This window comes from Dyadobacter psychrotolerans (assembly GCF_004349265.1).
In the GTDB taxonomy this organism is placed as follows: Bacteria; Bacteroidota; Bacteroidia; order Cytophagales; family Spirosomataceae; genus Dyadobacter; species Dyadobacter psychrotolerans.
The window spans coordinates 461,373-519,043 of sequence record NZ_SMFL01000002.1 but is presented as its reverse complement, the minus strand read 5'-3'; the positions used below and the strand labels follow the sequence as shown (position 1 = coordinate 519,043).

Genomic DNA, 57,671 nt, shown 5'->3' with positions numbered 1-57,671 from the left:
AAAATTTTGCATCAGGAAGGCGTTACGGTTTTTTTCCGGCAGTGTCAGCGGGATGGACAATCAGCAATGAAGATTTTTTGAAAGGCGCTTCATTTGTTAGCTTTCTTAAAATACGCGGATCTTATGGCAAGATTGGTTTTGATAAAATCGGAGGTAACCGTTTTTTATATCTGGACGAATACGCAAGAACTTCCACTGTTTACGGCGGCGGATCTAACCTCGGTTTAACTGCAAAACCAAATACTGCTGTTCAGTTTGGTTTGCCGACGTCAATGAGTACCTACCCTGCTTTAATACATTCCCGGATCGGAAACCCGCTGATTACCTGGGAAACATCCACCAAAAGAAACATCGGATTTGAAAGTAGTTTTTTCAACGATATGTTCTCTGTAAACTTCGATTTGTTTGACGAAAAGCGGACGGACATCCTGCTTAATCGCCAGTCCGGACTAACCACGTATGGCGAAGCTTATCCAAGTGTGAATTTTGGTGAAGTATACAATCATGGCTTTGAAATAGAACTGAAGCATCAGCGCAGGATTGGAAATCTGGGTTATGGTTTTAATGCACAGCTAAGTTTTGCAAGAAACGAAATAAAAAATCTGGATGAACCGATAGGCCGTCCTGATTATCAGAAATCTGCCGGCTATCCTATCGGACAGACAAGAGGTTACAAAACAGATGGGTTTTATCAGTCTCAGGCTGATATCAATTCATATATCCCAAACCTGTTGGGGAAACCAATTCCAGGCGATTTAAAATTTAAGGATATCAACAATGACGGCGTGATTTCAACGGACGATATCACACCGATCGGTTACTCGAACGTGCCGGAATATTCTTACAGCATTGAGCCTAATATCAGTTTTAAGGGATTGTCGTTATCGGTAATGCTTCAGGGTGTGACGCATGTGAGCTCCACGATTCAGTTTGACCAGCGTAACCTGAGCAGCAACCAAATGTATGAAAACATGCTTGGCAGGTGGACCCCGGAGAATGCGGCAAACGCAACCTGGCCATCGCTTCAGCCAGCTGTGGGCGGAAATTTTATGAGTTATTCTACCAACGATTTTCTGCTAACAGATGGAACTTACCTCAAAATCAGAAATGCGCAGCTCGCCTATCAGATTCCCTCACCGATCGTCAAAAAAATCGGCGTAAAAGGCTTGCGCGTTTTCGTTTCGGGACAAAATCTGTACACCTGGACGAAAGTATTGTACGTAGATCCCGAGAACTTTCAACGCCGTGCACCGCAGGGAGCTTACAACGTCTACCCAACCTCGCGTATCTACAACCTAGGTGTAAACATTGATTTCTAATAATTAAATGGAAACAATTATGAAAAAATATAAAAGGATCATGCTTGCCGGCCTGCTGCTGTTTCTCGCCGGCTGCGATGACAAATTTTTAAATGTAGCGCCCGATGTTGCATTGGATGAAGCAAAAGTTTTTGCAGATCCGGTGATGGCAGCCCAGTTTGCAGATAATGCATATAGCTTTATCACAGATGACTATCTACGTTTTAACGATTCATTCGGAACAGCGCAGGCCTCAGATGAAGCCGTCGGAATAGATGTTACAAACAATATGATCTACACGCTGAGCAAAGGCTTATATCATGATCATTCGGCTATTATTAACATTGCGGCTAACGACATCTCGGTGATCTACGACCGGAATTACTCCGGGATTCGTGTGGTAAATAAAATGCTTTCAAAAATCGATGAGGTAAAATGGAAAGCTGACCAAAACCCACAGCGTATCAAAGGAGAAATGTATTATCTGCGGGCATTTATGTATTTCGATTTGATAAAAAGATTCGGAAGTGTAGTACTTATCGACCGGGCATATTCTCCGGAAGAGGATATCGACAAGCCCCGAAACAGCTATGAAGAATGTGTTAGCTTTATATTGAAGGATATTGATCAGGCAGTTGCGTTGCTCCCGGAAGAGCACGACGTAGCGAATTATGGCAGACCGACAATCGGGGCAGCCAGGGCGCTGAAAAGCAGAACTTTACTTTATGCTGCCAGTCCGCTTCATAATCCAACTTCTGATTTAGCTAAATGGAAAGCCGCAGCCGATGCGGCAAAAGCTGTGATGGACATGAACAAATATGTTCTTCATCCAAAGTATGAAGAAATCATTACGCCAACCGGCAACGGTACCATCGAAGAATACATTCTTATCAAAATCAAGGGTCCGAGAAGTTTTAACTGGGCAATTCAATCTGTAATGTCACCCGGATCGGGAGGGCGGATCGGGACCTTCAATCCTACGCAGAATCATGTCGATCTGTATGAAATGAAAAACGGATTTCCTATCACTGATTCTAAGTCAGGCTATGATCCGGCGAATCCATACCAAAACCGCGACCCGAGATTTTACGCAAACATTCTTTACAATGACGCGCCATGGCAGGACCGCAAATTACAGATGTGGGACGGAGGCGCCGATTATAGTTCGACAAGTTCTGCTTACACGGCGACGCGCTATTATGCAAGAAAACTCTGGCCTGAGGTATACAAAACACCCGGTACGCAAACAGCCCTGGTTAATTTCATCTTTTACCGTTACGGAGAAATTTTACTCAACTACGCCGAGGCACAGAATGAATCAGCAGGCCCGGACGCAACGGTTTACAGCGCGATCAATCAGTTAAGAAAAAGAGCCGGAATGCCCGACCTGCCCACAGGACTGACAAAAGAGCAGATGCGTGCAAGAATATGGAATGAGCGTGCCGTAGAGCTGGCTTTTGAGGACCACCGGTGGTATGACATCATGCGGTGGAAACGAGGAAAAGAGTTGGTGGCGTCCACCATGTATGGAATGAATGTCGTACGCAATGCAAACGGCACTTTTACCTATTCCAAAGTAGCGCTTGCCGGGTCTTTCCAGAGAGTTTATGAGGACCACATGCATTTGTACCCGATTCCACGCAATGAGGTTCAGAAAAGTAAGTTTATCGAGCAGAATCCTGGCTGGTAATTCCAAAATTAAACCCTAAGAATGATGAAATTTCACCATATATTTTCCAGGCTTTTAGTGCTGATTCCCATGCTTTTCGTAGAGGCAATGGCTCAGGACCCGGCTCCGGTCAGCTTTACAGGCACCGTCACCGGTATAGACAATATTCCCGTAGCGGGAATGAACGTAACAGTTCAGGAACGCAGTAAGGAAACGGTTACAGACAGTGAAGGCAAATTTTCAATTACGGCTGTAAAAGGAGATGTGCTGATTTTCAGCAAAGATGACTACCTGACTTATTATCATACCATTGTAAACGAAAAAGGTGCGTTAAAAATCCTGGTTTCCAAAACGCTGCCTTATGCAGGAATGGACGATGACGTTTACATCCCTTTTGATATTCGTAAAAAACGCGAAATAAACGGAGCAGTTTCTTCGCTTAAATCATCTGTACTTCCTCAGATACCTTCGAGCTCGCTGACTAATTTATTTGCAGGCCAGCTTCCTGGTCTTAACGTTTGGCAAACCGGTACACTTCCTGGAAGAGATGAAACTACTATTGTGATCCGGAACCGTGCATCCTTCGCTGGTGCAAATGTTCCACTTGTTTTGGTGGATGGTGTAGTTCGCGACTTTTCCGATATGGATCTTAGTGAAATAGAAGGAATAAGTGTGCTGAAAGATGCGGCCTCACTCGCCTGGTACGGAAACCGCGCAGCAAACGGAGTGCTTTTGATTACCACCAAACGTGGCAGCGCGGACAAAACATTGTTTACCTACGATACGCAGATGGGAACGCAGCAGCCCACTGTTCTGGCTAAACCTTTGGATTCCTTTACCTTCGGTTCTTTATATAACCGCGCCTTACAGACAGACGGCTTTGCTCCTCTTTACTCCCAGGAAACGCTTGACGGTTATAAAAGTCGAACTGACCCATACAAGTATCCCAATAATAACTTCGTTGAGGAGTTTTTCAAAAACAATGCGCTCGTTCAGCGCCATGTGCTGACAGCGTCCGGTGGTTCAAAAGCGGTACGTTACTTTACAAATTTGAGCTATTTTAATCAGGGAGGCCTTTATAATCATACCGATCATCCACTGTTTAATACCAATGCAGGCTACCGCCGCTACAACCTTCGGACCAATCTGGATATACAGGTTACTCCGCTGCTGACCGTGCAGCTGGATATGGGCGGAAGAATTGAAGACCGCCGCGAACCGGGCAGTACAAGCGCTACTTTTTTAAGCACTGTTTTTGATACACCTCCCAATGCCTTTCCTTTACTAAATGAAGATGGTTCTTACGGAGGTAGCAACCTCTACCGAAGCAATCCGCTGGCGCAGCTTCAGGGGCAAGGCAATCGAAGCGAAGTAACAAGGGTATTGCAGGGAACGATCAATGCCAATCACAAGCTAGATTTCTGGCTTAACGGTTTAACGGCCAATCTGTTTTATACCTTTGATATTCAAGGCCGTTACCTTAGCGGTCGTAGTCAGGAATATGAGGTATATGAGCGGGGAACAACCGGGGCTTTAACCAGGTTTGGGACGCAAACTCCGCTTGGTTATCTGGCATCCACTTTTGCTGATAACGTTCGTACAAATGAGCTTTGGACCGGGCTTGATTATGATCAAAACTTTGGCAAACATCATTTTCGGATAACCGCGCGATATCAGCAGGCCGTCACATTCAATCCAACCAGACTTGAAGACAAGAGACAGGGTTTTTCAGGAAGAGTTTCGTATAGTTTCAATAACAGGTACTATGCCGATCTTGTTGCCAGTTATACAGGTGCAGACAATTATATGCCAGGAAAACAATTTGGCTTTTTCCCGGCGATTGCTGCCGGCTGGGTGATTTCGGAAGAGCTTTTTCTTAAAAATACTTCCTTTCTTGATTATCTGAAGATACGGGCTTCTTACGGCAAAGCAGGAAATAACTCAACCGGTGAGACTAATAAATTTCCATACGCTTACCTTTTTAACCCTGCCAACGGAAGTTATGCTTTCGGAACAAGTTATTCGGCACAGGCTGGTGCGTCGGAAAACACACTGCCCAATCCCGATATGACCTGGGAAACGGCGGTTAAAACAGATGTGGGATTTGACGCTCAGCTGGTGAAAAACCGACTTTCCATTTCTGCCAATTATTTTAATGAGTATCGGAAGGACATTCTGACCAATCCCATCTACCCATCGATTATCGGCCTGGCCACTTACCGGATCAACGATGGCGAGACCCGGCTGAACGGGTTTGAAGGAGCAATTGATTTTACCCAAAAGTTTGGTGCTTTTACAATAATGCTCGGCGGTAATTTCACTTATGCCAAAAATAAAATTCTGCGTATCAATGAATCAGCAGGACTGGCTGATTATCAGCAGCAGGCAGGATATAATATCGGCAGCGTAACAGGTTTTGGTAAACTGATGCTGATCTCAGAAGGTATTTTTCAATCGCAGGAGGAAATAAATAACAGTCCCGTTCAGCGCTTTGCAGGAAAATTACAGCCGGGTGATATCAAGTACAAAGATGTCAACTCAGACGGTGTTGTTGACAATTACGACCGCGTGATGACCGAATACAACGATACGCCAGACACTTTTTATGGCTTCAAAATTGGTGCAAGCTACAAGTCAGTCGACTTCTCGCTGCTTGCACAGGGAGTTGCAGGGCGTACTGTACAGTTAAGAACACTTGTGATGGCGGGTTCTAATAACAATGGCTATATCAATCAGTTTAGTCCGGAGGCCTGGACGGCATCAAACCCTTCAGCGCCCTATCCGCGGCTTGGCATCTCAGACCGCGGTAATAATACAGCTGATTCAGATTTCTGGCTTCGTTCAGGTAATTATCTGAGATTAAAATCTGTGGAATTGGGCTACACATTACCTTCTTCTTTACTAGAAAAAATCAGAATCAGAAGATTGCGTGTGTATGTAAACGGCTTTAACCTGCTGAATTTCAATAAAACCGGAATTAATATGGATCCGGAGATGCCTTTTGCCGGCTACAACTCCTACCCTTATGTGCGCACACTGACGGCAGGCCTCAATTTAAAATTCTGAACAGGACATTTAATTTTCAGGAACATGAAAACTTTAACTAAAATATTTCTTTCGGTTTTGCTGATCACAGCTGTATCGTGTCAGGAATCTAAATTTCTTGAATTCGATTACTACGACGGCCCGGTAACCGAAGATCAGTACTGGAACCTGAATAGTGCAGCAAGAGGACAGCTAAACCGTGGCTATACATTTTTGCAGGAAGGCTATAACCGTTACGGAGGTGCAATGCTTGCAGCCGGCTCGGACGAAGCAGTAAATTCGAATTTGAACTCAGCCGTAAACATTTTTAACAACGGCACCTGGAGTTCACTCAGGACGATCGATGACAACTATGCGATCAATTACAATGGCATCCGGCAGGTAAACGTTTTTCTTGAAAACAGCCACAGAGCCAATATTACGCCGCTGAATGAAGTGCCAAGACTTCGTGGCGAAGCTTTTTTCCTGAGAGCATTTTTTCATTTTGAACTTTTGAAAAGATACGGCGGAGTCATTATCGCCGACCGAGTTTTCATGACGGATCAGGACCTGGATCTTCCTAGAAACAGCTTTCAGGAAACCTTAAATCAAATCATAAAAGACTGTGATTCAGCAGCAGTAAAATTGCCATTATCACCTGCACAATATGGTACAGGAGACCGTGGAAGGGCTACCAAAGCCGCCGCGCTTGCATTAAAATCACGTGCGTTGCTTTACGCAGCGAGTCCGTTGAATAACACTGCAAATGATGCAACACTCTGGCAAAAGGCAGCTGCGGCATCAAAAGAGTTGATTGACACCAAAGCGCACAGTCTTCTGGCAAGTTTTGCCAATGTATTCAATTTCAGCAATGCTGCCTATAACAGCGAGGTGATCTTTGCAACGGTAGCTAATGCCAGAAATGACATTGAAATCAACAATGCACCCATCAGCTACAACGGAGCATCCGGTCTCACCAACCCAACGCAGGAACTGGTAGATGCTTTTGAGATGAAAAACGGTCTTCCGATCAGTGATCCGGCGTCCGGTTATTCAGCCAGTGCTCCCTACAAAGACCGCGATCCAAGGTTTGCATTGTCGGTGATTTATGACGGTTCTGTTTTTAAAAGTGTTGCCGTAAACACAGGAGTTGGTGGAAAGGACGGTATTGGACAAAGTGTGAATGCGACTAAAACAGGTTATTACATGCGAAAATTTTTAAGTGATGCTGCAAGCTGGAACCAAACCACCAACGCCACAGTACGCCGGCCCTGGGTTTTGTTCCGCTATGCAGAAACACTTTTGAACTACGCCGAGGCACAAAACGAAGCTGTCGGGCCGGATGCAAGTGTTCATGATGCGATTAACCAAATTCGAAAAAGAGCTGGTATGCCAAATCTTCCGGCAGGATTGACCAAAGATCAGATGCGTCTTCGAATCAGAAATGAAAGGCGTGTAGAGCTTGCTTTTGAGGAACACCGGTTTTTTGATATCAGAAGATGGAAAACTGGTGAAGCGGATTTGGGCAAAGCCGTAACGGGAATGCGAATTACCAATACCACCGGCACACCGGTGTATGAGCGGTTTACTGTCGAAACACGCATTTTCAACGAAAGGGTGTACCGATACCCTATTCCGCAGTCGGAGATTAACAATACGACCAAACTACAGCAAAATCCGGGGTATTGAGAAACATGTTTTTTATGAAAGTCAGAATCTTTGTTTTGCTTACAATGGTTACCTCGTTTGTCGTTGCCACCTCTTTCCGCAGCAGCCATCTGACCGTTGCGGAAAGAGTACCGTACACGGAGCTTTTGGTAAAAAATGATTCGGTTTTAATCGAAGATTTTCTTGGTGTGAATGGCGTTTACCACGGGTTTGCTTTTATGGATGATCCAAATGTAAAAGTCATGAGCGATCAGGACCGGAAAACAGAATTTGAAAGAGTAAAAAACATGGAGCTGAAAATCGCCAGAACCTGGTACAGGCCGGACTGGGCTTGCGGAACTAACCTCTACAATGACTTTAACTGGGAATCGAAAAGAATGAAAGCATTTTATCTCTGGCTGGATAAAATGAAAGAATTGAAAGTCGATGTGGCTTTGCAGGCTGGCTGGTGGTTTACCAAAGATACCTACCACAATACTGATGGCAAACAGGAAGCCGCTCCGGATACAGTTAAAGATCCTTTGAGATATGCCCGATGGGTTCGCGAATCACTGCACGAGCTGATTAAAGTCCGGGGTTACGACAATATTAAATATCTGGTACTTTTTACCGAACCGCTAAATTACCGTTCCGGCATAATTCCAAAAGGTTTTACCGAACCGGATTATTACGATAAGGTTTGCACTGAAATTCACAATGAATTGAAAAGGACTGGTCTACGCTCAAATGTAAAACTGGTCGGCCCCAACAGTGGCAGTACCGACACAGCGGCCTACGTGGGATGGAGTGTAAATAAAATGAATGATGTGATAGACATTTACAGCTGGCACAGCTACAACGGAAAACAGTTTAATACCAATCCTCCCCTGGAATACGACGGTTGGAAACAGATTGCACTGGCAGGCAGGGAGAAAATCAGAAAAACGGGTAAACCTTACTGGATCGACGAATACGGTGCCAACAAACCGGATGAAACAATTCGCTTCAAAGCGGATTACGGAAACTACCTGGCACAATGCGTCGCTGCATTTATCAACAGCGGGGCTCAGTCGTCGCTTTTATGGATACTTTTTGATCAAAAATATGCTGCCTCCAGAACCACAAATAAGGATAGTTTTTACAACGGTGTGCACCGCTGGGGACTTACCCGATCTCCACAGGACAGTATAGACAATCCCGGAGCGCCTTATCCTTCCTGGTATGCATTCAGTTTAATGAGTAAATACCTGGGTGGAAGGACAGACAGCAAGGCTTTTAAAACTTCTCAGGCAGACAGTCTTTATGTGGTGGCGACGCAGCCGTCGGAAAATAACATTTCGGTGATGGTTGTGAATGCCGCCCATACGGCAAAAAAATTCAGAGTGAAATTTGCACGCCAACCATCCGGTGGATTAGACAGATATCTCTATAATCCTGCCAAGATCAGTAAACCGGGGAAAAACGAAATGCTGGTTTCTGACAAACAAATAAAAAAAAGTGATACAGGTTTTTTCGATGATATCCCACCAAGGGGAGTCGCAATTTACACAACACTGAAATAGCAGTTAAGCCGCATCAAGACAACTTATATTATGACTATTCCTAAATCCATGATCATCAGACTTCTTCTTTTATTCGTTTTTTTACAAATTCTTTCGTTGCCGGATTTATCTGCCCAAAATACACTTGGAACACTCCGGGGCAAGAATTTTAATAATGTGACTCTTGAAGCGTCGTTAAAACCATTCAAAAAAAATGACAAGGCATACATTCGTGAAGTTGCCAAAGAGATGTTTTTGCAGTGGCATGCGCTGCTGCGTCACGCCGATACGGTTTCAGTGATGCTGTGGACCAGCGATGGTTCGGAGATTCTTGATTATAAAGGTGTTCCTTCCCAGCCAATGGAATGGGCGCGCTACATGGGAAACCCCAATACGGAGCACGAGGTTAATTCCGGACCAAAAGAGCTTTCAATCCACGAGCGGGCTTATCTGTATCTTGAAAACCCGCCGAAATTCACTTACGGAGATCTGAAATTTATCGTTCAGGCTTTAAAAGAAGAAGGACTGAAAGTGACTGGCAAACCCATACGTGTAGGAGAAACCTTTGATCCGGGTCCTGAATTTGCCAAATCAGATTTTAAATATAAAAAACACCGGGAAATCCTGGGAGGAAGCGCCATGGGACATAACACCATGGTGAGCTGCTATTCCGTTTTGAATGCCGACAGCGAATCCTATGCCGGATTTCCAAAAGGTATCCCTGCCAACACACCTTTCGGGACTTTCCTGGGACGACAAAGCAAACACTTTTTAAAAGACATGGGTTTTGATTTTTTGTGGCTCAGCAATGGCTTTGGATATGGTGTGGAAGGCTGGTCCTCAACAGGTGCAATTTTCAATGGTAAAGGTTTTGATCAGGCCAAACTGGCTGCAACGAAAGACAAAATTGCTGGCTTCTGGAGATACTTCCGTGCAGAATGTCCTGATATTCAAATCCAGACCAGAGGTACAAATCTCTCGGCAGGAGCTGATTTGGCCAGGGACGGCGTAGATTTAAGATCGATTTATAAAGACAAAAACATGCTGCCGCCGCCCAACTCTCCCTGGGCCGCTTTGGACGGAGATTTCGGATTGGAAATGGTTGGTTACATGTCCAGAATGGCTGAATTACCCGACGAGCGCTACCTGTTTCGATACTATACTCACGATCCCTGGTGGTTGAATAGTCCCTGGCTGGACCGTTACGGTCGTGAGCCGCATGATATTTATCTGCCCATGTCCGTGGCAAGAATTAATAAAAAAGGCGAAGTTAAAATTCCGTCTCATCTGAGCTTTCTGAGCATCGACGACTCTTACGGTAACATGCCCACTCAGGTTCCGGATGAAGTAACTCCGCACATTCTCAAAGCCCGATACGATGCACCAACTGCTCCGGGGCCATTGGTTTGGGTTTATCCATTTGACGAATATCACGACTGGGCCTACCGCTACAAGGACCGGCTTCCCGAAATTTATTACGGCGACTGGCTGATCCGCCAGGCAATCAACAATGGCTTTCCGCTGAATACGGTTATTTCAACAGGTTCATTTCAAAATGTAGTAAAAGATAAACCCGGCTTTTTTAAGGAATCCGTTTTGGTCAGTATTGTTCCTGATGCAGGATCCACACTTGAAAAAGAGCTGATCAGTTTTGTAAAAGGCGGCGGTAAAATGATCGTTTACGGTCCTGCGGGCCATGCCGGACCAGCGTTTTTAGAATTGCTGAATTTAAAAAACACCAGCGCACTGGAGGGAGATTTTAGTATAACCTCCTCCTATCCCGGTGATAAAATGGCAACGAAATATCCGGACATAATTCATCACAGCGCGCTTTTTTCAGGTGGCGGAATTGCAACCCAGGTGGCAAAAACAGATGATAAGGGAACAAAAATACTTGCTCAAATGACACAGTCAGGCAATTCCCGGGATGCAGTATGGTCGCGTGCTTTACCGGAATGGCAGGGCGGAAAAGTCGTTTATTTGCGCGGGACAAATTCAAGTAAGTTCAACGGAGGAAAATTACTAAATCCCGATGATCCGTCGAAACTGTTTACCGGTCCGCTTTTGATGCGTTACGTATTAAGCGAATTTGGCATAAACTGTTTGATAGAAAAAGAGAATCCGGCGGTTAAAAATCCGGTGCTTACTGTTTCAAGAAGCAATAATGCTTTCTTTTTCTCAGGTTATAATCCGAATAGTACCATCACCAATCATTTCAAGCTTCCGCAGGGCGCTCCCCTGCTTTTGGGACTTGAAACAAAACTGGATAAGGGAAATTCGGTTTATACGTTACCTACATCCTGGAACCGTGAGTGCCGGATGTTTGTCGAACAGGCGGACGGTATCGTTTCTTACAAAGAGCTGCATTCAGGTGAAAAAGGCATCGACAAACGCTGTCAGGTGACCGGTCTGAACAACGCTACTGTCCGGATTTATCCCCCCGATCATATTACTGAACAAACACTGAATGCTTATGTCAACGCAGGTTACCCCTGGAAAAAAGGACGCATATCAGTCAAAAAGGGCGATGAAAAGCTGGGTAAACATTTCGTGGTTGAAAATGTCACCGGAAGTTTAACGGTTTCCTGGTAGCTTCTAAATTAAAGGTTAATACTATTCCTAAATCCTTAATTATAAAAACAATGAAGTGCCTTTCCATTATTTCCTCTTTACTATTTATTCTAATCCTGTCAAATTACTCCGCGGCTCAAATCGCTAAAACGGATGTTTATCTTGAAAATATAAAAAACGAATTAAATGCGGTCTGGCCAAAAAGCAGAACCATTAACCTGGTTTTCCATGGACATTCCGTTCCGGCAGGGTTTTGGGAAAATCACGAAGTACATACGCTCGAATCGTATCCGAATCTTGTTCTTAAAACATTAAAGGAAAAATACCCATATGCGGTAATCAACGTGATTGTCACCGCTATTGGCGGAGAAGGTTCGGTTTCCGGCGAAAAGCGGTTTGAGAGAGATGTGCTGGTTCACAAACCCGATGTACTCTTTATCGATTATGCGCTTAATGACCGTTTTGCACCGCTGGAAAAAACCGGAGAAGCATTAGAGAAAATGATAAAATCTGCCCAGGCTCAAAACATTAAAGTCATTATGCTTACACCCTCACCAGATCAGCGTATTGATATTTCTGACCCGGCTAATCCGCTTGACCCCTACGTGGTGCAGATCAGATCACTGGCTGACAAATACAAAACCGGGCTTGCTGATCCTTATATCATATTCCAGAAGATAATAAAACAAGGCAGGCTAAAAGAAAATATGGCCTCAGTCAATCATCCCAATAAAACTGGTCACACGGTTATCGTAGATGCAATTAAGCCCTATTTTTAATGCACATCATTGTAATCCGGATTGGCGATAATGGCAAACTTGTATTTGTCACCCCGATAGTACGAGCGTTCAATTTCAACAATCTGATCGTCCTTACAAATTACTGAACTATCAAGAATAAACATGGGTGTAGGTTTTGTGAGCTCGAAGTTGTTGATTTCCGAGTCTGGCTGGATAATTTCTACACTCAGCGTTTGTTTTACCTCTTCGATCCGGAGGTGGTAGGTGCTTTCATAAACCTTGAAATACGAAATTTCCGTAGGCATTCGGTTTATTTTTGGGCACATTTTCAGCGAAATGTATTTGGTCTCGTCTTTGATAATCTCGTCATCCGCGTAACGCAGCTGGTGTATTTTAAGTACCGGTCCGTCTATAATAAAGTGCTTCCCCCCTATTTCTGATGAAATGCCATCATCAAGAATCGTTTTTTCCAGAACAAGGTTATGCGGTTTAAAACCCTCGGCAAGCAAACTTTCATGAAAACCACGGCGTGTTGCGTAAATCGAACCCAGGGTACGGATCAGGTGATGGTCAACAGTCCTGTTTAATACAAATGTTCCTTTTCCTTTTATACGCTTGGCCCAGCCTCTGCTTTCTATTTCCAACAAACTTTTTCTGGCCGTTGTATTACTTACATTATAAAACTTAATAAGCTCGTTTTCGGAAGGTATTTTATCGCCTGGCTGTAATTCACCAGATTTAATTTTTTCTATTACGATATCGCTAATATTTTGAAATTTTGGTCTCATTGCGGGGTTGGACACTCAGATAATCTTGAAAAGAAAAGTCTAAAATAAATAATATTTGTTAGAATGAATACTACCTGTCAGATCAGCGTATTTATTATCGCGGATAAGACTATATAAGTGCGTACTTCTTGCCTGGAAGCGACCGTACCATTCCCTGAAATTCAAGGTTCAACAGTAGCGTGGCCAGCTTGTTCAGATGCAGTCCGCTTTGCCATGACAAATCATCAATCTGCATGGTTCCTTTTTGCTTAAGCATAGACAGCACCTGTCCTTCATCCTGGCTGAATCCTTCAAAAGACATATTTTCCAAAGATAGCTCCGGCTGACTATTTACTTTTTGCGGTTTTTGGTTCAGGCTCCAGCCAATCGCGTTGGCCATATCTTCCACCGAAGTAAAAATGGCTGCTTTATTATCCCTGATGAGTTGATTACATCCTTCCGACTGCGGACTATTTAAACCTCCGGGCACGGCAAAAACCTCCCGATGATAATTCTGAGCAAATTCAACCGTGATTAAACTTCCACCTTTTTTCGCCGATTCTACAACAATGGTTACGTCGCTAAGCCCGGCGATGATACGGTTTCTTGCCGGAAACCGCATAAAATCCGGCTTGGTCGCCAGTGCATTTTCTGTGACAATTCCTCCGTGAAGCTGCATCTCTTTCGAAGTCCGTAAATGTGCAGCAGGATAAATCACATTTAACCCACTGGCCATCACGCCAATGGTAGGGAGTTCATATTTTAATGATGCCCGGTGCGCAACAATGTCAACACCGTAAGCAAGACCGCTGACAATCAGTGATTTGTAAGCAGCAAGTTCTTTAATGATGGTTTCAGTTACGTTTTTGCCGTAATCAGTTACCTGCCTGGTGCCTACAATGCCAATGGATCTTTGCAGATTAAAATCAAAATTTCCTCTTGAATAGAGAACAACCGGTGCGTCGTAGAGTGGTTTCAGTCTGGCCGGGTAGGAATCGTCCGTAAAGAAATGCAGCTGTGTATCCGTTTTTGCACATTCCTCATATTCTTTTTCTGCAAAAGCTTTTGCCTCACCTTTTAGAATAACACGCGCTACCTTTTCACCAATCCCGGGGATTTTAATAAGCTTTTTAAAATCTGATGTAAAAACAGCGGATGCACCTCCGCAATAACTGATTAGCTGCCTGACCGTAACGGAACCAATTCCGGGCGTGTGTATAAGTGCGAGCGTACTGATCCTTTCATTTTCTGATAATGGCAACATAATTATAGTGTGATTGAATTTTCAATTTGCTGATGAATGTATTTTTTAAAATTCGAAAAGCTAAAACCTATATACGTACTGGCACAGGATTTGTCATCTCGATTGTAAAATATCACCTTCAAAAATAATTATTTTTTAAGCATATATGGAAAATACAGATACCGAAGAAGCGCAAACCATTCAGCATTTTGATGGAATGGGTGCTACTTGTTACCCCGAAGGTGTTCACTACCGCGTATGGGCTCCCCACGCTGAAAGTGTTTCAGTGGTTGGAAACTTCAATGACTGGAAAGCCGACAAAAACCCACTTCAATCAGAAGAAAACGGCTTTTGGAGCGCATTGGTTGAGAATGCAAAAGAAGGAGATGAGTACAAGTTTTCTTTAAAAACACCTTCGGGCAATTTAATGAGAAATGATCCTTATGCATTGAAAATGACCAACTCAGCCGGAAATGGCATTGTTTATAACCAGGCCTCCTTCGACTGGCAGGGTGATGAGTTTTATATACCCGCCTGGAACGAACTGGTAATTTACGAGCTCCATGTAGGCACGTTTAATGTGAAAGAAAAGGACGGAGTCGGAACTCTGTATACAGCCATTGAAAAACTGGATTACCTGAAAGGCATGGGCTTCAATGCTGTTGAATTAATGCCCTGTTCTGAGTTCCCCGGATCGCGCTCATGGGGCTATAATCCCGCAAGTCCATTTGCCATAGAAGCCGACTACGGCGGACCGGATGGATTAAAAGCATTTGTAAAAGCTGCCCATCAGGCAGGGATAGCCGTCATACTTGATGTTGTCTATAATCATTTTGGCCCTTCTGATATGGATTTGTGGCAATTTGATGGCTGGTGTGAAAACGATGGCGGCGGAATTTACTTCTACAACGACTGGCGTGCAGAAACACCATGGGGGAAAACACGACCTGATTATGGGCGTAATGAAGTGAGACAGTATATTCATGATAATGCAATTATGTGGCTTCGTGACTATCACGTTGACGGACTTCGTATGGACATGGTGCCCTACATCAGGAACGTAAAGGCGGATGGAAATCCGGGAAATGATATAGCCGAAGGAATGAGCCTGGTACAGTGGATCAATAAAGATGTTCGTGAGCAGTTTCCCAATCATATCCTGATAGCAGAAGATATGCACTCGCTTGACTTCATAACCAATTCTGTTGAAAACGGAGGTTTAGGATACGGCTCACAATGGGATGCAAAATTCGTTCACTCGGTTCGTGAGGCAATCATCACTGCCAACGATCAGGACAGAGACATGGAAAGTATTGTTCAGGCCGTTACAGACAGCTATAATTCGGATTCTTTTCAAAGGATCATTTATACCGAATCACATGATGAAGTTGCCAACGGACAGGCTCGCGTAGCCGAAGAGATCGCAGACGGGGACGTCAATAACTGGTATTCCAAAAAAAGAGCGGCTCTGGGCGTGTCTCTTGTTTTGACTTCACCGGGAATCCCCATGATCTTTCAGGGACAACCACTTTTAGAAGATAAATGGTTTTCCGATAGTGATCCGATAGACTGGTCGAGACTTGAAAAGTTTTCAGGTTTTGCAGAACTTCACCGTGACATTATTCATCAGAGAAGAAACTGGTTTGGTGTCACCGCAGGTCTCCAGGGACAAAATGTTGCCATCATCCGGGCTGACGATGACAAAAAAGTTTTGGTCATGCACCGCTGGAAGGATGGAGGGCCAAAAGACAGTGTTGTTGTCGTGTTGAACTTCTCAACAGAGACATTCACAGATTATAAGGTTGGATTTCCAAGAGGCGGAAAATGGCATCTGCGTTTCAATAGCGATAAAGCCGAATATGATCCAGAATTCTCGAATTTATCGGTTCATGATACGGATACAATGGACGGAGAATTCGATGACTGCAAAGTTTATGCATCTCTGCATATTCCGCCTTATACAGCGCTGATTTATTCTCAGGAGGATTAAACTTTTTTACCGGTCAGATGGCGAAAGCCATCCGACCGGTTTTTGCTGCGTCGTACGGCGAGGAAACCGTAGGACGCAGCAAAAAACTTAATAGCTAATAACGATCAATTAATTACACTAAATAACCGGTCCCATCTGATTTTATTGATAAAACCGATAGGATCCGGATCAATTGACATCCAAACAAATATTGCCTTTCCAACAATGTGATCCTTGGGCACAAATCCCCAATACCGCGAGTCAGCTGAATTGTGCCGGTTATCACCCATCATAAAATAATAGTCCTGCTTAAAAGTGTAACCACCGATCACTTCACCATTTTGCAAAATCCGGTTTCCAATTACCTGGACGTTTTCATTTCCTTCGTAGCTTTTTATAATTTCAGAATATAAGGCAACATTTTGTGGTGTCAGATTGATCTTCATTCCTTTGGCAGGAACCACAAAAGGTCCGTACTGATCTTTGTTCCATGAAAACAAATTTGTCTGAGGAAAAAGATAAGGTTCTTTATATTGCACCGGCATAAAAACAGGTTCAATTCTTTTGACAAAATCAAACTCTTTAAGTTTTTCTGCCAGCTCCGCGGTTGTCTTGACGATGTAGCCAAACTCATCATTTGTCGTAACACCGTCTCCGAAGTTCTCGGTAAACTGGTTGTAATCGATAATGCCGTTCTTTTTAAAAACATTCACCTCATTGATTGCACCGCTTGTTGAAACAAAATATTCTCCCTGCATACGTGCCGGATTAGCTTCTTTTTTCCCATTGTAATAAACCTGTCCATTGCTAATCGTCATCCGGTCTCCCGGCTGTCCAACACAGCGTTTGATATAATTAGTTCTCAAATCGACCGGATGGGGTTTCAGGTCAGGAAGTACGGTGCTGTATTTTTCAAACAAATCAGGATGTTCAACCGGAAGGTTAAAAACAACTACATCTCCCCGTTTCACTTCTGAAAAACCAGGCAAACGAAATTGAGGTAAGCTGATCCAGTCAAGGTAAGAAGGTATGCTTGTTCCCCAGATAGTCTGATGCGTCAGCGGAATTTGCAACGGAGTAACAGGCGTGGCCGTACCATAGTGAAGCCTGCTAACAAAAAGGTAGTCGCCCACCAGCAGGCTGTTTTCCATTGAGGAACTCGGAATAACAAAGGCGCTGAAAAAAATCCAGCGTATTAACACTGCAGCAGTCACAGCAAAAACAACCGAGTCGATCCACTCTCTGAATCCAGACTTTTTACGTTTTTTAACTGCATTTCCCGTTTTAGGCAATTCTTTAATTTCCATGGCTAATAAATTTTCTGCAAGGTAATCTTAATGATATAAAAAGTAAACATGCATATAAAATTTTATTTAATATATAGTTTTTTTAAAAAAAAGAGCTGTCTTTCGACAGCTCCGGCATTTCAATACTTTCAAACGTTACATTAATTAATAACTCTGAATAATCGATTCCAGCGAATTTTGTTCAAGAAACCGCTTGGGTTCGGATCAATGGACATCCATACAAATACCGCCTTACCGACAATGTGATCCATCGGAACAAAACCCCAGTAGCGCGAATCCGCCGAATTGTGGCGGTTGTCACCCATCATAAAATAGTAATCCTGCTTAAAGGTGTAGCTTGTAATTGCTTTGCCTGCAACTTTTACCGATTTCTCATCCATGGCAACATCGTCAATTCCTTCGTAATTTTTAATTACAGGGCCATATAAAGCAATGTTCTCAGGTGTCAAACTTACTGTCATTCCTTCTTTTGGAACAGTCACAGGGCCGTAGTTATCGCGGTTCCATTTGAACAGAGAGGAGTTGGGATATAACATCGGTTCGCTTATATCTTTCGATGCTTTCACCAGCGTTATGTTTTTTACAAAATCATAAGTTTTAAGCTTTGCAGCAATTTCAACCGTGGTGAAAACCAGGTAACCAGGCTGATCGTTAGCAGGTATGGTATCGTTGAAACTTTCTGTGTAAGAATTGTATTCTGAAATTCCGTTTTCCTTGAACACTTTTTCTTCGTTAACGGCCGTCGTAGTCGCTACAAAGTACTCGTTTTCCATACGTGGCGGATTTTCCATGGCTACGCCGTTGGCAAATACCTGCAAATCCCGCACTTCAAGTTTATCTCCCGGAAGACCGACACATCTTTTGATATAATTCGTTTTCAAATCGACCGGATGCTGCAGTTCAGGAGGATAGTTAAATACAACCACATCTCCCCGTTTCACATCGCTGAAACCCGGCAGACGATATTGCGGCAACTGTACTGCATCGGTGTACGATGGAATATTCGTCCCCCAAATAGTCTGATGGGTTAGAGGCACCTGCAAAGGTGTTTTTGGCGTACGTGTACCGTAGTGCAACTTACTTACAAAAAGAAAATCTCCAACCAGAAGACTGTTCTCCATCGAAGGCGTAGGAATTGTAAAAGCTTCAAAAAACAGCCAGCGGATTAAAGTCGCTGCTACAACGGCAAAAAGTATGGAGTCAAACCATTCCCGGATTGCACCTTTTTTCTTGTGTGTAACGGGTTTGGCAGTGTATTCTTTATTGATAGCCATGCTAGATAGATAATTGAGAGTTAAAAGTAAAGGTTAATCCAGGTTTTTCAAAAGGTCGTCCATCCCAAAAACGCCTTGTTTTCCGACAAGCCATTCAGCAGAGACCACCGCTCCGTTTGCAAATCCGGCCCGGCTATGAGCTGTATGGGAAATTTTTATCTGGTCTACATCAGAATCGTAACGGACGATGTGCGTTCCCGGCACCTCTCCTTCCCTTTTTGAAGTAATTTGCAAATTTCCGTTATCATCTTCAGGCGCAAGCTTCCATCCGGAAATATTGTTCAGTTCTTCAATCACCCCTTCTGCTAATGTGATGGCAGTGCCGCTGGGTGCATCCAGCTTATGGATGTGGTGAATTTCAGTCATTGAAACTTTGTAATCCTGACCTTCCATCAACCGTGCCAGTTGCCGGTTAAGCCGGAAAAACAAGTTTACACCAATGCTGTAATTGGAAGCATAGAAAAATGCTCCTCCCTTTTCTTTGCACAACGACTCGATCTCAGAACGGTGTTCGAGCCAGCCTGTTGTACCGCTGACGACCGGCCAGCCTTTTTCAAGACAGTACTTTATATTTTCAAAAGCCGATTCCGGAGAGCTGAACTCAATTGCAACATCTACGTCTGTTGCTGAGAGCTGATCCATATCGCTGCGGTTTGAAATGTCAATTTTACCTGCGATAACATGGCCTTTGTCTACGGCGATTTTTTCGATCGTTTTACCCATTTTGCCGTAGCCTAGCAATAATATTTTCATTGATTCACATTTGGACCGGAACAAAACAAATTCCGGTGCGATTATTTATTTAAATTTTGTCAGCTTTTAAGCTGTATTCTGGTTAGTTACTTAATATTGAAAACAAGCCTAAGACCCGGAGCAGGCTGTCTGAGCATCGGCTGACTTAATTTCGGCTCGATTCTCATTGACAAATCATCTGTCAGATCGAAGGTTTTCAAATGTGCCGCTACGTTAGCCTCTACGATTGTCAAAGAGTAAATCAAACCTGCGACAATAATGGAAAGATTTTTATTTCTTCGCCAGTAGTTCTTTTGTCTTTCAATAGCATCACGCGTTGCTTCCACATATTCACTTTCAGTAGCAAAAAGGTTTCGGACACGCACCTGAACACGGGTATCCTGAGTTACAGTCGGTTTTAACTGTCCATAAGTTGAACTGTTTTTATCCAGATCGTAAAATTGTTCGTAGGCGATCAAGAAGTCCTTGTATTTGATTCGATTAAGATGAAAAGCATAAATACCGCCCCCCATTGACAAATAAATGATTGGCAGCTTCCAGTAATCCCGATTGTATAACTGACCAAAACCGGGGATCAGCGCCAGCCTGGTTGCTCTTTTGGGATCAGGCATAAACTTTTTCTTCCCGTTTTTACCTAATGTATCCGTTACCGATTTTACCAGACTGTCAGTGAGGAGAACCGGCCTTGTCACACTTCTCACACTATCGGCTGTGTTTCTTTGGCTCATAGCCAGGTTAGGCAAAAGCAATACAATCCCTATCCAAAAACAGTTTTTCAAGCCTTTTTATCAAATTTCAATGTTTCCAAAATCTTCTTCAATTCGTCCTGCGATGTGAAAGGGATTTTTATTTCTCCCTTATGCTCATTGTCGCTTTTCACTGATACCTTCGCTCCGAAAAAAGAAGATAATTGAAACTGTAACGACTTTATTTCCTGGTTAATTGTAACCGGTTTTTTAGGTTCAAAAGAAATGCTGCTCATCATGCCGAGCTTGCGTACCTCTTCCTCTACCTTGCGCACGGACCATCCTTCCTCAATAATTTTATTAAATATTTTGAGCTGGCTCATATCACTGTTAATGGTGATAATGGCCCTGGCATGGCCCATGCTGATTTTATTGTCACGTAACGCAGCCTGGATAACGGGCGGCAATTTCAAAAGACGAATGTAATTATTAACTGTTGTACGGTTTTTTCCAACACGTACTCCCAGCTCATCCTGCTTTAAATTACATTCAAGTATAAGACGCTGATAACTAAGGGCTATCTCTATCGAATTCAGATTTTCACGCTGAATGTTCTCAATCAATGCCATTTCCAGCATTTGCTGGTCATTGGCTGTTCTGACATAAGCCGGAATGCTGGTCATGCCCAAAGAACGTGAAGCCTGTAAACGCCTTTCTCCGGAAATAAGCTGGTAAGAATCCTCCCCTGTCTGTCTTACAGTGATGGGTTGAATAATTCCCTGAACGCGGATAGAATCAGCAAGTTCCTGCAAAGCTTCCTGATCAAAGCTTGTCCGGGGCTGGTAAGGATTTGCTTCTATCAGACTGATATCAAGCTGGTTCATCGAACCCACAACTTCCGCTGCTGCGGCGGCAATCCTGGCATTTGACCGGGTCGTGTTTACTTTTTCAGAATCCTGAAGCAAAGCACCCAAACCTCTGCCAAGGCCTGTCATTCTATTTTTTTTACTGTTTGTTTCCATGTGTGCTGCCAGCTAGAATCGTGATTAATTTACGCCCATATGCTTGTCCGAAGAAAGCAATCCGTTTTTGGTCAAAATCTCACGAGCCAGATTTAAATAGCTGATAGCACCTTTGCTGTCTGCATCCTGGGCCATAACCGGAATACCAAAACTAGGCGCTTCACTGATTCTAACGTTGCGGGGAATGATGGTGTTAAAAACCAGTGATTCAAAATGACTGGTTACTTCATTGACAACCTGATTGGATAAACGAAGGCGAAGATCATACATGGTCAGCAAAATCCCTTCTATAACCAGATTAGTATTAAGTCTGGATTGAATAATGGTAATTGTGTTTAGCAGTTTCCCAAGACCTTCCAGGGCAAAATACTCACATTGAACAGGGATAATTACCGAATCGGCGGCAGTTAAACTATTAATGGTTATCAAACCTAGTGACGGAGAACAATCGATAATAATAAAGTCGTAGTTATCTCTAACCTCGGCAATCGCATCTTTCATGCGCTGCTCCCGATTCTTTAAATTGATCATCTCGATTTCCGCTCCAACTAGGTCGATGTGTGAAGGTAGCAAATGCAGGTAAGGGAAATCTGTATCCAGGATTATATCCGCTGTCCGCGCCTGTTCTACCATGCATTCATAAATGCTGTTTTCCATTTCCTGGGGATTAAATCCAAGTCCAGAAGTAGAGTTAGCCTGCGGGTCTGCATCAATAAGGAGCGTTCGAAATTCGAGTGCTGCCAAACTTGCGGCCAGGTTTATGGCCGTGGTGGTTTTGCCTACACCACCCTTTTGATTTGCAATTGCAATTACTTTGCCCATGTATTCATGTGAGTTACCAGATTCAAATTTCCATTATTCAGGGCAAACCACCAAAAAATGTTCCACGGACTTTTATAAAAAGACTACAAAACACTGAAAATCAATACATTATTCAGTATTATTATTTAGTTAAAAAATATTAATTGATCAAAAATACAAATGTTTCACGCCCAGACCTGTGTTCCTTCAGTGCAATTCTTGCACATTTCTATCTCAGAGCGGGAGCGGATGAGTGAAGCACGGAAGTCGTTATATTTTTTACCTCTCCAGAGCTGGCGGAACGTTTGTCTCTTCATATCACCCAGCTGGTACTCCGCATCCTTATCAAAACAGCAGGGAACCACTCCACCATCCCAGGTGATCACACAGGAATGCCACATTTTCCAGCAATGGTCGACAAACTTGTTTTTAATCGAAAACTTACCATCCTGTTTTTTCTCGTAACGGGAATATTTGTCAATTGTTGGAATCAGCTCATTACCTTCTTCATAATCATAGATCTGGGCTGTTTTCAAACCCACTTCATCCACACCCATTTCCAAAGCCAGTTTTTTAACATCTTCGATCTGATGTTCATTGGGTTTTACCACCAAAAACTGAAAAATAACATGCGGCGTACTGGATTTTAACTCCTTCTTCCACCTGATGATGTTACGCGTTCCTTCCAGAACTTTTTCAAGGTTTCCGCCGATACGGTATTGCTGATAAACATCCTGCGTTGTTCCGTCAATAGAAATAATCAGTCGGTCCAGACCCGATTCCACTGTTTTCCTGGCCTTTTCATCAGTCAGATAATGGGCGTTGGTTGAGGTTGCAGTGTAAATTCCTTTGTCATGGGCATACTGGACCAGTTCAAAAAACTTAGGATGAAGATAAGGTTCTCCCTGAAAATAGAAGATCAGATACAGCAGGGTATCGGCAAGCTCATCGATGGTTTTTTTATAGAGCTTTTCTTCCATCATACCCGTCGGGCGGGTAAATGAACGTAGTCCGCTGGGGCATTCCGGACAGCGTAAATTACAGCTTGTAGTTGGCTCAAACGAGATCGCGATCGGCATTCCCCAGTGAACAGGATTACCGGTTGTTTTGGAATAAAAATAACTTCCCAAGATCTGTATTGCATTCCAGGCCCTTTTCGGCGTCACTTTCGACATCAGATTGAGCCCGTCCCTGAAATTTTTATTCATAATTGATGACAATTCGCTTCCCGCCGATAGCTTTTAGCTTTGTTGATATATTTACTTCAACGCACAGGAATACCCGTGGTATACTTTATTTCTGAAATTACGAAATAGCTGCTGATATGTAACACGCTTTTAAGTGCAGAAAGTTTTAACTGGTAAAACTGATTATAGGCTTCGGCATCTTCCACCACAACTTTTAACATATAGTCAAAGTTACCCGATACAACCGAACATTCAAGCACTTCCTGCATACCCGTTACAGCCTGATTAAAATCCTCAAAGCTTTCCTTACGCTGTTTATCAAGGGTAACATGACAATAAACCAGCAGAGATTTACCTAATTTTCTGCGGTTTAACAAACATACATATCTGTCAATAAACCCTTCACGCTCCATTTTCCGGATACGCTCATGCACAGGCGTTACAGAAAGATTGATCCTGCTGGCGATCTCTTTGATCGTCAGCTGCGCGTTTTGCTGTAAGAGTTCAAGAATTTTTTTATCTGTGGCGTCGGGCTGCATATAGTTTTTTTTATTGTCAAAAACCTGCGGTAACATAAACGGAAGTTTTTTTTCTTACAAAAGAGGCTAAAAATAGTTTTGTTTTCTATTCAGAATACAAATTAAAGTATCATTTTCCTTTAAAAGCTAATTTTGTAGTGAAAACAAATCCAGCTTTCACGCTTTAAACTTCCAACCAATGATTATTGGCGTTCCCAAAGAAATTAAGAATAACGAAAACCGGGTGGCCGTCACTCCGGCAGGTGTAACCGAATTCCGTAAATACGGACATACTGTTTATGTACAGACCGAGGCGGGAAAAGGAAGTGGTTTTTCAGACGAACAGTATAGTGAAGCGGGTGCAGTAATTCTGCCTACCATAGAAGAGGTTTACGGTATTGCTGAGATGATCGTAAAGGTAAAAGAGCCAATCGAAAGCGAATATGCTCTGATTAAAGAAGATCAGCTTCTTTTTACCTATTTTCACTTTGCATCGTCAGAGCCTTTGACAAATGCCATGATCGGGCGTAAAGCGGTCTGTCTGGCTTATGAAACAGTTGAAAAGGCCGACAGAAGTTTGCCGCTGCTGGTTCCAATGAGTGAAGTTGCAGGCCGTATGGCAGTTCAGGAAGGTGCAAAGTACCTGGAAAAACCAATGGGCGGATTTGGAATCCTGCTTGGCGGTGTTGCCGGTGTTAAACCTGCGAATGTACTTGTATTAGGTGGTGGAATTGTAGGAACTCAGGCCGCTAAGATGGCCGCAGGTCTTGGTGCAAACGTAACGATTGTTGATATCAGCCTGCCTCGTTTACGTTATCTGGAAGATATTATGCCTGCTAACGTGGATACAGTAATGTCTAATGAATACAATATCCGTGAATTGGTTCAAAGCTCGATTTTGATTATCGGCGGCGTGTTGATTCCGGGAGCAAAAGCCCCTTCGCTGATTACAAAAGATATGCTTAAACTGATGAAGCCGGGAACTGTAATGGTTGACGTGGCGATCGATCAGGGCGGATGTTTTGAAACTTCTCACGCAACAACACACGAAGATCCGATTTACGAAGTCGATGGTGTGGTTCATTACTGTGTAGCGAACATGCCTGGTGCTGTTCCTTATACTTCAACGTTGGCCCTAACCAATGCAACATTGCCCTACGCTTTGCAGCTGGCAAATAAAGGCTGGAAAAGCGCCTGTGCGGATAATGAAGAATTGCGTAAAGGACTGAATGTTGTAAATGGCAAAATCGTTTTCAAAGGAGTTTCCGATGCATGGAACATGCCTTACTCAGATGTAAGCGAGGTTCTTTAATAAGTTTTTTTTGAAGAAAAGGCTGTACCGGAATAACATCCGGCACAGCCTTTTTTCTTATAACCCGAAATTTTTAGAAATTCCAAAACCTGCACCGCTGCCAAAGTTTAAGCCGAATTGTGAGCTGCTACCCGACTGACCTTTAACTTTTCCGGTTGTTATTGCCAGACTTCCAAAATTAAAATTAAGGGCAAAACCGTTTTTAAGGTTTACCCCTATTGCCGGAAACAGCATTCCTTCAAATCCATTGCTTTTCAAATCTGCGATTTTGGATGAAGCCCAGTTTGTATTAAGCTGTCCGTAAACCGCAAAAATGTCAGAAAGCGGATAAGCGTAACGAATAAAAGGACCGGCAGAAAAAGCACTGGTTTTTATTTGAGGTGCACCCGACTTGCCACTTTCTGTTTTCATGTTGGCTCCGGCCGTCCAGTGATCGTTGAATTGATAACCAACTCCCGGAGAGAATAAAAAACTGTTTGTTTTGACATCTGCTGCTGATTCACCGGAATTGATCCCCAGATTTCCGTAAACCAAAAGAGAATTACTTTGAGCGTGTGCCGCGAGACCTGCGAAAGCAAGCATTGCTAAAAAAAAGAACTTTTTCATTGATATAGTTGTGAATGTATCGCTTTTCACCAAAATCGGTGATTTGCTTTTTAAGACAGCGAGGCAGAAAAAAAGTAACTTTTAAGGCTAAATAAATTAGAAATGGAGTCAATTATTTTCAAATTGGCCAGCAAGCAGAGAAATAATGGCTGATTTCTAAAAATATTACAATTAATATATCCACTACATTGTTTATTCGAATATTATTCTTACTTTTGCATAAAATAAGAACGAACATCCGTTCGCTTCTCTGCTTCATTTCCGGTTTTAGCGGTCAGTCCGCTCCCAGCCTTTAAAATATGCCCGGTTGGTTATTACCGTTTCGTCATGCAGAGCCCCACGGATGGTTTGTGGTTGGTGGGCTTTTTGCGCAATCCCCCTTTATAAAATAAATTTTACTGGCTGTCTTTTTGTTTGTCAGTCCAACGGATTCAAATCATTTTTTTTGAACCGTGCGAACATATAGATTTTTCCAGTTGTGCAATTTTCTTCCGGTTGCTGTTTTCACAATTTTTTGTGAGATCCGGCTGTGGAATATATATTCAAATCATAACTGTATTTAACACAAGAATTTTTAATAACAATAAGATAAATGACTGAAATAACTGAAGTAATTGATGCTGTTGAAACTTTTGAGACCTTTGAAGATCTGGGAATCTCAGAAACTATCCTTAAAGCCTTAACTGAAATGGGTTTCACAAAACCCTCTCCTATCCAGGCGCAAGGCATACCTGCTGTAATGAAAGGGGCTGATGTAATTGGCCAGGCTCAGACAGGAACTGGTAAAACTGCCGCGTTTGGTATCCCCGTACTTGAAAGAATTGACGTAACGAATAACGCTGTACAAGCACTTGTACTTTGCCCTACCCGCGAATTGGCGGTGCAGGTTTCCGAAGAAATAGGCAGACTTGCCAAATACCAAAAAGGTTTAAGAATTGAAGCAATTTATGGTGGAGATTCAATTGACCGCCAGATTCGCTCTCTGAAAAGAGGTGTACACATCGTTGTAGGAACACCAGGCCGTGTGATGGACCACATGGAACGCCGTACTTTGAAATTTGATCAGGTGCGTATGATGGTGTTGGATGAAGCGGATGAAATGCTTGACATGGGATTTCGTGAAGACATCGAAAGCATTTTGGCTGACATGCCGGAAGATCGCCAGACGATTCTTTTCTCGGCTACAATGTCTAAACCAATTATGTCGATTACAAAACGCTTTTTGAATGATCCTATTCTGATTAAAGTGGTTCGTAACGAACTTACAAACGTGAACATCGAACAGGTGTGTTTTGAGGTTAAACCTCAGGCAAAAGTTGAGGTAATGACACGTCTGATTGACATGTATCACCTGAAATCTTTGCTTGTATTCTGTAACACAAAACGTAAAGTTGATGAGATCGTTGAAGATCTTCAGCTTCGTGGTTATGCATCAGAAGGTATTCATGGTGATTTGCGTCAGCAGCAGCGTAGCAACGTGATGAGCAAGTTCAAGGCGGGTGTAACAACCATTCTTGTTGCAACAGACGTAGCGGCACGTGGTATCGACGTAAGCGGACTGGATGGTGTAATTAACTACGACATTCCTTTGGACGAAGAATATTACGTACACCGTATCGGCCGTACAGGTCGTGCAGGGATGTCAGGTAAAGCATTTTCTCTGGTAGCACGTGACGAAAAGTTCCGTCTTAAAACCATTGAAAACTATACAAAAGTAAAAATCGAAAAAGGCGTTATACCTTCTTTTGAAGATATCGTTGGTGTTCGTAAAGCGCGTTTTGTGGAAAGTATTGCAGCATCGGTTAAGGAAAGCAGTGATGCAGATCTTTACCTGGACGTACTGGAAATGCTTCACCACAGCGGTTTCTCTACCGAGCAAATCGTAGGTGCTATGGCTAAGCAGATCATGGGTGTTCAGAAAAACGAATACTCGGACAGCAACCTGGCATGGGAAGAAAGACGTGGCGGAGAACGTCCCGAACGTGGTGGTGATCGTCGCGGAGGCGAACGCGAAAGCCGCGGAGGAAGCCGTTTCGAGAGAGGCAGCCGTTTTGAAAGAGGTGGGAGCGACGACCGCCGCGGAGCAAGTTCTGATCGTTTTGCACCCCGCGCTGATTCAAGAAGAAGCGAAGGCGGCGGAAGAGATGAATCGAAACGTTCGGCGACACCGGAAGCAGGCATGACCCGTTTGTTCTTAAGTCTTGGACGTAAGGATCATATCCTTCCAAAAGATATCGTTGGAGCAATTGCCGGAGAAGCTAACATTCCCGGAAAAACCATCGGAGCAATTGACATTTATGACAAATTCACATTTGTTGACGTACCGGAACGTGATGCACGTGCAGTACTTCGCGCTATGGATGGAAATACAATCAAAGGGAAACCTGTTCAGATTGACATTGCGAAGTAAGTAAGTCAACCCGATTCTATATTTAAAAGGAACTTGTAAAAGAGTTCCTTTTTTTTGTTACTTGCCGCATGCAAAAACAAGAAGTTTGGCTCAGAGGTCCCTTGCCCGGTGTTCCGCCTTTGCTGCAACCCGCTGCGCATGCGCTTTATCAGGCTCTGGAAGAAATAAGTGAGCTCGAAAACGACTATCCGGATCAATTGCTGTGGCAGCGCCCCGCCGGGGTGGCGTCTGTTGGTTTTCACCTTCAGCATCTGACTGGTGTGCTCGACAGATTGCTGACCTATGCCCGGGAGGAATCTCTTGACGAAAATCAGCTGCAATATCTCAAAAGTGAAGGAACGGAGCCGTTCACCGGTTGCCGTTTTTCAGATCTTCTCAGGGCATTTCAATTGCAGGTAGATAAGGCAATTAATCAGTTTAAAGAAACGGATGAAACAACACTCTCGCATGTTCGTTATGTAGGAAGGGCCAGGATTGCCTCAACACATCTTGGGCTGCTCTTTCATGCAGCAGAGCATACACAAAGACATAGTGGTCAGCTGCTCGTCACTTCCTGGATATTAAAAGCCTCTGTAGAGTAGAATAACAAAGGATTATTACTTTTGAAATAACTTATCAAATTCATTCATTAAACATTATGCAACTAAGAAAATTGATGCTTTGGTGCTTTTTTATGGCCACTTATGGCTTTTCTGCACTGGCGCAAAACAACCCTGAAAATAAGGCCGGATGGAAATTAGGTGCCCAGTCATACACTTTCAGGCTATTTACTTTCGCCGAAGCACTTAAAAAGATTGACAGCTGCGGTTTGAAATATGTTGAGGCTTTCCCGGGTCAGACCATCGGGGGCGGTATTGAGGGGAAAATGGATTTTAAAATGGATGCTGCCAAACGTGCGGAAGTGAAAGCACTCTTAAAAAAATACGGTATTACAATCACTGCTTTCGGTGTTGTTAAAGGTAAAGATAAAGCAGAGTGGGAACAGCTTTTTGCATTTGCAAAAGACATGGGTGTTCTCAATATCGATACCGAGCCGGATCCTGATCAGTTCGAATACATTATTCCAATGGCAGAAAAATATAAGATTAACCTGGCGCTGCACAACCACCCAAAGCCATCACGATACTGGAGCCCGGATTCCGTTTTGAAATATGCTGCTAAAAGTAAATTCGTTGGCTCGTGTTCGGACATCGGTCACTGGGTACGCTCGGGTCTGGATCCGGTTGCCTGCCTGAAACAACTTGAAGGTCATGTAATGGGTATGCACTTTAAAGATGTAGTTAAGGATACACCTGATGGAAAATACCACGACGTGATCTGGGGAAAGGGAGACAGCAAAGTTGACGGCGTAATCGCTGAAATGAAACGTCAGAAATTTAAAGGGCCTATCTCGGTTGAATACGAGTATCATTGGGAAAACAACGGCCCTGAGGTGGCTGAAAGTGTTAAATATTTCCGCAGTACATATCTTAAACAGAAGTAAGAAGTCAATTTTCTCCTTCCGTTCTTACATGAAAAAGCCGCCGGATCCAGCTTTGCTGTTCGGCGGCTTGCTGTTTTTTATCCTCAAGACTTAAACTAAAATCTTCGATTTGATCCAGATTGGGCTGACCGGCATTTACCCAGCAGGTATACCACATATCCCCCACCATTTTCACGGCATCTTTCATTCTGCGCTGCACTTGCCCTGCCAGCATCTGATGATAGCGGGAAGAAAATTCCTTTGAATAGGTTCTGGTCAGGATATTGTTTCGCAGTTCGTAGCTGTATTTTTTATCCGGGTCAAATTCTTCCGTTAACTGCTTTTCAAAAATAAAAACCGAATCAGTCGCAGCATGAGAAGCAGCAACGGTTTCCCAGATTTGTGTGGGTACATGTGCAATGTAAGCTGCCTCTCCAATCCATAAGTCATAACCCTGCGCAAATAATTCCGGCAGCCGTGACTCCCAAAAACCATGTATACCCTCCTGTCCGGTAAGCTGTCCGTTGTAGTTACGCGTGGTGTGAAGCGGAACATGCGCATCCGCTATGTAATGACCAATATCGGCGCTGATCCTGAGAATTTTTTTGGGATCCTTTTCCTTAAATGCCTCGGTAAGCTGAAAGGCCGCCGTCTGCACGTACCAGGGAACAATACCATGTTTCCTCAGGCTATCTTCTCCGATTTTTTCAACCGCATTTTTCCAATACCGCGGTAAAATATTCAATGCGCTGTCACCATATACATCCAGATCTATAAAATGTCTTTCTGCCTCGCCCATAACTGCGTACCTCCTGCGGTCCGGGTTCACGGCATTTTCAGTAAGAAATTCAATATGTTTTTTGTAGAAAACCTGAATGGATTCCGGCAGGCGAAAAACCGCCAGACGGTTAATTCGCCGATGCGCCCAAAATCCCCAGTTAGGCGAAATGCCTGTTGATGCGCCCGAAAAATGCATGATCAGTGCCAGCAAGACTATTTTTTTCAAAATATTTCTGATTTTTTTTGAAATACAAATCGTATTATCCGCCTGTGCATCAGTAGATTATTTCGATGCGTATTTCACAGGCCTGTACACCCGTTTATACCGAATTTTCAGAAAAAGTAACAGAAAGGTGCTGATCTGAATCCTGAAAACGACATTTATACAATTTGAAAACTAAAATCTGCTCCAAAACAAGAACTAACAAATCTACCGCGAATTTTAGCGGCAGAAAATGGCACAAAATAATATTTCGATAAACAACAAGTGTATTACAACAAATTTTGAATTTTATCAAAAAGACAGAATTTATTATATTTTTTATATAAATAATACAATTAAATTTTTATTGATTACTTTTGTGTAGTTAAAAATTATTGACTGTTCAAATAGTAACTGATAATGAAACCAAAAAATAAAACCATAGGATATCTGGTGCCTGTATTCGCATTATGCGTTTTCATGCTTGTAATTTACGGAGCGTATGTACCTCACAAAGCGGCTGAAACACAGCGTGTAGTTTGTATCAAGTTTAAGGCAGGTACTACCCCTGAGGATATTGAAAAACACATGCGCGATTTCGCATCTCTGAAAAACAACGTAAAGGATGTTGTAGCCTATTCAGCGGGTCGTGTTGAAAAAAATAATGAAGCAGACGGTCAGTTTGACGTAATTCATTATTTGACTTTCCGTACGAAAGAAGGAGCTCAGCAATACGTAGCCAATGCGGATCGCAAGGCTTTCATTAAAGGAAATGAAGCGAACTGGGATAAAGTTCTTGAACTGAATTCAAGTATCGAGAAATAAAAAATAATAGTAATAGGAGTGAAAATTTTTAAAAAGAGCCGGGCTTCCCGACTCTTTTTTTCTTTTACCAGTTAACCGGTTCCAAGTGATGCTCCTGCAAATAGGCATTTGCCTTACTAAAATGATGGTTTCCAAACCAGCCGCCGGAGTTGGCGGACATCGGCGACGGATGTTTGGATTTAAGAACGAAATGTTTTGATGCGTCGATTACAGCTCCTTTATCCTGCGCATATTTCCCCCAAAGCAGAAAGACAACGTTTTCTTTTTCATCCGATACACACTTGATTACCGCATCCGTAAACCTTTCCCAGCCTCTGTTTTGATGAGAACCGGCGGCTCCAGCCTGAACGGTTAAAGTAGCGTTTAAAAGCAGTACGCCCTGAGATGCCCACCTTTCCAGATTGCCTGTTTTAGGAAATGTTTTATCCAGATCATTTTCCACTTCCTTGAAAATATTGATCAGCGAAGGTGGCATGCGGATACCGTCATTGACAGAAAAACATAGTCCGTTGGCCTGCCCTGCGCCATGATAGGGGTCCTGCCCCAAAATGACAACCCTGCAATTATCAAAACTGCAATGGTTAAAAGCGTTAAATATTTGTTTTGCAGACGGATAGATTGTTCTGCTTTTGTATTCTTCTTTGACAAAATCAGTCAGAGAAACGAAATACGGTTTTTCGAATTCTTCTGAAAGTCTTGTCTTCCATGACTCCTCTATTTTAACATCCATAACGCATGTGTTTAATTTAAAACCAAATTAAAATGATTTTTCATTTGGTTTTATCAGCAAATGATGACTATTTTCGTTTATGTAGAAGTATTACAAACTATTAATGATACTTTAACTTCTCAATACTTACAAACACCCTCGATCTTATATGGTTTCGAAAGTAACAGATGGTGTGAAGATCACCGTATTGACAGAATACCAGCCCGATTATTCCAATCCCGGACAGGATCATTATGTATTTACTTACAAAATACTGATTGAAAATCACAGTGAGTATACTGTGAAGCTTCTTCGCCGGCACTGGCTGATTTACGATGCCAATGGTGCTGTTCGTGAGGTGGAGGGAGAAGGCGTTGTGGGTTTACAGCCTGTGCTGGAACCCGGTGAAATTCATGATTACGTTTCGGGCTGTAACCTGCGCACGGATATGGGAAAGATGTCTGGAACTTATCTGATGGAACGCGTCGTGGACGGCAAACAATTCCGGGTAATCATTCCCGCTTTTTCTCTGCTTGTTCCTTACAGGATGAACTAGTCCGCTCATCTTTATTTTTAGCCTAAAGAAATTTCAATTGATTGCTGCTTATTTTAAATACTTAATCCGTTCAGGTAACGAACACGCCATTCATTCTCCATTTTTATTCGACCTGTATACCAAGGTCATTTCGGTCAGGAAAGATGAAAATCCGGATTACATTGATCTGAAAGCACTGAGAAAAGTTTTGCTTAAATCAAACGAACCGATTGAAATTCTGGATTTGGGTGCAGGGTCCCGTGTTAACAAATCCAATCTGCGTAAGATAAAAACGATTGCAAAAAACGCTGAGAAGCCCGAAAAATTTGCGAAACTTTTTAACAGACTTATACAGCGCTTTCAACCTAAAACAATCGTTGAACTTGGTACGTCGCTTGGACTTACAACGCTATATATGGCCCGCGCAAAAGCGGATGCCCGCATTATTTCTTTTGAAGGCTGTCCGCAAACTGCTGGTGTAGCACGTAAAAATTTCAATCTGTCAGCTGCTGAAAATATTGAAGTGGTAGTGGGCAATATTGACCAGACGCTTCCTGAGCAGCTCAAAAAACTTTCTACGACTATCGATTTTGCATATTTTGATGCAAACCACCGTTACGAGCCAACAGTCAGGTACTTTGAAGACTGTCTGCCATATGCGTCAAACGATTCTGTTTTTATATTTGATGATATTTACTGGTCGGATGAGATGACAAAAGCCTGGGAGCAGATCAAGTTACATCCGCAGGTAACACTTACTGTAGACCTTTTCTGGATCGGACTGGTTTTTTTCCGAAATGAACAACCCAAAGAACACTTTACACTTAGGTTTTGATGCCCGACCGGTTCGGATTAATATTTGAAATGATATTGCTAACTTTATCGGCCGGAACCGCTTCTCTATGAACTATTCAAAAGTACTGGAAAGACTACTGAGTAAAAATATTATTTCGTCCAGTCATGCAGAGCTTATCAACCATGAGCTGACCAGCCGGCCATTTTCTGTTCATCACGAGCTCCGGTTTATTCTATACACCGGCATTTTACTGTTGTCGTCGGGAACGGGAATAATCATTTATGAAAATATAGATACCATCGGACATCAGATCATCATTGGAATAATTGCCCTTTTAACTGCCAGCTGCTTTTATTATTCCTTTAAAAACTGTCTGCCTTTTAGCTGGAACCAGACTTTAAATACCAATAAATTATCCGGGTATCTATTGCTGCTTGGATGCAGTTTATTCCTGATTTTGGAAGGATACATTCAATATCAATACAATGTCTTTGGCTCAAAATATGGACTTGCGGTTCTTATTCCAACCGTCATTTTCTTCTACTGCGCTTACAGACTTGATCATGCAGGCGTTTTGTCAATGGCCATAACCGGACTTGCCAGCTGGCTTGGATTAACAATTGCCCCGTTTTCCATTATTTCGCAAAACGATTTTACTGACTTAAGCCTGATACACTCCGCCATTGTATTAGGATTTTCACTGGTCATTTTCGGACAAGTATCAATAAGTCACAACCTCAAAAAGCATTTTTCCTTTACCTATCAATTTCTCGGAGGAAATCTGGCTGCCATCGCTTCGATAACAGGGATCTTCAATCACGATTACAAATTCGTTTATTTTCTCACAGGTGGTTTGCTAAGTGCCTATTTTATTTTAAGCGCCCGTAAGAATCAGTCGGCAATTTTCCTTTTGATGGGCGTTATCTACGGATATATTATTCTAACGTATTCATTTTTTAATTTTCTGGACAATTCGGTGGCAGGTTTTATTGCCATGTATTACTTTTTGTTTTCCAGTATCGGAGTGATATTTTTTCTGTTGAATTTCAAGAAAATCTTAGGAATCAAAAAATGAAAAAGGGATATAACGAGACCTGGGTAGATAACCTCGCGATTGAGCGGATTGCAAAAAGCTGGCTATCAGACGGCCTAATCAGTGCTGAACAATTCTCTTCTGTTGAAGAAAACTTTCCGCATAATTTCTATCGCCCCGGTTTGTTTGTCAGAATAGGACTTTTTCTTTTTGCCTGTATCGCCTGCTCTTTTTTCTCCGGCTTCTTGTCTTTAATGCTATACGAAACCGGTAAGTATTCTTACGTTCCGATTACGTTGCTAAGCTTTTCAGGCTTCGTTTTCATGCTTAACTACCTCATAAAAGATCGGCGTCTTTTTCATAGCGGTGTAGATAACGCGCTTTTATATTCGGCTGTTTTTTCCCTGCTTGCCTGCATGTTTTTGTATTTTGAAGACAGACTGGAAATCCCGCAATATTGCATGATTATTCTTGTTATACTTTCCGTTGCAATTTACATCTACGCAGACATATTCTGCTCTGCTGCATTTTTTGCCACTTTTTTAACACTGTTAGCTAATTTAATGTTACGATACGAACTGGGGAAGGCACTGTTGCCATTTGCAGTGCTGATTGTTTCAGGAACCAGTTTTGCTTTGCTTAAAACGATAAGGAGCAGCTACTATGAAGATTGTATTGTATTTGTAAAAGTGCTTTCTCTGATCTGTTCCTATCTCGGTGGCAACTATCTGGTCGTACGTGAAGCAAACGCAATGCTAAATAATTTTTCGGGAGCCGTTTCTCCTCAAATCTCTTTTGCACCCTTATTCTGGTTTTGTACAATAGCAATTCCTGTTGGTTACATCTTCTTTGGCCTTAAAGGTAAAAATAGAATGTTGTTGGTGACGGGATTGATTTGTCTCGCTTTCTCTGTTTTTACTTATCGATTTTATTATGACTTTTTAACCGTCGCGCAAGTCCTGGTCGTAGCTGGCATTTTTATGCTTTTATTTGCAGTGTGGGCGATAAAGTACCTGAAAGAAGTGCGTCTTGGAATATCTGATTTGACACTTAAAGAGCGGGCAAATTACCCTTTGGAAGCACTTTTGGCAGCACAGTTTGCAAACCATCACCCTGCCGCAAACGTTGAACCCGGCGCCGGAAGTTTCTCAGGTGCAGGAGCCGGCGGAGATTTTTAACTTTAAATTTTAAGATCAAATAAACATGAGTAAGTTTCTTTCTGTTATACTTCTTTTCGTTGGTACACACTTAGCGATTGCGCAAAAAGTAAAAAAGGTCACATCCGGAAACCCTGTTTTCCCAGGCTGGTATGCAGATCCCGAAGCCATTATTTTCGGGAAGAAGTACTGGATCTATCCTACTTTTTCTGCTCCGTACAACCAACAGGTATTTATGGATGCATTTTCTTCGACCGACCTTGTTAATTGGGAAAAACATAAAAATATTCTGGATACTGCTTCGGTAAAATGGGCGAAAAGAGCCATGTGGGCACCATCAATTATTGAAAAGGACAAAAAGTACTATCTGTTCTTTGGTGCTAATGACATTCAAAGCGACAATGAAAAAGGCGGAATTGGTGTAGCCGTTTCCGATAAACCGGAAGGCCCGTTTAAAGATCTTCTTGGAAAACCACTGATTGATAAATTTCACAACGGTGCCCAGCCAATCGATCAGTTTGTTTTTAAAGATAAGGATGGACAATACTACCTCTACTACGGAGGCTGGAAGCATTGCAACGTAGCAAAACTGAAAAATGATTTCACCGGATTTGTTCCTTTTGAAGATGGAAGTATTTTTAAAGAAATAACGCCAAAAGGATACGTAGAAGGCCCTTTCATGTTTATCAGAAACGGAAAATATTATTTCATGTGGTCCGAAGGCGGCTGGACAGGTCCGAATTATTCTGTAGCATACGCCGTAGCCGATTCTCCCTTTGGGCCTTTTGAAAGAATCGATAAAATTTTACAGCAAGACCCTAAGGTTGCCAGGGGTGCGGGCCATCATTCCATAATCCAGATTCCCGGGAAAGATCAGTTTTATATTGTCTACCACAGAAGGCCACTAACTGAAACCGACGGAAATCACAGAGAAACCTGTATTGAAATCATGACTTTTAATGAAAAAGGATTGATCAATCCGGTTAAGATTACCACTAAGGGGGTTAAACCAGTTAAGTTAAAGTAGTTCAACAGCTATCCTGCTGTCTGAGAGAATCTTTCAAGAGCGGCAGGATAGCCAAATTTCCGGCAAATGATTTCAATTTGCTTAAAACTCAACGATGAAGAAAAATTTCTACCCAAAAGTAGTACATAAAATATATTTCACTTTAGCACTACTTGTTTTCATTTCAATCCAGTCCCGGTCTCAGCAATTAGGATCTTTCCTTTTTAGTAAACTACCTCAGGATTATCAGCTTTATCCCCGAAATGAGCAGAGTGAAGCCTTCATACCCATTGCAGGCAGAACCGAAACAGCTGGTTACAAATATGTATCTGTACAGGTTTTTCGGAATCAGACACTTCTAACATATCTTCGGGGAGAACTCAAATACGATAGCAAAGGTGTAGGTACATTTGCGATTGAGACGAAAATTAAAGCTGAACTGGCAGAATATAGCTTTAAGGTTTATGCCATGTCCACAGACTCCGCCTTGCTTGTACACCGTCAAAATGTTGTCAGCGGAGATGCTTATATATTAACAGGCCAGTCGAATTCGACAGGTTTTTTTAATGAAAACCAAACCAATGAATACTGCCGGTCATTTGGCAAAATAACTGAGACGCTGAATACTGAACGGTACAATCCGGCAGATACATTGTGGGCTCTTTCAAATCAGCCGAAAGTCGGTGTGGGACCGATGGGCTTTGAAATTCAAAAACAACTGATCGCAAAATCGGGCGTACCCAACTGCCTGATCAATGGTGGGTTTCACTGGTCGTCAGCCTGGAACCATGCTCAGCGGACGGAAGCAAATCCGGCTGATCTTAACAATGGCTATGGAAGAATGTTATACCGGGTGCAGAAGGCCGGCTTAACATCATCAGTGAAAGCCTTCATTTTCCGTCAGGGCGAAAGCGAGGCATATAATGAAGGATTCGACTGGGAACTGAATTTTAAGAAAATGTATGCAAACTTAAAGCTGGATTTGCCGAATCTGAAAAAGCTGTATGTTTTCCAGATAGACGTGATCTATTTTCCAACACCTGTTGGAGCCATCGTCCGCGATTATCAACGCAGACTTCCACAGCTATTTCCTGATATTCGCTCGATATCCACAGTTGGGACTCAGGGTTTCGACGGTTTGCACTACGCACATGAGGGATATGTACAAAACGGACTGGAGTTATCCCGGCTGATTGCCAGAGATTTCTATCAGTTAAAAGATACTATTAACATTGACTCTCCGTCCCTGAAAAAGGCATTTTACAAAAATGACGAAAGAAAACAGTTGATTTTACTTTTTGATGAAGGCCAGCAAATTGTTTATCCTGAAATGTACAGGCCAAAAGAAAATGTGATCCTGGATATTAAAGATCTGTTTTTATTAAATGGCCAGGCCGGTACCGTACGTTCCGGTAAAGCAGAAAACAATAAAATAATATTGGAGCTCAACGGTACACAAAATGCCAATACATTAAACTATCTGCCTGATTACCTGCCCGAAGGAAATATTTACTATCCTTTTACAGGCCCGTTTATAACAAATAAGTTAGGTATGCGGGCTTTCAGTTTTTATCAGGCACCTATCGGCACTGCCCTGCAGACACCCAAGTTAAACGCAGCACCGGGAACAGAGCTTTCCATAACACTTTCCTGGACGAAAATCCCGGATGCAGCAGGTTATGTTTTAGAAAGAAAACGGGCTGACGAAACCACATACAAATTATTAGCCAGGTTGAACTCCTCATCGACCAACTATCAGGATCTGACTGCTATCGGTTCTGGTAAAGTAGATTACAGATTGAAAGCAATAAACGATCTTTCCGAATCTGCCGACTTTGGTTTCGCCCAGGCTGATGCGCCGATTGTGCTGGCAATCCAGGCTGAACCGGTCGAGATCTTTAACGTTTTTCCTAATCCGGTAAGCAAAAATCAAAAGATCTTTGTGCGTTTTAAAACGGCGTTGTCGGGATCAGTTTCTTTAATCAATGCTATGGGGCAGATTATTTCACACCAGGTTATTGAGCATAAAACGGAGGCTACATTTAACTCAACATCTTTCACCTCTGGCTTTTATTTCATAAAATTCAGAGGTGAAAATTCCGGTTTTACCAGGAAAATTCTTGTTCAATAGCGTATCTATGATGTTGCCTTTTATGTTTTAAAGATCGATTTATAATTTTTTATCCGATCTTTATGAACTTACTGATCCTGAATACAACATTTTTAAATGCATTCTTTTAAATTATTCCTGGAAATTTCGGGCGGATTTATCATTTTATTCTCTTTGATTCCGCTGATTAAAAATGATTACTGGGCCTTCCGGGTCTTCGAATATCCACGCCTTCAGAAACTGTTTCTGAACCTGGTTATTATTATCATCTACACCTCGTTATTTGCTATAACAGGAAATCTGGAAATTTTTGTTCTGTCAGCATTAATTACCAATGCGGTTTACCTGGTTTATCAGATCTCACCATTTACTTTCCTTGCAAAAAAAGCTCTTCTAAAGGCTGTTAGTCAGGATACTTCCAATCAGCTTAGCATTATTTCTTCCAATGTTTTTCAGGATAACAAAAATACTGCCGGATGTATGAAAATGCTTCAAAGGCATGATCCTGACATCATTTTACTGCTTGAAACCGACCAGTTTTGGTTTGAAGGAACAAAAAAATTAAAAGAGAAATATGCTCATCAGGTGTTAGTCCCACTGGAAAATACCTATGGAATGCTGCTGTATTCAAAACATAAATTGATTGAACCAAAGGTGCGTTATCTTGTGGACGAAGAAATTCCATCCATTAAGACCAAGGTGGAATTATCCTCTGGCCAGATCATCGATTTGTACTGCGTACACCCTACTCCGCCTGTTCCCGGAGAAAATCTGTATTCAACTGAACGGGACAAAGAATTATTGTTGGTTGCCAAGGAAGTGAAGGAAAGCAATAAGCCCTGCATCGTAGTCGGTGACCTAAATGACGTGGCCTGGTCATATACCACTAAGCTTTTTACCAAAATCAGTGGTCTCTTGGATCCGCGTATTGGCAGAGGTTTTTACAACACATTTCACGCAAAGTATCCGTTTTTAAGATTCCCCCTTGATCATGTTTTCTGTTCAACGGATTTTAAACTAATCCGTCTTCAAAGACTTGAAAATTTCTCATCTGATCACTTCCCTATTCTGATCGGGCTGCAATTTGAACACCTGGCAGATTTGCAGCAGGAAGAGCCCGTTGCAGAACAGGAAGACATTAAACTGGCGGAGGAAAAAATCCAAAAGGAAGTACCCTGAGTGTTTAAACAGCAGAAAGCTTTTTATTCTGCCAATAAACTTTCATCATTTGTAAAATAACCGATAAAACGATCAGGCTTAATCCGATGTAAAAAGCGATGGTGAGCTCACGGTTTTCTTTAAAAATTAATATGGCCAGTGCAATGGTGTAAACCGGCTCAAGATTAAAGCTGAGATTTACCGTAAAAGCAGATATTTTGTTCAAAGCCTGGGTAAGCAGCATGTATAAAAGAATGGTGCAGAACAGCGATAACAATATCAGGCAAACAAGATCCGGTAACGACGGAATGATAGACCTGACCGGAAAAAAGTGAAGATAAACCGGCATAAGAAGTCCAAGTGCTAGGCTCCCCCCGATCATTTGATAAAGTGTAACGGTCTCGCTGGCGTAATCCCTAGCCAGGCGTTCGTTGGCTATCGTATACAAGGCAACAAGCAATGAAGAAACCACGCCCAAAATTATACCAGTGCGGTAGCGTGTATCGAAACTAAAAATCAAACCGATACCCAGCAGTGTCAGTCCGCTAAGCAGCAATTCTGAAACAGCGAATTTCTTTTTGTTGATAAGAGGTGCCAGAATAGAGGTAAAAAATCCGCTAAGCGAAAAACACACCACACCTACTGAAATATTCGAGTACTTAATACTTCCATAAAAAAATATCCAGTGCAGGCCCAACAGAAAGCCGGCAAAACCAATGCGTTTTAAATCCCTGGTAGAAACTGCTTTTAACCTTTTGGAGAAAAACAGAATGAGCAGCAAAAGAATACCCGATATCAGCATCCGGTACCAAACCAGCAGACCTTCATTAAGGGTGATCAGCTTACCAAAAACGCCTGTAAAACCTGCCAGCAAAATGGCTATGTGAAGCTGAATGAAAGCCTTTTTCATTTTAAGCCCGTGTTATTTTAAACAAAAAGGAACAATTGTAAAAGTAACAGTTAAGCAGCTAAGCACAAATTTTACTCCTATCGGATTTAGGCGTTTTTACAAATGAGGAAAACCCGTATTTTAACGTGGTACAGTTATGTTAGGAAGGATCAAGCCATCAGGGCGCACCAATCTTATAACCTGTAATGAAAAAGCCATGTCTTCTTTTTATTTTTTATCTATTTCCTTTTGCAATTTTTGGTCAGGATGTACAATACAACGGATGGCTTTTCTGGTCACATCAGCAAAAACTCAAAAAGCAATGGCAGATTAACTCTGACTTGCAGGTCCGTTCTGCTGGTCAGGCAAAGTTTGTGAGCAATTTGCTGGCTCGGGCTGGTTTAGGATACAAACTTTCTGATAAGCAAACTATACTTTTGGGTTACACTTATTTTGGCAGTTGGGAAAAAGAAAACGGAGAATTGTTATATGAACCGGAAAACCGTATTTACCAGCAGTATCAGCTTGAAAATAAGTTTACTAAAATTGAAATTACCAACCGCCTTCGGTACGAACAGCGTTTCATAAACACCGCTGACCAAAACGTTTTTGCCCAGCGTTTCAGACACTACATCCAGATACAGATTCCGCTTATCAGTGACGCAGAATTTAAGAAGGGATTATATACTTCTATACAAAATGAGATTTTCCTTAATGTACAGGGAAAAAACAAGATCAATCATCATCTGTATGATCAAAATCGTGTTTACCTGGGTCTTGGTTACCGGTTGAGCGAAAAGATCGAAATGGAGAGCGGTTATTTATTTCGTTATCAGATTCAGGAAGATCAGAATGTTAGAAACAACATTCTCCAGTTGCTTCTAAGGACGTCATATTAATAGTGTAAAGATCAACCACATACTTTTCAATCTCCCGCAACACTCCTCAACGGCTGAGCGTAATGGTTACTGAATTCGAAATTTCGTCTTTGACTAATAAATTAAAAAAATGACATCAATCAAAAGATTAAAAAATCCTCTTAAAAATTTAGCTTCGGTTTTTTGCGCACTTTCCTTAATTGTAGTGGTTTCGTTAACCTCCTGCTCGAAAGAAAAAGACGAAGTTGAACCGGGAACAGATACAGGCAGCAGCGCAGCTTCCGTGGTCATTGACAGTCTGACCCAGTCAGCCGGTATAGCCGAAGGAAATACAGGCGTTGCTGCCAATGCAGATGACCTTCTTGCCAGCGCAACGTTCAGTTCAAAAGTGACCATCGTTTTTGGAACTACAATCACTATGACCAATCCTATGGCAGCGGCCGGTGTAACAATAACAGAGGTTAATGGCGATGTAACCGTTAAGTCTACTGCTTCGGATGTGGAATACGAAGTGTCAGGCACAACAACCAACGGTTCGGTTAAAATTTACAGTGATAAAAAAATCAAGTTAACCCTGAACGGAGCCAATATAACCAATGCAGACGGACCGGCGATTAACGTTCAGTCGAGTAAAAGGGTGTTTTTGGTACTGGCAGACAATACTACCAATACGTTAACAGACGGAGCAACTTACACTGCCAGTGGCACGGAGGATATGAAAGCAACTCTTTTTAGCGAAGGACAGCTTGTATTTTCAGGAGCCGGTACTTTGAATGTGAAGGGTAATTACAAACATGCCATTTGCAGCGATGAATATGTGCGGATAATTAGTGGTAATGTTACGGTTACGGGTGCGGTTTCAGACGGTATTCATACCAACGACGCTTTCATTGCAGACGGCGGAATAATTAAAATTACAACTGCCGGAGACGGTATTCAATGTGAAGAAGGTTACATCGTAATCAATAACGGAACATTTACGATCAATGTGGCCGATAAAGGAATTGCGGCAACCTGGGATACAGATGCAACAATTGATCCTTATCTGACGATAAACGGCGGAACAATCAACATCACTTCCACCGCCGGCGAAGGTATCGAGAGCAAAAGTATCATGACGATCAACAATGGTACGATCACTACAAAAACAACAGACGACGGACTGAATGCTGGTACTTTCATTTACATCAACGGAGGTAACATTTATGCTTATAGTACTTCCAACGATGCAATTGACTCCAATGGAAAAATTACGATAACGGGAGGCAAGATCGTAGCTGTTGGTTCGACAGCACCGGAAGAAGGTTTTGACTGCGATAAAAATACATTTAAAGTTACCGGAGGAATTCTGGTAGGTGTTGCGGGAGCGACAAGCTCGCCAACCGCTTCGGTAAGCACACAGGCATCGGTGTTACTGGGTTCGGGATCGGCCAACCTGCTTTATCATATCCAATCCTCAGACGGTAAAGAAGCACTTACTTTTCTTATACCAAGGAATTATGCAACGATGCTTTTTTCAAGTCCAAAACTAAAATCCAGTGGAACTTACAGGGTTTACACAGGCGGAAGTGTAGCCGGAGGCAGCAGCTTTGGCGGCCTTTACACCAGCGGAACCTACAATGTCGGAACTCAGGCGAGCACATTCACAACCACCAGCATGGTAACCAAAATCGGCGGAAGCGTTGGTCCTGGCTGAAATGTTACTGATAATTAACCAATGCTAAATCGAAGTAAACAATAAAAGGATGGCTGAACGGCCATCCTTTTATTGTTTGATCAAAATCAATCTTACTTAATATCCTGATATTTACCCTGATTCAGGTCACCGGTTTCAAATCCTTTTTTAAACCAGTACATTCGCTGCTGTGAAGTTCCGTGCGTGAAAGCATCGGGAACGATGTAACCCTGAGATTCTTTTTGAAGTTTGTCATCACCAATTGCGTTAGCCGCGGTTAAAGCAGCTTCCAAGTCTCCCGGTTCAATAATATTGTCCATTTTCTGTGCACGATTTGCCCACACACCGGCGAGGAAATCCGCCTGTAATTCCAGTTTAACCGACAGCTTGTTGTATTCTTCTTTGCTCAGATTCTGTCTCTGCTGCTGAACCTGCTCAGAAATCCCCATCAGATTCTGAACGTGATGGCCCACTTCATGTGCAACGACATAGGCTATGGCAAACTCTCCGGGTGCCTTAAATTTATCACGGAGCTCGTCACAAAATGACAGGTCAATGTATACTTTTTCATCAGCCGGGCAGTAAAACGGCCCCATTGCCGAAGATGCATTACCGCATGCTCCCTGTGTTGCATCTGTGAACATCTGAAGGGTTGGCTGCTGGTACTGTGCATTGTTTTCTTTATAAATTTCACCCCAAACATCTTCGGTACTACCCAGAACTTTCGAAACAAATTCAGCTGTCTGGTCATCTGGTCGTGGTCCGGCAGGTCTTTCAGTACTTTGCTGTTCTGTTCCCTGCGCACCCTGCAAATTATCCAGAATTACACCCGGATCCTGCCCGGTCAAAAGACCGATAGCTACCACAATGATCATACCGATACCTCCTATCGCAACTTTCCCGCCACCAGACATTCCACGGCGATCTTCTACATTTCCGCTTTTGCGTAAATCCTGCCAACGCATATTTATAAAGTTTTAGTTGTTAATTATCCAGAATGCGATATTACAAAATCGTGCCGGTAATTCACAAACGTTTAACTCCATTGAGAATATTATCTGTTAAACCGATTACTAATAGTAAATTTCTTAGAACTCAATCTGCGCACGAATTTCTCCTCCTGGATAAATGGCGTTATGAATATTGATATAATAAAGTCCGCTGAGAAGATCTGCTTCTTTAAGTTTTACCTCGTCAACAAGAACTGAATTTGAAAAACCACCGGAAATTGCTGGTGTAATCAGAGAGAAAAAATCATACAATATACCAGTGTTTGTGCCTTTGGGCGCAGGACCATGAATATGCGCACCTGTCGGGGCGCTAACCAGGTTATTCCAGGTAACAAAATAACTCAGGATTTTGGTTGTTTTATTATAAGACACATCCAATGTACCTGTTGCCGTACTTGCATTTGCAGGATTTTCCTGTTTGCCGGAAAGCTGCAAACCCATCCTGCTTACGATATTAACCTGATTGTAAAACTCGATTTGGCCTCTGATCTCTCCACCGGGGTTATTTTTTGTATGCATATTCAGATAATACAGGCCATTAAGAAGATCTGCTTCGTTAATCTTTGTTCCATCCACCATCACCTCACTTGAAAAAGTACCAGATGTGGTCTTAGGAATTTGGTCGAAAAAGTCAAATTTGATACTTGTATTTACATTTCGAAGAGCCGTTCCGTGTATGTGCGCACCAGTGGGAATATCACTGAGATTATTCCATTTTAACGTAAAAGAAAGCATTTTGGTCACTTTATTGTAGTACACATCGGCACTACCCGAAGCCGGACTAACTTTCACAGGTGATTCCTGCAACGGACTCAACGGCAAAGCAAGCTGCGTCAAAATATCAGCCGGTGTGTGATCTTTGACGCAGCCTGAGAAGGTAAGCAGTGTGAATACAAAAAATAGTAATACGGATAAATTTTTCATGATGAAAATGTTTTTAGTGAATGCGAGATCAGTTTCTACATAAATTTACATTGTTTATTTGTTATTTCTTATTTATGTGCAAATACACCTATTTAACGGTATGGCACATAATCACTTTCCTATTTATTTATTACTACTTTTGCCCAAAACAACCCATATCATTTTGAACTGCATTAAGCTTTTTCTCCTATTTTTCGTATCGTTCAACTGCCTTGGACAGGATGGTCTTCTGCCAATTGATACCCGCAAACAGGTTTATTACTCAGACTTAGTCAATACGGACAAAACGAAAGACGAGCTTTACAAAATAGCACAGAACTGGGTTACCAGGAAATTTGGCAATTATGATATTGCTGTGACATTTCAGGACGCCGCGGCAGGCAAGTTGGTCATCAACAGTTATGTGCCTGTAAAGCATTCCCTGTATGATCATATTCGGTTTGATCTGACAATCATTTGTAAGGATAATAATTATCAGGCGTCCATAGAAAAACTGGACGGGATTGCGCAGACAAGGTCTCCAAAAAGACTTGGACCTTCGGAAAATGATGCAATTGCGGAAAAGTCCATGGCCGTAAAAACAGAGACAAACCGCAAAAAGAAACAGGGATCTGAACTGCTTTTACAGAAACAACAGGCAGATAATGATCAGGTTAATGCAGCAATGTACAAACTGCTGGCTAGTCTGAAAGAATTTATCTCCGAACAGTAGTAGGCCCTATTTTAGCTTTTCAGCCAAAAACAAATAGGGTTTTGGTAAATGATGCTGCCAAATATTGGGATTGTCGGCTTCATTGCTGAAAAGTTTGAAGTACTCTTCGTCGGCATAAAGCACAACGGTATTCCCCGTTCTTACATAATAACTGCTATTGTAATAGGTGGGAATTGTAAAATCAGGCAGTTGCTTCCTGACTGTTCTGGAAATCATTTTTCCCAAATATTTCTGATAGTTTTTTCTGGCCTTATTACTGGGTTTACTCATTTGATTGTACACGTGTTTCAAAGCCAGGTTTTTGGGAAATTTCATTTTTTTGATCTGCGTCTTTGCTCCGTGAAATGGATTCACCGCAGTAAAATCGTCAACGGTCTGGACAGTAAAAGGCACGTCCGGAACCCAGTCGGCCGAGTTTACAACATTATAAGCCCAGCCACCGCTGGTCATTCGTTCGTAATCATAGGCATAATACAAATTGCCCGGCTTAGGGCCTGCACTGCAATACGTTTTGAAGCGAATATCTGCCGGCAGTTTACCTTCTGCTTTCAGATTTTCAAGATAGCTGTTAAGCATAAACACGATTCCCCCACCCTGGCTGTGTCCGGTAAGAACAAACTCTTTCATACCTGTTTTGTGGCAGGAATCAATCTTTGCAACGATATCGGTTGAAAGATAGGCCAGCGAAACCAGCCAGCCCACGTGCACAGCTGCACTCGGATTATTCGAAAGATTGTAGCTAAAAGATCTTGTTTTATCTAGTTGTAACGCTCCTTTCGCGGGCACCATAGCTGCATATAAGTTTGCCAGAAAACTAGCTCCGGTTTGCACGCTTCCCCGCACGGCAACAATTCCCACACCATCATTTCTTTTCCATAAATCCCATAAATTATCAAAACCTGACACGGCTGAACGGTAAATTAATTTTGAATGCTGAGGATCCTCAACCGCCCCTACATCTTTCCATTTAGCCACATCAATATGCACCTTATTGTTGATTTTGAGGGTTTCAATATATTCAGCCTTATCGAATCCCGGTTTTAGCTTCTGCCCATACGTAACCGTAGCAAGCAGTAAACAAAAAATAACAGTGCAAGATTTTTGAATAGCTTTCATAAACGTGAGATTTTGTGTGTTTTACTTCACTCCCTTCCATTTGCTTACCAGCAAATCAGCAATTTGCTGATAGCCTTTATCGGAAGGATGCAGCCCGTCGTAAGTCATGTTACTTGCTTCAACAGGATACGGATATTCGTCTTTTTCGGGATCAAAAGCAACAGTAGTATAATCCGGGTAAGAATAGTTTCTGTATGCTCCTGTCGACGGGTCTTTTAACCTTTTGAAATTAACCATATTTTCCAGGGATATCCCGCTGTCATGGTAAAGATCAGCTACCGGCAGTTTTTCCAGTTTGCCAATCTCCGCAATTGCGTTGGCGAATTGTTCAAGCGTCTGTTCTTTTTTGGGTTTATAAGAACCGTACGCATTGTTTTTTGCATTGTTAATGTAGACAAAATCTCCCCTCTGCATTGGAGTAATCAGAATGATCTTCGCCTTTTTGTTGAGCTGTTTTAGTTTGGATGTAATCGTACGAAACGCTCCGTAAACTGTGGCGGTACCGGTACTGTCCTTATAGTCGGAAATATTACCAAGAGGTTTTCCCTGCCACCAGTCATTTGTGCCCAGAAAAATGGTGTAAACATCCGCTTTTTCCAAGCCTAGTGATTCAATTTTATCAGCGATGTTAATAGACGTCCACCCGTTATGCCCCTGGTTGATGTACTCTACCCGTGGATATTTTTCACTGATAAGCGTCATATATCCTTTTGTTACGCGGTTTGCCGTTTCATTCTGATGATCGTTTAGATAAGTAATAGAATCACCAATCGCGACCCAGGTAACTTTTCGCGGCGCCAGTGACAGGAAAATAAGTAAACAAAGGAATGGCGGAAGATATTTTTTCATAAAGAATTAAAATAGACGAAACCTATTAATCAAATTAATATCATTTTTTACTCTTGTGCCTCATAAAAAATTTTAATTTAATCACGCTGACCATTTTGGGTGTGACAATCAACAAAGTTTTATGTTAAATATTATGAAACATAAGTTCATGATGTTCACATCCATATAATCTTAAAATTCCTGTAGACAGAGTTATTTTGAAGCAATATATAAAAAGCATAGCCTTTACAACAGATCGTTTACATGAGTAAGAGTTGACGGACCTATACCAAGAAGGGTATGTTTAAAAATGGATTGTTGAGTAATTGAGCTAACTACTTGTCTTTCCTTAATTGCAAAACCGATTTTATTTTATTGATAGAATTTGAGTTATTGCTATAAATTCAAACTTAACTCACCTACCTCTACCATGTTTCAATTTTTGCCCAACACTTTAAAAGTTCTCTTTCTATTTCAATTTATTTCCATTTTTTCATTCGCCCAGAATTGGGATAAAGTAATTAAAGCAACAGCCGATGACCGGGAATTTTTAAGTTATTATGGCAGTTCCGTTTCCATTTCCGGTAACTACGCGGTAGTCGGTGCTGTTTACGAGAGAAAAGACGTTAATGGCAGTAATTCACTTTCAGGTGCAGGAGCCGCTTACATTTTGTTTCATAATGGGACCAATTGGGTTCAAGTAAAAAAAATATGCGCTCCTGTTCGCAGCGAGTACGACAACTTTGGAGCGAGTGTAGCCATTAGCGGTGAGACTGTTATTGTGGGTGCACCCAATGAAAAAGAAGATGAATCTGATCTTAACCCTATTAACTATTCGGGCGCCGCTTACATATTCTCAAAACATCAGGGAGGAACTGATAACTGGGGATTTACAAAAAAAGTTACTGCGGCTATACGCTCCTCTAATTCATATTTTGGTCAAAAAGTCTCAATTAATGGCGATTATGCACTTGTAGGTGTTTACGGAGAAAATATCTCCGGCAACAGTAGCCTGATGGGCTCAGGAGCAGCATATCTGTTTAAAAAGGATCAAGGCGGTTTAAATAAGTGGGGCTTGTTAAAACATTTAATCGCATCGGACCGCGACGGAAGCGACCAATTCGGCACTTCCGTCGCTATCAGCGGAAATTATGCGATTGTGGGCGCCGGTCAGAAATCTCATGTAAACCCTTTGATTTACGGGGCAGGTGCTGCCTATATATTTAAAAAAGATCATTTGGGCCAGGATAATTGGGGGCAGGTAAAAAAAATTGAAGCACCTCTTCAAAGTGAGTACGACACCTTTGGTACTTCCGTAGCTATCAGTGATGAATATGCAGTCGTCGGAGCAGTTAATGATGACGAAGACGAAAATGAGGATAATAAATTAAGTAACACAGGCTCAGCTTACATCTTCAAAAATGATTTGGGCGGATCCGACGGTTGGGGAATGATTAAAAAAATTACTGCTAAATTCCGGGAATCGCAAGATGGTTTTGGGAACGCCGTAGCTATCAGCAATGACTTTGTAGTAGTTGGAGCCAAAACGGAAAATCATGACGTATTTGAAAACAATCACGTTGAAAACTCCGGTTCTGCGTACGTATATTCAAAAAACAGCGGAGGAGCTGATCAATGGATGCAAACAAATAAACTCACTGCAAGATTACGTGCCACGGATACCAATTTTGGTTTTACACTAGCTATTGATGGAGCTAATTTACTTATAGGCTCTAATCTTGAAGATGCCGATGCAACTGATAATAATAACGTGCTGGATGCAGGGGCAGTTTATTTCTTTAGCAGCTCATCTCCCTTACCCTTACCAATCAAACTGACCAGTTTTAATGTGCAAAAAAACGAAAACAGGGCGCTACTTTCCTGGAACACTGCCAGCGAATACAATAGCGATAATTTCGAAATACAACGCAGCGGAAATGGCAAAAACTGGAATAAAATCGGGAAAGTACAGGCGGCTGTAGAAAGTCATTTGCCCTTGAATTACACATTCACCGATCATACACCTGCTGATGGCGAAAATTTGTACCGTTTAAAAATGACAGATACTGATGGAACATTTGCTTACAGTACCGTAAAAATGCTTAACTTCAGTAGAAGGGATATTTTACTTTATCCTAACCCAGTTTCTGATAAGCTGTTTATCTCTGATGATGATAATAAGATCCAATCGGTAAATCTTTTTAACTCCTTGGGTCAAATTGTATCAAAATCATCTAAGATTGGTGATGGATTATCCGTTAAGCATTTGCAGCCGGGCTTGTATTTGATTCAAATTACACAGAGTAATGGAGAAAGCAAATTTTCAAAAGTTGTTGTTACAAAATAGGTAAAAAGTCATTGTTTGATAAAGATCTGTTAGTAAGTATAAATTCTGCTAACAGATCTTCTTTGCTTGGCGGAACTCTTATTCAGCCTATTGCAGATTTTCAAATATTCTAACACGGTCCACTCTAATGCCATCTAAGAATCAACTTTTTGTTTTTTCAATTCTGCTTTCGTTGGTATCCTGTAATATTACATCAGAAGTAACAGAAAAGAATAGAACTCTGCCGTTAGCTGGCACCTGGAATCTGGTTTCTTCCAAAGTAATTACAAAGACAGATACTGTGAATACCTTTCCGGTTAAAGGCCAGGAAATGATCAAAATGTTTACTGATAACGAGTTTTCATTTTTCAAGCATGACCTAAATTATGGCAAAGGTGAGTCCGCTGTTTTTGATGCAGGAAGCGGAACCTACAAATTGGAAGGGGAAAATTACTCTGAGCACCTGGCATACTGCAACTATCGTGACTGGGAAAACAGGGATTTTAATTTTAAACTGATTCTAAAAAATGACACCTTAATTCAAACCGGTATTGAGAAAATAGACAGCCTGAATATTAACCAGGAAATTGTAGAAATATATGTGAAAAAGAAGTAACTGGGGAAAGTTATTATTTAAAATTACGGCCTGCCGGAAAAATCTCCGTCTGCACATCCTTTCGAACCTGGGTTCTTTTATTTACAGCCTGAGATGCATACTCATCTTTTTCATCCGCACGGGAAAGCGTAAGTACCGGCGGATTCTCTTGTTCCAGGGTTGTAAGCTGACGCAGCAAACCGGAAAGATCAAAACAACGTCTGACAATTACATGGATGACTTCTCCTTCCCGCTGTAACTTACCTTCCACCATCAGTAATCTGGCATGAAGTACTTCTTTACGGTAGGTTTCAAACAAATTTTTAAAAACGACAAGATTAGCAAAACCGGTTTCGTCTTCAACGGTTATAAAACATACTCCACCTGCTGTGCCGGGGCGTTGCCGTACCAAAACCAATCCGGCTACCTTCACAATTCTTCCGTCCCCGATATTGCTCAATTCTTTTGTAGAGACAACATGTAGTAATTTTAATTTTTCTCTTATAAAACTTACAGGATGCGCTTTTAACGATAGCGAAGTTGATGCATAATCCTGCACCACATGCTCCGATACGCTCATCTGCGGCAATGTTATACTTGCTTCAAAAGTACTCTCAGAAGGACACCCTTTAAAAAGCCCCATGGGACGGTCACTTAACGCAGATACCTCCCACAAAGCCTGACGGCGGTCCAGCCCAATGGATCGGAAAGCATCTGCATCAGCAAGTTTTTCCAGTGAAACCTGTGAAACACCGGCATCCCTTAGTTCATGTATTTGCGTAAATGGTTTTTCTCTTGCTTCAATTAATATTTGGACATCAGCTTCCCGTAAACCTTTTATCTGCCGAAAACCGAGTCTTAAAGGGTAATATTCCCTGATCATTTCACTTTCTTCCAGTATATTATCCCAGCCCGAGTAATTAATGTCTATCGGCCAGACTTCCACACCATTTTTCTTTGCATCAATTATAATCTGTGCAGGCTGGTAAAAACCCATTGGCATACTATTTAATAAAGCTGCTGCGAAGACATCCGGATAATAGCATTTCATCCAGCATGACACATACACGAGCAAAGCAAAACTGGCTGCATGGCTTTCAGGAAAACCGTAACTGCCAAAACCTTCAAGCTGTTTAAAAACCCTTTTTGCGAACTCTTCGGTGTAACCCTTTTTGGTCATACCTTCTACCAGCTTTTTTTCGAACCGCGATACCAATCCTTTTACCTTAAAAGTGGCCATGCTTCGTCGCAGTTCATCTGCCTCTGCTGGGGAAAAACCTGCTGCCACAATCGCTATTTTCATAGCCTGCTCCTGAAATAGCGGCACCCCTAATGTGCGGTGAAGAATTTCCTTCAATTCTTCGGATGGGTACTCTATTTTTTCTTCACCATTTCTCCGCCTGAGGTAAGGATGAACCATATCTCCCTGGATTGGCCCTGGCCGGACAATAGCCACTTCAATAACCAGATCATAAAAACATTTCGGCTTAAGCCTGGGAAGCATCGACTGCTGAGCCCGGCTTTCTATTTGAAAAACACCAATGGTATCTGCGTGGCTGATCATGTCATAAACCATCGGGTCATCCTGCCCTATGTTAGCCAGCGTGAGATCCAGATTATAGTGCTTTTTAGCCAGATCAAATCCTTTCCGAATACAAGTGAGCATACCCAGAGCGAGTACATCGATTTTTAAAAAACCAAGTGCATCAATATCATCTTTGTTCCATTCAATGCAAGTCCTGTTTTCCATTCTTGCATTCATGATCGGACATAAGTCCGAAAGTTTCCCTCTGGTAATTACAAAGCCGCCTGTATGCTGCCCGAGCTGTCTTGGAAAACCCATAAACTGTTCAGTGAGACTAAGTATTTTGATTAGATGCGGGTCCTTCGGATTAAATCCCTGTTCTGCGATGCGGGTTCCTTCAAACCATTCTGTTGTAAATTCCCAAATCGAATTCGAAAGACGGTTGATCGCATCTACTGAAAGTCCCATTGCTTTGGCCACGTCACGTACTGCACCCTTCTGGTGTAACTGGGTAACCGTGGCAACAATGGCGGCCCGGTTCCTTCCGTATTTATTATAAATGTACTGGATTACTTCTTCTCTGCGTTCATGCTCAAAATCCACATCAATATCCGGAGGCTCGTTGCGTGCAGATGAGATAAAACGCTCAAATAAAAGATCAAATTTGGTAGGATCCACGGATGTAATTCCCAGGCAAAAACAGATCGTAGAATTCGCTGCCGAACCCCTCCCCTGACATAATATTTTCTGCTTTCTGGCATAACTTACAATGTCATAGACCGTAAGAAAATAGGCCGCATAATCCATTTCTTCAATGAATGTCATTTCATGTTTGATGGCATATTCCACTTTCTCAGGTATACATTCGCCAAAAAAGTCCATGGCTCCTTTCCAGGTGAGGGCTGCAAGTTCCTGCAGCGGCGTTCTTCCTTCACTAGTGATTTCTTCGGGATATTCGTATTTTAAAGAATCCAGAGAAAACTGGCAGGCATCAACAATTTCCTGACTACGAAGCAGTGCATCCGGATAGTGTCTGAATATCCTGTGCATTTCGTCAATCGGTTTAAGATATCTTTCGGCATTCTGATAAAGGCGGAAACCTGCGTTGTAAATGGTGCACTTTTCCCGTATACAGGTAACCACGTCTTGTAATTCCCTTCGTTCTGAAATGTGATAGTACACATCATTCGTAGCAATCATCGGAATATTCATTTCCTCACACAGCCCGGCAATCCGGTACAATTTCTTGGTATCATCACCCTGATATGATCGCGACGCAGCGAGGTAAAGATGTTCGCCGAAGTTTCGTTTATATTCTAAAAGTGTATTTTTAAATTCAGAATCAAAATCAAAAAATTCATTTAGTGATGAAGGTGCAATGGCTATAAATTTAATTCCGGATGTATAACGATAAACATCTTTTTTGTACAAATGACACGATCCTTTCTCTGCACGCAGATTCCCCTCCGAAAGCAAACCTGACAGACTTGCATAAGCTTCTTTGGTCGTGGGATATGCTAAAAGGCTGGGTCCGTCCAAAAGATCCAGCCTGCATGCGGGGATCAGCCGGATACCTGCCTTTTTTGCTTCTGAATGTGCCCTCACAATACCTGCGAGTGTATTACGGTCGGTGATAGCAATTGCTTTATAACCCAAAGACACAGCGCGTTCAACCAGTTCTTCGGGATGAGATCCGCCTCTTAGAAAACTAAAATTGGATGTGATCTGAAGTTCGCTGTAAGTCATGTTCTCTTATTCAGTTTAAAAACTTTCAAGATTTCTAAAACCTGGAAAGTCTCTTATTTTTTCATGCAAAAAAACCGTGAACAAACCATTCAGGTTTATCATCATTATAATGTCCAAGCCTGAAAATCCAGAAACGAGCTCCTTCTTCGTCTTCCAGGCAATAATAATCGCGGTGCAAACCATTTTCCAGCCACCATTCCCGTTCAATGCGCTCAGGACCGTCAGCCTTTTTTACCTTATGAATTTTTCCTTTATACCTGAAAAGCATCGGAGGATAATCCGGAATCGGTGCTGTCACTACAATTGACTCCGGTTTAGATAAAAGATGAACCGGGCGGGGCCTGTCGGTTCTCCAACCCGTTTCTAGCTGCTTTTGAAGAGATGAAACAATTTCAACGGAACGTTCCGGCCAGTGGTGTTGCCGCGGTAAGTATCTTTTAACGGAGTTTATTCCTGCTCTTGCTGCTATCCGGTCAAGCAATTCAAGTAATCCGATATGATCGCTGCCACCGCTTGCGTTCCATAGCGATTCCTGAACTACTGCCATATCTTCTACCACTGGTGCTTCCAGAATAAATAATTCAATACCAAAGGCGGGTTCAATAGTGGCTATTTTCAATTCAAAAAGTTTGAATAAATGCTCTGTATTGGAAGAGGGGCCGTTTGTTCCAATTTCAATCTGCTCGATTTTACCATCCATCCTGTACCCTTTAAAAATTGCTTTTCTCAGACCAATACCTTCATTTTTGAAACGTTGGCACATACTTGTCAAAAGCCGTTGCAACGCAATTTTAATCCCGGTTGCCGTAACTATCGGTTCCAGACAAGGTAGTCGCTCCTGATAAGGTTCTATGGGTTTAACCGGAGTAATAAGTTCGTTAGAAGGACCAAGTGCCTGGTCGATTCTATCCAAAAGCTGCTGTCCGAAACGTCTTCTCAACACATTGCGTGGCATTGCTATAAAGTTACGGATCTGGTAAATCCCCAGTTTTTTCATCCTCTCTGTAATTATCGGATCCAGACGTAAGGCATGTGGCGGTAGCGCGAACAGGGCATCGGCATGTCTTCCCGATTCCACTACCCGAACATCCGGTCCATACCTGCAGACAGCCCAGGCCGCTCCGACAGTATCAGCCATTGAGACCCTGACATTATATCCCGAACTTATTAGCTTGCTAAATATATCATTCACATAGGCAGGTTCCCCTCCCCAGAGATGAGCACAACCAGTGGCATCCAGTATTAAACCGTCTGGCAGATCAACCGCAACAATTGGTGTGTAACGTATGCACCATTCCGCTAAAGCATTAAGTAGTTTTTCTGCCTGTTCCGGTTTATAATCCATGACCTGCAACTCAGGGAATACAGCCTTTGCATCAGCTACAACCATCCCTGGCCCGATCCCGTTTACCTCACCTACAGTATTCACCGCCTTTACTACCATTCTTCCGCGTTCGGGACTGGCAAGGACAAATGCTATTTCCTTCAAATCCGGATTACGGATAATGAGTCTGTCGGTGGTCAGATGAGGAAACCAAATGTTTACATAGCGCCTGGACATTTGCTTATCGGTTTAAGTGATATAAAACTTAAATTGTTGCTAATGGAAACAATAATTGGTTTCTAATAATAACATTTCTATTTGTCATAGCAAAAATATTGCCTGTAAATTATCCATGACTATGCTTTTACGCCAAATATGTATTTTGTTATTACAATTGATGTTAGATCTAAACCAGAAATAATATCCCCATTTTTATACAGTTAACCGATGTCAGGCATTATATTAAGCGTGTTGTAAGCAAATATCAAAACTAAAAAAAAGTAAGATGGGTATCTTCGAATCATATTCTCAATTAAAGTTATTTTTAAAAAATATAGATCTGGCGGCTGTAAACCGGCTATCGAAAAAGGTGGATCTTAACAAGCTTATGGGTGTTGTTTCTAAAATGAGCGACGAAGATCTGGCCAAAATGATGCGGATGATGCAGGCTTCTTCAGGAGTTAAAAAGGATCCTCCCAAAGTGAATGGTGATTTTTACGAACTAAGTGATACGCTAACAGAAGAGGACCGCGCAGTACAGCTTAAAGTGAGAAACTTTATGGAAACGGAAATCAAGCCGATTGCCAATGAATACTGGAACAAAGCACATTTCCCGATGCACATTATTCCGCTTATGGCCAAGCTGGACATTTGCGGACTGACATACAAAGGGTACGGTTGCGCAGGCCGCTCATCACTTCTGGAAGGCTTCATAGCAATGGAAATGGCAAGAATCGATTCTTCAATTTCAACGTTTTTTGGCGTACACAGCGGTCTGGCGATGGGCTCAATTTACCTCTGCGGTTCGGAAGAACAAAAACAGTATTGGCTGCCACTGATGCAGCGCATGGAAATCATCGGGGCCTTCGGGCTTACAGAACCGGAAGTAGGTTCTGCCGCCGCCGGCGGGCTCACCACAACTTGCAGAAAGGATGGCGATAACTGGGTACTTAACGGACAGAAAAAGTGGATTGGCAATGCTACGTTCTCGGATATCACCATCATCTGGGCAAGAAATCCGGAAGATAACCAGGTGAAAGGTTTTATCGTCCGAAAAGATAATCCAGGGTTTAAGGCTGAAAAAATGGAAGATAAAATGGCCCTTCGTACGGTACAAAATGCTGTAATTACTTTAACAGATTGTAAGGTAAGCGAAGAAGACCGACTTCAGAACGCAAACTCATTTAAAGATACCGCCAACGTATTGCGTATGACCAGAGCCGGAGTTGCCTGGCAGGCGGTTGGCTGCGGAAGAGGTGCTTATGAACTTGCTTTAAAATATACACTGGAAAGAAAACAATTTGGCAGACCAATAGCCAGTTTCCAGCTGGTTCAGGATTTACTGGTAACCATGCTGGGTGATCTTACTGCTATGCAAACGATGGTATACCGCTTATCACAATTGCAGGATAAGGGAGACCTGCAGGATGAACATGCTTCTCTTGCCAAGGTATTTTGCACCCTTCGCATGCGGTCTATTGTGGACCATGCCCGTGAGCTTTTTGGTGGCAATGGAATCCTGCTCGAATATGACATTGCCCGCTTTGTTGCTGACGCTGAGGCAATTTATTCTTATGAAGGGACGAAAGAAATTAATTCTCTGATAGTGGGACGGGCTATAACCGGTGAGAGTGCTTTTATCTAAAATTTATTAAACCATTAAGGGATTAAGAAAAATTAAGACTTAATGACCCTTAACTCCTTAATGGCAAATAATTTATGTCTTATTTCCCAACCGCCTTAATTGCCATATTCACTACATCTCCCAGTTTTTTTCCGTCGAGCC

At 42.3% G+C, this 57,671-nt stretch carries 47 protein-coding genes (2 of these 47 cut by a window edge); 26 read left to right on the top strand and 21 right to left on the bottom strand.

The window, feature by feature from the left end; genetic code table 11:
• The 7 genes in view from E0F88_RS05925 to E0F88_RS05895 are tightly spaced (at most 50 nt apart) and all read left to right on the top strand, a layout consistent with a single transcriptional unit that may run on beyond the window.
• Positions 1–1,319, top strand: partial view of a SusC/RagA family TonB-linked outer membrane protein gene (locus tag E0F88_RS05925; RefSeq protein ID WP_131957292.1) — the 3' portion only. Its footprint begins 1,816 nt before the window's first position; the window shows 1,319 of its 3,135 coding nt (coding positions 1,817–3,135); its start codon lies beyond the left edge, outside the window; its stop codon occupies positions 1,317–1,319.
• Positions 1,320–1,338: 19 nt separating this feature from the next.
• Complete coding sequence (locus E0F88_RS05920) at positions 1,339–2,988, top strand: RagB/SusD family nutrient uptake outer membrane protein (protein WP_131957291.1); 1,650 nt, start codon at positions 1,339–1,341, stop codon at positions 2,986–2,988.
• A 21-nt stretch (positions 2,989–3,009) separates the two neighbouring features.
• Entirely contained in the window at positions 3,010–6,033 is a 3,024-nt protein-coding gene (locus tag E0F88_RS05915; RefSeq protein ID WP_131957290.1) for a SusC/RagA family TonB-linked outer membrane protein, read from the top strand.
• A gap of 24 nt (positions 6,034–6,057) precedes the next feature.
• A complete protein-coding gene (locus E0F88_RS05910; RefSeq protein WP_131957289.1) occupies positions 6,058–7,680 on the top strand; it encodes a RagB/SusD family nutrient uptake outer membrane protein in 1,623 nt (540 codons plus the stop codon).
• 14 nt (positions 7,681–7,694) lie between these two features.
• Positions 7,695–9,200 carry a glycoside hydrolase 5 family protein gene (locus E0F88_RS05905; protein ID WP_131957288.1) on the top strand — a complete coding sequence of 502 codons (1,506 nt, stop codon included), beginning with the start codon at positions 7,695–7,697 and terminating at the stop codon, positions 9,198–9,200.
• Positions 9,201–9,230: 30 nt separating this feature from the next.
• Positions 9,231–11,771 carry a hypothetical protein gene (locus E0F88_RS05900; protein ID WP_229213686.1) on the top strand — a complete coding sequence of 847 codons (2,541 nt, stop codon included), beginning with the start codon at positions 9,231–9,233 and terminating at the stop codon, positions 11,769–11,771.
• Positions 11,772–11,821: 50 nt separating this feature from the next.
• Positions 11,822–12,529 (top strand): SGNH/GDSL hydrolase family protein, encoded by a 708-nt coding sequence (locus E0F88_RS05895; protein ID WP_131957287.1) that lies wholly within the window; start codon positions 11,822–11,824, stop codon positions 12,527–12,529.
• Here E0F88_RS05895 and E0F88_RS05890 read toward each other — a convergent pair.
• Both E0F88_RS05890 and dprA read right to left on the bottom strand, forming a co-directional pair.
• Positions 12,526–13,278, bottom strand: coding sequence for a GntR family transcriptional regulator (locus E0F88_RS05890; protein ID WP_131957286.1), 753 nt, complete (start codon positions 13,276–13,278; stop codon positions 12,526–12,528). The genes E0F88_RS05895 and E0F88_RS05890 overlap by 4 nt on opposite strands.
• Positions 13,279–13,387: 109 nt before the next feature.
• On the bottom strand, positions 13,388–14,521 hold the full coding sequence (gene dprA / locus E0F88_RS05885; protein ID WP_131957285.1) for a DNA-processing protein DprA: 1,134 nt from the start codon (positions 14,519–14,521) through the stop codon (positions 13,388–13,390).
• 145 nt (positions 14,522–14,666) lie between these two features.
• Here dprA and E0F88_RS05880 point away from each other — a divergent pair, with 145 nt between their 5' ends.
• Positions 14,667–16,490 (top strand): alpha-amylase family glycosyl hydrolase, encoded by a 1,824-nt coding sequence (locus E0F88_RS05880; RefSeq protein WP_131957284.1) that lies wholly within the window; start codon positions 14,667–14,669, stop codon positions 16,488–16,490.
• Between the two features lie 104 nt (positions 16,491–16,594).
• Here E0F88_RS05880 and lepB (E0F88_RS05875) read toward each other — a convergent pair whose 3' ends face one another.
• The 8 genes from lepB (E0F88_RS05875) to E0F88_RS05840 form a co-directional block, all read right to left on the bottom strand.
• Positions 16,595–17,776, bottom strand: a complete 1,182-nt coding sequence (lepB, locus tag E0F88_RS05875) for a signal peptidase I (protein ID WP_131957283.1) — start codon at positions 17,774–17,776, stop codon at positions 16,595–16,597.
• 140 nt (positions 17,777–17,916) lie between these two features.
• Positions 17,917–19,050: a signal peptidase I gene (gene lepB / locus E0F88_RS05870; protein WP_131957282.1), complete on the bottom strand. Its 1,134-nt coding sequence runs from the start codon at positions 19,048–19,050 to the stop codon at positions 17,917–17,919.
• Between the two features lie 33 nt (positions 19,051–19,083).
• Entirely contained in the window at positions 19,084–19,803 is a 720-nt protein-coding gene (dapB, locus tag E0F88_RS05865; RefSeq protein ID WP_131957281.1) for a 4-hydroxy-tetrahydrodipicolinate reductase, read from the bottom strand.
• Between the two features lie 86 nt (positions 19,804–19,889).
• Positions 19,890–20,531 (bottom strand): DUF5683 domain-containing protein, encoded by a 642-nt coding sequence (locus E0F88_RS05860; RefSeq protein ID WP_131957280.1) that lies wholly within the window; start codon positions 20,529–20,531, stop codon positions 19,890–19,892.
• Positions 20,532–20,578: 47 nt separating this feature from the next.
• The gene (locus tag E0F88_RS05855; RefSeq protein WP_131957279.1) at positions 20,579–21,511 is read right to left on the bottom strand and encodes a ParB/RepB/Spo0J family partition protein; all 933 of its coding nucleotides are present in this window, start codon (positions 21,509–21,511) and stop codon (positions 20,579–20,581) included.
• 24 nt (positions 21,512–21,535) lie between these two features.
• The gene (locus tag E0F88_RS05850) at positions 21,536–22,333 is read right to left on the bottom strand and encodes a ParA family protein (protein WP_131957278.1); all 798 of its coding nucleotides are present in this window, start codon (positions 22,331–22,333) and stop codon (positions 21,536–21,538) included.
• Between the two features lie 164 nt (positions 22,334–22,497).
• On the bottom strand, positions 22,498–23,520 hold the full coding sequence (locus E0F88_RS05845; protein WP_131957277.1) for an SPASM domain-containing protein: 1,023 nt from the start codon (positions 23,518–23,520) through the stop codon (positions 22,498–22,500).
• 56 nt (positions 23,521–23,576) lie between these two features.
• Positions 23,577–24,038 carry an Lrp/AsnC family transcriptional regulator gene (locus tag E0F88_RS05840; protein WP_131957654.1) on the bottom strand — a complete coding sequence of 154 codons (462 nt, stop codon included), beginning with the start codon at positions 24,036–24,038 and terminating at the stop codon, positions 23,577–23,579.
• Positions 24,039–24,216: 178 nt separating this feature from the next.
• Between E0F88_RS05840 and ald the strand changes: the two genes are divergently transcribed.
• The gene (gene ald, locus E0F88_RS05835; protein ID WP_131957276.1) at positions 24,217–25,329 is read left to right on the top strand and encodes an alanine dehydrogenase; all 1,113 of its coding nucleotides are present in this window, start codon (positions 24,217–24,219) and stop codon (positions 25,327–25,329) included.
• A gap of 57 nt (positions 25,330–25,386) precedes the next feature.
• Here ald and E0F88_RS05830 read toward each other — a convergent pair whose 3' ends face one another.
• Positions 25,387–25,935: an outer membrane beta-barrel protein gene (locus E0F88_RS05830; protein WP_131957275.1), complete on the bottom strand. Its 549-nt coding sequence runs from the start codon at positions 25,933–25,935 to the stop codon at positions 25,387–25,389.
• 592 nt (positions 25,936–26,527) lie between these two features.
• Here E0F88_RS05830 and E0F88_RS05825 point away from each other — a divergent pair.
• The 3 genes from E0F88_RS05825 to E0F88_RS05815 all read left to right on the top strand — a co-directional run bounded on the left by E0F88_RS05825 (position 26,528) and on the right by E0F88_RS05815 (position 29,828).
• On the top strand, positions 26,528–28,345 hold the full coding sequence (locus E0F88_RS05825; RefSeq protein ID WP_131957274.1) for a DEAD/DEAH box helicase: 1,818 nt from the start codon (positions 26,528–26,530) through the stop codon (positions 28,343–28,345).
• Positions 28,346–28,413: 68 nt separating this feature from the next.
• A complete protein-coding gene (locus tag E0F88_RS05820) occupies positions 28,414–28,926 on the top strand; it encodes a DinB family protein (RefSeq protein WP_131957273.1) in 513 nt (170 codons plus the stop codon).
• Positions 28,927–28,982: 56 nt separating this feature from the next.
• Positions 28,983–29,828 carry a sugar phosphate isomerase/epimerase family protein gene (locus tag E0F88_RS05815; protein WP_131957272.1) on the top strand — a complete coding sequence of 282 codons (846 nt, stop codon included), beginning with the start codon at positions 28,983–28,985 and terminating at the stop codon, positions 29,826–29,828.
• 4 nt (positions 29,829–29,832) lie between these two features.
• On the opposite strand, the gene E0F88_RS05810 is transcribed toward E0F88_RS05815, so the two are convergent.
• Positions 29,833–30,813: a zinc dependent phospholipase C family protein gene (locus E0F88_RS05810; RefSeq protein ID WP_181956079.1), complete on the bottom strand. Its 981-nt coding sequence runs from the start codon at positions 30,811–30,813 to the stop codon at positions 29,833–29,835.
• Positions 30,814–31,209: 396 nt separating this feature from the next.
• Here E0F88_RS05810 and E0F88_RS05805 point away from each other — a divergent pair, with 396 nt between their 5' ends.
• Positions 31,210–31,614, top strand: coding sequence for a Dabb family protein (locus E0F88_RS05805; RefSeq protein ID WP_229213685.1), 405 nt, complete (start codon positions 31,210–31,212; stop codon positions 31,612–31,614).
• Between the two features lie 64 nt (positions 31,615–31,678).
• Here E0F88_RS05805 and ung read toward each other — a convergent pair whose 3' ends face one another.
• Positions 31,679–32,344: a uracil-DNA glycosylase gene (ung, locus tag E0F88_RS05800; protein ID WP_131957271.1), complete on the bottom strand. Its 666-nt coding sequence runs from the start codon at positions 32,342–32,344 to the stop codon at positions 31,679–31,681.
• Positions 32,345–32,492: 148 nt separating this feature from the next.
• Here ung and apaG point away from each other — a divergent pair, with 148 nt between their 5' ends.
• The 7 genes from apaG (at position 32,493) to E0F88_RS05765 (ending at position 40,139) form a co-directional block, all read left to right on the top strand.
• The gene (apaG, locus tag E0F88_RS05795) at positions 32,493–32,879 is read left to right on the top strand and encodes a Co2+/Mg2+ efflux facilitator ApaG/CorD (RefSeq protein WP_131957270.1); all 387 of its coding nucleotides are present in this window, start codon (positions 32,493–32,495) and stop codon (positions 32,877–32,879) included.
• A 37-nt stretch (positions 32,880–32,916) separates the two neighbouring features.
• On the top strand, positions 32,917–33,693 hold the full coding sequence (locus E0F88_RS05790; RefSeq protein WP_131957269.1) for an O-methyltransferase: 777 nt from the start codon (positions 32,917–32,919) through the stop codon (positions 33,691–33,693).
• 67 nt (positions 33,694–33,760) lie between these two features.
• Positions 33,761–34,729 (top strand): DUF2157 domain-containing protein, encoded by a 969-nt coding sequence (locus tag E0F88_RS05785; RefSeq protein ID WP_131957268.1) that lies wholly within the window; start codon positions 33,761–33,763, stop codon positions 34,727–34,729.
• Positions 34,726–35,865 carry a hypothetical protein gene (locus tag E0F88_RS05780; RefSeq protein WP_131957267.1) on the top strand — a complete coding sequence of 380 codons (1,140 nt, stop codon included), beginning with the start codon at positions 34,726–34,728 and terminating at the stop codon, positions 35,863–35,865. Before E0F88_RS05785 ends, E0F88_RS05780 begins: the two co-directional genes overlap by 4 nt.
• A gap of 25 nt (positions 35,866–35,890) precedes the next feature.
• Positions 35,891–36,871 (top strand): glycoside hydrolase family 43 protein, encoded by a 981-nt coding sequence (locus E0F88_RS05775; protein WP_131957266.1) that lies wholly within the window; start codon positions 35,891–35,893, stop codon positions 36,869–36,871.
• A gap of 94 nt (positions 36,872–36,965) precedes the next feature.
• On the top strand, positions 36,966–38,981 hold the full coding sequence (locus tag E0F88_RS05770; protein ID WP_131957265.1) for a sialate O-acetylesterase: 2,016 nt from the start codon (positions 36,966–36,968) through the stop codon (positions 38,979–38,981).
• Between the two features lie 96 nt (positions 38,982–39,077).
• Positions 39,078–40,139: an endonuclease/exonuclease/phosphatase family protein gene (locus E0F88_RS05765; RefSeq protein ID WP_131957264.1), complete on the top strand. Its 1,062-nt coding sequence runs from the start codon at positions 39,078–39,080 to the stop codon at positions 40,137–40,139.
• 4 nt (positions 40,140–40,143) lie between these two features.
• Here E0F88_RS05765 and E0F88_RS05760 read toward each other — a convergent pair whose 3' ends face one another.
• Positions 40,144–41,028 carry a DMT family transporter gene (locus tag E0F88_RS05760; protein WP_131957263.1) on the bottom strand — a complete coding sequence of 295 codons (885 nt, stop codon included), beginning with the start codon at positions 41,026–41,028 and terminating at the stop codon, positions 40,144–40,146.
• A gap of 185 nt (positions 41,029–41,213) precedes the next feature.
• Between E0F88_RS05760 and E0F88_RS05755 the strand changes: the two genes are divergently transcribed.
• Positions 41,214–41,906 (top strand): DUF2490 domain-containing protein, encoded by a 693-nt coding sequence (locus E0F88_RS05755; protein WP_131957262.1) that lies wholly within the window; start codon positions 41,214–41,216, stop codon positions 41,904–41,906.
• A gap of 109 nt (positions 41,907–42,015) precedes the next feature.
• Complete coding sequence (locus E0F88_RS05750) at positions 42,016–43,581, top strand: carbohydrate-binding domain-containing protein (RefSeq protein ID WP_131957261.1); 1,566 nt, start codon at positions 42,016–42,018, stop codon at positions 43,579–43,581.
• A 92-nt stretch (positions 43,582–43,673) separates the two neighbouring features.
• Here E0F88_RS05750 and ypfJ read toward each other — a convergent pair whose 3' ends face one another.
• Positions 43,674–44,525 (bottom strand): KPN_02809 family neutral zinc metallopeptidase, encoded by an 852-nt coding sequence (gene ypfJ / locus E0F88_RS05745; RefSeq protein ID WP_131957260.1) that lies wholly within the window; start codon positions 44,523–44,525, stop codon positions 43,674–43,676.
• A 123-nt stretch (positions 44,526–44,648) separates the two neighbouring features.
• Positions 44,649–45,494: a CHRD domain-containing protein gene (locus tag E0F88_RS05740; RefSeq protein WP_131957259.1), complete on the bottom strand. Its 846-nt coding sequence runs from the start codon at positions 45,492–45,494 to the stop codon at positions 44,649–44,651.
• A gap of 100 nt (positions 45,495–45,594) precedes the next feature.
• On the opposite strand from E0F88_RS05740, the gene E0F88_RS05735 reads away from it, so the two are divergent.
• On the top strand, positions 45,595–46,206 hold the full coding sequence (locus E0F88_RS05735; RefSeq protein ID WP_131957258.1) for a DUF4468 domain-containing protein: 612 nt from the start codon (positions 45,595–45,597) through the stop codon (positions 46,204–46,206).
• A 6-nt stretch (positions 46,207–46,212) separates the two neighbouring features.
• On the opposite strand, the gene E0F88_RS05730 is transcribed toward E0F88_RS05735, so the two are convergent.
• Positions 46,213–47,322, bottom strand: coding sequence for a lipase family protein (locus tag E0F88_RS05730; RefSeq protein ID WP_131957257.1), 1,110 nt, complete (start codon positions 47,320–47,322; stop codon positions 46,213–46,215).
• 21 nt (positions 47,323–47,343) lie between these two features.
• Positions 47,344–48,171 (bottom strand): SGNH/GDSL hydrolase family protein, encoded by an 828-nt coding sequence (locus E0F88_RS05725; protein WP_131957255.1) that lies wholly within the window; start codon positions 48,169–48,171, stop codon positions 47,344–47,346.
• A gap of 409 nt (positions 48,172–48,580) precedes the next feature.
• On the opposite strand from E0F88_RS05725, the gene E0F88_RS05720 reads away from it, so the two are divergent.
• Together E0F88_RS05720 and E0F88_RS05715 are read left to right on the top strand one after the other, a co-directional pair.
• Entirely contained in the window at positions 48,581–50,497 is a 1,917-nt protein-coding gene (locus E0F88_RS05720) for a T9SS type A sorting domain-containing protein (protein ID WP_131957253.1), read from the top strand.
• 127 nt (positions 50,498–50,624) lie between these two features.
• Positions 50,625–51,092: a hypothetical protein gene (locus tag E0F88_RS05715; protein WP_131957251.1), complete on the top strand. Its 468-nt coding sequence runs from the start codon at positions 50,625–50,627 to the stop codon at positions 51,090–51,092.
• Between the two features lie 13 nt (positions 51,093–51,105).
• Here E0F88_RS05715 and E0F88_RS05710 read toward each other — a convergent pair whose 3' ends face one another.
• Entirely contained in the window at positions 51,106–54,342 is a 3,237-nt protein-coding gene (locus E0F88_RS05710; protein ID WP_131957249.1) for an error-prone DNA polymerase, read from the bottom strand.
• 61 nt (positions 54,343–54,403) lie between these two features.
• Positions 54,404–55,903, bottom strand: a complete 1,500-nt coding sequence (locus E0F88_RS05705) for a Y-family DNA polymerase (RefSeq protein WP_131957247.1) — start codon at positions 55,901–55,903, stop codon at positions 54,404–54,406.
• 268 nt (positions 55,904–56,171) lie between these two features.
• Here E0F88_RS05705 and E0F88_RS05700 point away from each other — a divergent pair, with 268 nt between their 5' ends.
• The gene (locus tag E0F88_RS05700) at positions 56,172–57,530 is read left to right on the top strand and encodes an acyl-CoA dehydrogenase family protein (protein WP_131957245.1); all 1,359 of its coding nucleotides are present in this window, start codon (positions 56,172–56,174) and stop codon (positions 57,528–57,530) included.
• Between the two features lie 79 nt (positions 57,531–57,609).
• Here the strand turns inward: E0F88_RS05700 and E0F88_RS05695 are convergent, their stop codons facing one another.
• Positions 57,610–57,671: the final stretch of a serine hydrolase domain-containing protein gene (locus E0F88_RS05695; RefSeq protein WP_131957243.1), read on the bottom strand. Its footprint extends 1,090 nt past the window's final position; 62 of the gene's 1,152 nt are visible here — the last part of the coding sequence; its start codon lies off the right edge, out of view; its stop codon occupies positions 57,610–57,612.

Excerpts from the sequence above, each read along its gene's own strand:
- E0F88_RS05710 (WP_131957249.1), bottom strand. The coding sequence starts at position 54,342 with ATGACTTACAGCGAACTTCAGATCACATCCAATTTTAGTTTTCTAAGA.
- E0F88_RS05780 (WP_131957267.1), top strand. The coding sequence starts at position 34,726 with ATGAAAAAGGGATATAACGAGACCTGGGTAGATAACCTCGCGATTGAG.
- E0F88_RS05815 (WP_131957272.1), top strand. The coding sequence starts at position 28,983 with ATGCAACTAAGAAAATTGATGCTTTGGTGCTTTTTTATGGCCACTTAT.
- E0F88_RS05890 (WP_131957286.1), bottom strand. The coding sequence starts at position 13,278 with ATGAGACCAAAATTTCAAAATATTAGCGATATCGTAATAGAAAAAATT.
- E0F88_RS05735 (WP_131957258.1), top strand. The coding sequence starts at position 45,595 with ATGGCACATAATCACTTTCCTATTTATTTATTACTACTTTTGCCCAAA.
- E0F88_RS05905 (WP_131957288.1), top strand. The coding sequence starts at position 7,695 with ATGAAAGTCAGAATCTTTGTTTTGCTTACAATGGTTACCTCGTTTGTC.
- dprA (WP_131957285.1), bottom strand. The coding sequence starts at position 14,521 with ATGTTGCCATTATCAGAAAATGAAAGGATCAGTACGCTCGCACTTATA.
- E0F88_RS05845 (WP_131957277.1), bottom strand. The coding sequence starts at position 23,520 with ATGAATAAAAATTTCAGGGACGGGCTCAATCTGATGTCGAAAGTGACG.
- apaG (WP_131957270.1), top strand. The coding sequence starts at position 32,493 with ATGGTTTCGAAAGTAACAGATGGTGTGAAGATCACCGTATTGACAGAA.
- E0F88_RS05755 (WP_131957262.1), top strand. The coding sequence starts at position 41,214 with ATGAAAAAGCCATGTCTTCTTTTTATTTTTTATCTATTTCCTTTTGCA.
- E0F88_RS05920 (WP_131957291.1), top strand. The coding sequence starts at position 1,339 with ATGAAAAAATATAAAAGGATCATGCTTGCCGGCCTGCTGCTGTTTCTC.
- dapB (WP_131957281.1), bottom strand. The coding sequence starts at position 19,803 with ATGAAAATATTATTGCTAGGCTACGGCAAAATGGGTAAAACGATCGAA.
- E0F88_RS05820 (WP_131957273.1), top strand. The coding sequence starts at position 28,414 with ATGCAAAAACAAGAAGTTTGGCTCAGAGGTCCCTTGCCCGGTGTTCCG.
- E0F88_RS05765 (WP_131957264.1), top strand. The coding sequence starts at position 39,078 with ATGCATTCTTTTAAATTATTCCTGGAAATTTCGGGCGGATTTATCATT.
- E0F88_RS05775 (WP_131957266.1), top strand. The coding sequence starts at position 35,891 with ATGAGTAAGTTTCTTTCTGTTATACTTCTTTTCGTTGGTACACACTTA.
- E0F88_RS05725 (WP_131957255.1), bottom strand. The coding sequence starts at position 48,171 with ATGAAAAAATATCTTCCGCCATTCCTTTGTTTACTTATTTTCCTGTCA.
- E0F88_RS05750 (WP_131957261.1), top strand. The coding sequence starts at position 42,016 with ATGACATCAATCAAAAGATTAAAAAATCCTCTTAAAAATTTAGCTTCG.
- E0F88_RS05720 (WP_131957253.1), top strand. The coding sequence starts at position 48,581 with ATGTTTCAATTTTTGCCCAACACTTTAAAAGTTCTCTTTCTATTTCAA.
- E0F88_RS05850 (WP_131957278.1), bottom strand. The coding sequence starts at position 22,333 with ATGGGCAAAGTAATTGCAATTGCAAATCAAAAGGGTGGTGTAGGCAAA.
- E0F88_RS05830 (WP_131957275.1), bottom strand. The coding sequence starts at position 25,935 with ATGAAAAAGTTCTTTTTTTTAGCAATGCTTGCTTTCGCAGGTCTCGCG.
- E0F88_RS05910 (WP_131957289.1), top strand. The coding sequence starts at position 6,058 with ATGAAAACTTTAACTAAAATATTTCTTTCGGTTTTGCTGATCACAGCT.
- E0F88_RS05855 (WP_131957279.1), bottom strand. The coding sequence starts at position 21,511 with ATGGAAACAAACAGTAAAAAAAATAGAATGACAGGCCTTGGCAGAGGT.
- ung (WP_131957271.1), bottom strand. The coding sequence starts at position 32,344 with ATGGATGTTAAAATAGAGGAGTCATGGAAGACAAGACTTTCAGAAGAA.
- E0F88_RS05740 (WP_131957259.1), bottom strand. The coding sequence starts at position 45,494 with ATGAAAAATTTATCCGTATTACTATTTTTTGTATTCACACTGCTTACC.
- E0F88_RS05805 (WP_229213685.1), top strand. The coding sequence starts at position 31,210 with ATGAAACCAAAAAATAAAACCATAGGATATCTGGTGCCTGTATTCGCA.
- E0F88_RS05900 (WP_229213686.1), top strand. The coding sequence starts at position 9,231 with ATGACTATTCCTAAATCCATGATCATCAGACTTCTTCTTTTATTCGTT.
- E0F88_RS05825 (WP_131957274.1), top strand. The coding sequence starts at position 26,528 with ATGACTGAAATAACTGAAGTAATTGATGCTGTTGAAACTTTTGAGACC.
- E0F88_RS05785 (WP_131957268.1), top strand. The coding sequence starts at position 33,761 with ATGAACTATTCAAAAGTACTGGAAAGACTACTGAGTAAAAATATTATT.
- E0F88_RS05860 (WP_131957280.1), bottom strand. The coding sequence starts at position 20,531 with ATGAGCCAAAGAAACACAGCCGATAGTGTGAGAAGTGTGACAAGGCCG.
- E0F88_RS05760 (WP_131957263.1), bottom strand. The coding sequence starts at position 41,028 with ATGAAAAAGGCTTTCATTCAGCTTCACATAGCCATTTTGCTGGCAGGT.
- E0F88_RS05770 (WP_131957265.1), top strand. The coding sequence starts at position 36,966 with ATGAAGAAAAATTTCTACCCAAAAGTAGTACATAAAATATATTTCACT.
- E0F88_RS05730 (WP_131957257.1), bottom strand. The coding sequence starts at position 47,322 with ATGAAAGCTATTCAAAAATCTTGCACTGTTATTTTTTGTTTACTGCTT.
- ald (WP_131957276.1), top strand. The coding sequence starts at position 24,217 with ATGATTATTGGCGTTCCCAAAGAAATTAAGAATAACGAAAACCGGGTG.
- E0F88_RS05700 (WP_131957245.1), top strand. The coding sequence starts at position 56,172 with ATGGGTATCTTCGAATCATATTCTCAATTAAAGTTATTTTTAAAAAAT.
- lepB (WP_131957283.1), bottom strand. The coding sequence starts at position 17,776 with ATGGAAATTAAAGAATTGCCTAAAACGGGAAATGCAGTTAAAAAACGT.
- E0F88_RS05705 (WP_131957247.1), bottom strand. The coding sequence starts at position 55,903 with ATGTCCAGGCGCTATGTAAACATTTGGTTTCCTCATCTGACCACCGAC.
- ypfJ (WP_131957260.1), bottom strand. The coding sequence starts at position 44,525 with ATGCGTTGGCAGGATTTACGCAAAAGCGGAAATGTAGAAGATCGCCGT.
- lepB (WP_131957282.1), bottom strand. The coding sequence starts at position 19,050 with ATGGCTATCAATAAAGAATACACTGCCAAACCCGTTACACACAAGAAA.
- E0F88_RS05715 (WP_131957251.1), top strand. The coding sequence starts at position 50,625 with ATGCCATCTAAGAATCAACTTTTTGTTTTTTCAATTCTGCTTTCGTTG.
- E0F88_RS05915 (WP_131957290.1), top strand. The coding sequence starts at position 3,010 with ATGATGAAATTTCACCATATATTTTCCAGGCTTTTAGTGCTGATTCCC.
- E0F88_RS05880 (WP_131957284.1), top strand. The coding sequence starts at position 14,667 with ATGGAAAATACAGATACCGAAGAAGCGCAAACCATTCAGCATTTTGAT.
- E0F88_RS05840 (WP_131957654.1), bottom strand. The coding sequence starts at position 24,038 with ATGCAGCCCGACGCCACAGATAAAAAAATTCTTGAACTCTTACAGCAA.
- E0F88_RS05895 (WP_131957287.1), top strand. The coding sequence starts at position 11,822 with ATGAAGTGCCTTTCCATTATTTCCTCTTTACTATTTATTCTAATCCTG.